This is a genomic window from Ramlibacter pinisoli (genome assembly GCF_009758015.1).
GTDB classification, from domain to species: Bacteria; Pseudomonadota; Gammaproteobacteria; order Burkholderiales; family Burkholderiaceae_C; genus Ramlibacter; species Ramlibacter pinisoli.
The window spans coordinates 2,107,745-2,160,043 of the sequence record NZ_WSEL01000003.1 but is presented as its reverse complement, the minus strand read 5'-3'; the positions used below and the strand labels follow the sequence as shown (position 1 = coordinate 2,160,043).

Below are 52,299 nucleotides of genomic sequence, written 5' to 3'. Positions count from 1 at the left end.
GATCACGGGAGCGAACCGGCCTGCCGCCGTCCAGCCAACGCGGTAGCCTGGCGCCAGCGACTTGGAGAACGAGCTGCAGTGCATGACCAGGCCCTTGCGGTCCCAAAACTTGGCGGGCCGTGGTTTGTGGGCTCCGAAATAGAGCTCGGCGTAGACGTCGTCCTCGATCAGCGGGATCTCGTGCCGCTGGAGTAGATCGACGAGCTCGCGCTTGGACTCGTCGGACATCAGGCTCCCCAGCGGGTTCTGAAAGTTCGGCATCAACCAGCAGGCCTTGACCGGATGCTGCTCGAGCACCGCGGCCAGCGCGTGGACATCGACGCCCAAGCGAGGATGCGTGGCAACTTCGACCGCCCGGAGGTTGAGGCGCTCCAACGCCTGCAGCGCCGCGTAGAAGGTCGGCGATTCGACGGCCACCAGGTCGCCCGGCCTGGTCACCGCCTCCAGGCAGAGATTGAGGGCCTCCATGGCGCCGTTGGTGACGACGAGTTCCTGCACGTCGACGCTGCACCCCATGGCCAGATAGCGCAGGCCGATCTGGCGCCGCAAGCCCGCACTGCCCGGGCTCAGGTCCTCGACCGACTTCCAGGGGGCGAGGTGCCGCGCAGCCTTGCCCAAGGCCAAGCCGAGCTTGGGCAGCGGGAACAGGGAGGGACTCGGGAAGGCGGATTCCAGCGGAACCAGCGAGGGATCTCGGGCATGGCTGAGGACCTGGAACACCAGCTCGGAGATCGCCACCTCATGTTCGCGCGGCTGTGGCTCGGACGTCCCCGGCTCGGGCTGTCTGCTTCCGGCATGGCGGACGAAGTACCCGGAGCGCGCCCGCGCTTCCACCAGCCCCCGCGCCTCCAGCAGGTAGTACGCCTGGAACACCGTGGACGGGCTCACCCGCCGGCTTTCACTCGTTTCGCGAACCGAGGGCAGTCGATCTCCCGGACGGAATGTGCCGCTGGCAATGGAGTCGGCCAGGTCTTGCGCAAGGGCTTCGTAACGCTTCATCGCCGACACTGGGGAGCTCCTCTGGTCCGTGTACGGGCATGCAATGCATCCACTGTACTGATTCGTCCTTGTTAGGAGCGAGTTCGGTAGCTGTCCTGCATCTGATACGCATTTTCTTGATGGATCTGAGCATGCAACCGGTGCAGACGGGGTGGCACAGTGCCTTGACCTGCCGACCATGACATCGCTCCCCGAACTGCGCCTGTTGCGCATCACCGCATCCCTGCTGCTGGCGATCTTCGTCACCGCGCCGCGCGCCCAGCCTGCGCCATCCCCCGGCGCCGTCCCCCAGAACAGCATGGCCCAGCGCATGCAGGCCTGCGTCGTCTGCCATGGCCGGGAAGGACGCGCCACCAACCAGGGCTACTTTCCACGCATCGCCGGCAAGCCGGCCGGCTATCTCTATAGCCAGCTGAAGAACTTCCAGGCCGGCCGCCGCAAGTACGCGGCGATGAACCACCTGGTGGAGCACATGTCCGACGACTACCTGCGCGGCATCGCCGACTACTTCGCCGGGCTGGACCTGCCCTATCCGCCTGCCCAGCCGACCACGCTCGCGCCTGCGGAGCAACGCGCCGCCGAGGCCTTGGTCTGGCGGGGCTCGCCCGAGCGCGGCATTCCCGCGTGCGTGGCCTGCCACGGGCAGCAGTTGGCGGGGATGTTGCCCGCCACGCCGGGTCTGCTGACACTGCCGGCTGACTACCTGAGTGCACAGATGGGCGCGTGGAGGACCGGTCAGCGCAAGGCAAGAGCCCCGGACTGCATGGCGCAGGTGGCGAACAAGCTGTCCCCGGACGAACTGTCCGTGATGGCCAAGTGGCTCTCCAGCCAGACCTTATCGCCTGGCACCAAGCCGGCGCCAGCGTCGAATGAAGCCCTCCCGATCCGCTGCGGGAGCCTGGAGCCATGAACGCGCACCGATCCGTGTTTCGCAGCCGCTGGCTCCCGTGGCTCGCCGGGTTCGTCCTCCTCCTCGCCCTGCTAGCGTCCGTGGTCGCCTGGTTGAACCTGCGTGGCGAGGAACCACTCGACGAGACGCGCTCGCCGAAGGCCGCCGATGCGACGGTGGTCGCGCGGGGCGCGTACCTGGCGCGCGCAGGCAACTGCATGGGCTGCCATGGCGTGGCGGGCCGGCCCGAGTACGCCGGCGGCCGCGGCATCGAAACCCCGTTCGGCACCGTCTACGCGCCGAACATCACGCCCGACGCCAGGACCGGGATCGGCACCTGGTCGGCGGCTGAATTCTGGCGGGCACTGCACTACGGCCGTTCGAAGGACGGTCGCCTGCTGTACCCCGCATTCCCCTATCCGAGCTATACCCGCATCACGCGCGAGGATGCCGATGCCCTGTACGCGTACCTGCGCACCGTCCCGCCGGTCGAGCAGGCGAACCGCAGGCACGAGCTCCCGTTTCCGTACAACTCGCAGCTCTCCCTGGCCGTCTGGCGCGCGCTGTTCTTCCGCCCGGGCACGCTGCAGCAGCAACCGGACAGGTCCGCCGACTGGAATCGTGGGCGCTATCTGGTGGACGGCCTGGCGCACTGCGCCGCCTGCCACTCGAGCCGCAATTTCCTGGGAGGAACCAGCCTCAACGCCGAATTCGCCGGCGGCCTGATGCCGGACCAGGCCTGGTACGCACCGGCCCTCGCCGACCCGAAGGAAGCGGGTGTCCAGCAGTGGACGAGGCAGGACATCGTCAGCCTGCTCAAGGACGGCGTCAATGCCCACGCCGGGGTGTCTGGGCCCATGGCCGAAGTCGTCTTCAGCAGCACGCAATACCTGGACACCGGCGACCTGAACGCGATGGCGGACTACCTGGCGGGTCTGGCCGTCCGGAAGACCAACCGGAAGCGGGCGCTCGGCCGCGCGTCACCGGATGCCATGGCTCGCGGCGGCAGGTTGTACGAGCAGCACTGCGCGGAATGCCACGGCGACAAAGGACAGGGCACGCCCTCGATCTATCCCGCCCTGGCGGGCAACCGGACAGTGCTGCTGGACTCGCCGAACAACCTCGTGCAGATCGTACGCTGGGGTGGCTTTCTCCCCAGTACCGCCGGCAATCCTCGACCTTTCGGGATGCCGCCATTCGGCCAGGTGCTGAGCGGCGACGACATCGCCGCCGTGACCACCCACGTGCGCCAATCCTGGGGCAACTCCGCTTCCGCCGTGTCCACCTTCGACGTTCACCGCGTCCGATGACCCGGCCGGCACCACCTGCAAGGGAAGTTCAAGTGAGCATGTTCCGACAGATCAAGATGGTTGCCTGGAGCTTCTTCGGCATAGCACCCAGCGAGGCGCGAGGTGAAACCCCGCCCAAAGCCAGCCCGCTAGTGCTCCTGCTTGTCGCCTTCGCGCTGGTACTTCTGTTCCTCGGCACCCTCGCGTTCATCGCCCACTCGGTGGTTGCCGCTGAACCATCCGAGGCTGACGCCGAAAATTCACCATTCCGCGTGGACCCCGCGGTCGCCAAGGTCAAGGTTCAGAGGCAATCATGAACAAGCGAGCGACCAATCCAATACTGACAGCCCTTGGGCGCCGGAACCTCCTGGGCATCGGCATCGCACCCAGCCAGGGAGGACAAGGTGGAGATTGGCGGGAATTATTCGATTGCATGCCGAGACCGCACGGACTTCGCTGGCGGTTGCACGCATCCTTGCGGTCCAGCGCCACTTCGCTGAAGTCCTGCTTGCGAGCGAGAACATCGGTGTCGCGGAGTACAGATTGGGCGACATTCTCGACGGCACCATCTCTGGCGCATGCACCGCGACTTGGTCGGCTCAGGCGCTCCTTCCATTGCGTGCTGCAGCCTCCCCCGCTGCGCTGCGCCTTGAAGGCGAACTGCATCCAGTGCCGAACGTCGGCGAGACCTGGTATTTGGTGACTGCCTTGCTGCAGACCACACCGCACCATGCGCCCCATCTGGCCCTGCTCAGCAGCGAGCAAGATGGCTTGACGCGTGAGCCCGTCACTCGCGGCGCGGTAGACGGGGACGATACCGCCATGATTTCCGTCAAGAAGGTGTTCTTCCGTCCGGAAGAGATACTGCAGGAGAACTCCACCGAGATCCACGAGCATCTCGCCCGCTTCGCAACCTTCCTGAAATGCGCAATCCAGGCCGGTGAGGTCCGGCGGACCGTAGAGCACATGTCTGGAGACACAGGTGCCGATGCGCGCGCAACCCTCGCACGGACCGTGAACCAGGTGATGCGACCGGCGAAGCACGCGCGCTGGCTTCCGGAAATGCATGAACTTCATGCGGCGTCGCGGAGTTTGTGCCTGATTCAAAGGACTGTGGTCGACTAACCCTGCCGCCACTCGGCAAGCAGGGCGCCCTTGCCGGCTGCCAATCACATGAATGCAGGTCCGGAATCGGCAGTGCACCTCGGGCTCGTGGCTCGTTCAGTTTCGGCGCAGCCGAATCGAGTCGACGGAACATCCGACGCGACAAGCAACCGACTGCCCGCACAAACTCCTCACATGGACAACTTGCTATTGGTCGGCGTCGCAGCCACCTTTTTTGCCGCCGGTGCCACGAAGGGAATCGCGGGAATGGGCCTTCCCACTGTCTCGATGGGCTTGCTGGGGCTGTTCATGCCGCCTGCAAGCGCCGCTGCGTTGCTGGTCCTGCCGTCCTTGCTGACGAATGTGCTGCAATGCCTGGGGAGGCATTTCCGCGGCATCGCGGCAATCCTCTGGCCGATGTGGTTGGGAATCTTCGCCGGCGTCCTCCTGACACCACTGCCGTCGCTGGCCAGCGGAGCCGCGACCGTTCGCGTGGGCCTGGGCGTGGTGCTCGTCGCATACGCGGCATACGGTCTCCTGCGTCCCTCCATGACGCTGCAGCTGGAGCGCCGCACGCTTCTCCTCGCCGCCCTCGTCGTGGGCTATGCAACCGGTGCGATGACGGCCGCTACTGGAGTCTTCATCGCGCCGATGGTCATGTTCCTTCAGATGCTGGCGCTCGAAAAAGAGAGGATGGTGCAGGCGATGGGCCTCTCGTTCACGGTGGGCACTGTCGCTCTCGGCGTTTCCCTGGGCTGGGGCACGTCGTGGCACGCACTTTTCAGCCAAGAGGGTGCACTGGCACTCGCATGCGCCTTCGCCGGCATGGGCTTGGGGGTGAGGATGCGCGAACGAATTTCCGCTTCGACGTTTCGCACGACGCTCTTCGTCGTATTCGGAGTGCTAGGGGTGGCTCTCATTGCGAAGGAGTTGCTGTGACGCAGATCCACTTCGCAATCCATCGACTCTGCGTTTGCGCCGCAGAACCCGCTGATACAGGGCGCGAGTCGTGATGCACACCTCTCGCCATCGGCCCCCGTTCGTCAGCGTCCGCCAAGCCCGTCTTGATTGTTCGTGCCAGTCGGGTCTGTTGGTACGCCGCCGGCCAAGACGCCGTGCCTTGATGCGGGCAGGCGGCATGGGCAGCGTGTAGCCCCGCTAAGCTGTGGGGCCATGACCAGGTGGATTGCATGCGTTACGACCTCACCGACCTGCAGCTCTTCGTCAATGTGATCGATGCCGGGACCATCAGCGGCGGGGCCAAGGCGACCTTCCTCACGCCTGCCTCCGCCAGCGAGCGCATCAAGGGAATGGAGGACGCGCTGGGTGGGCGGTTGATGGTGCGGGGAAAGAAGGGGGTCTCCCTGACCGACGCCGGCACAGCCGTCCTTCGTCACGCCCGTGCCATCCTGCAGCAGATGCAGCAGATGCAGGGAGAGCTCCAGGACCTGGGGGGAGGGGCGAAGGCCCGTGTGCGTTTACTTTGCAACACCTCCGCAGTGAGCGAGCACCTTCCGCGCCTGGTCGCCAACTTCCTCAGGAGTCATCGAGCCATCTCCATCGACCTGGAGGAGGGCACCAGCCAGCAAATCGCTGATGCGATTCGGGACGAGGTTTGTGATCTTGGCGTTCTCTCGGACGCCGCCGATACAGCCGGCCTGGAATGCCACCAGTTCCGCCCCGATCCGCTGGTGCTCGTCTTGCCCGACGGCCACGATCTGGCGGGACGCCGAGCCATCTCACTGGCCGAGCTGCCGGATTCCGAGTTCGTGGGCCTCGCGGACGACATTGCGTTGCAGCAGCTGATCACGCGTCAGATGAAAAGGTCCGGCAGGCGAGTCATCTATCGGGTGAGAGTGCGCAGCTTGGAGAACGTCTGCGCCGTGGTGGGCCAGGGGATCGGGGTTGGCATCGTCCCCGCGGCGGTTGCCCAGCGCGAGCGTCGCAGTGCGGGCATTCGCTGTGTCCGGCTGCTGGATTCCTGGACGCAGCGATCACTCCTGGTGTGCATGCGCAAGAGGGAGGAACTGCCTGCACACGCCGAGAAGCTGCTGGCCTACTTGCTGCGCCAGAAACAGGGCAAGGAAGAGACTGCCGATGGCAAGTTGCGACCGCGATCGATGACTGCAATGTCGCCGTAGCTTGCGCCGACATTGTGGGCGCCGTTCCCGCGGCCATCGGCCTTGGCGTCGGACGCCAGGCAAGTGCGACCCACAAGCCGCCCTCGCCGTGCGCCGAGGGCGCCTCACAGCCACGCCAGCTCGTCCTCCGCCAAGCGCGCCCGCTCCGGGTGCCGTTCGCGCAGCCGGGCGAGCTCGGCGCGCTCCTGGAAGTCGTCGTACAGGTCGTCGGCTTCGGGCAGCTCGTCGGCGCACAGGGGGGTGGCGTGGGGGCGGTAGGCACGGGCGGTCATGGGGCGGGTACTCCTTAACAGGTGCGGGTGAGTGCCGCGGGGGCCGCGACGGGTTCAGTGTTTCAACCAAACCCCGCACCCGCCTGTGGACATCGGCTGGTCAGCCGTGGGGCCCTCGGTCGCCCCTGCTCGGTGCGACTGATCGGCAAGGCAGCGACACACGGCGATCCCGACTCACGGCGTCGGCGCGCGGTTCGAGAGCGCCAGCTGCACGCCCTCAAACAGGAAGAGACATCTGTTGCACAGCCTCCCTTGACCGCCTGCGCCCTCCTGAATGAAGCTCAGCCATATGAGAGGGAAGGCGGATTCGAACAAGCGGGACATGCTGCAAAACAGGGCCCTTCTTGCCCTGCGAGATCCCGTCCAAGTGCTGCGCAAGCTCCTGGCGGCGCTGGACAGGCGAAAGCCGCCAGCCAGCCTGCCGCCGGCAGGACGCCGCAGCGGCGAAGGCACGGAAAGCCTGGCTGCGTACCTGGAGGAGGAGCGCAACACGAAGCCCGGGGACCTGCAATAGAAGCGGATTCGAGGCTTAGATTCAGCGCCCAGGCACGTCTGGTCGGGAGGCGCTTTCGCCGCAGCAGGATGGATCATCCTGGTCGGCCTAGCTCGCGCTCTGTCGCCGCGCCTTGACTATTGACGTCGCCGCATCTGCGGTTCAGAGGCCCTCATGCTCCACGCGAGCCGTTCGGTTCGCGACGTACTGTTCCAGCAGCCTGCCCGGATGGACCGCAAGGCCGTAGACGAGCAATGTCGGCACGGCGCCCAGCAAAGCGAGTCCGTCAGTCACCAACAGGTGGTGCAGCGCAGCGGGCGGAAGGCCGGAAGAGTGTCAATCCCAGTTTCCCCCGTCTCGCAATCGCACGAGCCGCTCGACGGCGATCACGCGCATCTTGATGGCCGCGTCCAACAATTGGTCGCTGGGCCCGATTGTGTTGCCGCCCATCGTGCCGAGAAGCGAGCGCTGGATCTTCTCCTCGGCGTTTCGCGCAGCCCTATCCGCGCTCAACCAATCCTCGATCAGCTTGCCCATCCTGGCGCACACAATGATTTCCTTCATCCATCCGGGCGTCGCTGGCCTCGCGCGATCGAGGCCATCGACTATCGACACTGGAAGAGGTGCCCGTAGCCCCCGGAGATCTCAACCTGCTCAATCAACGTGTGGCCGGTCTTGCCGGCGAGCGCCTCGAACTCCATCACGCTTCTGGGATCCCTTGTGAGGAACATGACCTTGTCGCCCGGCCGCAAACGGCCCAGGGCGGCATTGGCTCGCAACAGCGTAATGGGCGAGGGCACATCAAGGAGGTCGATCGTGACGGGGCCAGCGTCGCTCGCAGAGGCGTCTTGTCTCGTCGTCGCTTCAGGTTGACCGCCTGTGGTGGCGACGTAGGTGCCTTCATTGGTCCACGGCATGCCAGCGAACTTCCCTGGTCAAGAGGTCCTTCGGGGTACGAGCCGAATTGCTGCCGCCGCCCGAGCAAGACGGCCCAGTCGTGCAGCCGCCTGCTCGTTGTCGCGTCACGAGGTTGAGGCATTCATCAAAAGCCCGGTTCGCAGCGACCCGTGCTTCCAGCAGCTGCTGTCGCAAGGCACTGAAGGCGATCGACGTCGATCCCGCGCTTTCCCGGACCTGCGCAATCATTGACTTTTTCTCGAGTTCCCTGACCACGCGCTCGGCGTCATGCCATCGCTGAAATTGCTTGTCCATCTACCGAGCCAATCCTGGGTGAGCGAAGCCTTTCGTTTCGCGGAGAGGAGATTAGCAATAGGTTGGGCTGTTATTGATCAGTCAAAAGGACTAATGGCATCCCCGTAACTCGTTCGAGGGATACGCCGCGCCGCACAAGAGCGGTGCGCGCGCTCTTCCAACGGTGACAACACTTAGCATCCCGGCATGAGCACCACGGTCCCTGGTCCTGACGGTCTTCCTCGTTGCAGTTGGTGCGCCGGCGCGTCACTCGACTACGTTGCCTATCACGACCACGAGTGGGGCTTCCCCGTGGCGGATGACGCTCGCCTGTTCGAGAAGGTCAGCCTCGAGGGATTTCAGTCGGGATTGAGCTGGCGGACGATCCTCAACAAACGAGAACACTTTCGCGCGGCGTTCAAGAGATTTGAGTTCCGCGAGGTCGCGCGCTTCGACGAAGAGGACGTCGCGCACCTGCTGGCCAATGCAGGCATCGTGCGCCACCGCGGCAAGATCGAAGCCGTGATCAACAACGCACAGCGTGCATGCGAGCTGGTCCAGGAGACGGGCACGCTGGCCGCGTACTTCTGGAGCTTCGAGCCCGCTGCGCATGAACTCGACGCGCATCGCTCCGTCTCGGTCTCGCGGGCTTCCCGTGACTTGTCCAAGGATCTGAAAAGACGGGGCTGGAAATTCGTCGGCCCGACCACCATGCATGCCTTGATCCAGGCGATGGGCCTGGTGAATGACCATGCTGACGGGTGCGTGACCAGAGCGCACGTGGAGGAGGCGCGCAAGAGGTTCAAACGCCCCTAGTTGGACGGACCTCCCCTCGACATGACACCTGCATGTGGCCGAAAGCAGTCACCGTGACCGGATGAGGTCGGAGCATTCAGATCCGCCTCGGCAGAAGAGCGTGGTCGGCCCGAGCTAAATTTCGCTCCCGGACTCAATGCCGGGTCTCGTCGAGTATCCGGAACGGAGGACACCATGGGACTCTTGACCTTCAGCATCAACGTCACCCTGGACGGTTGCGTCGACCACCAGGAAGGAATCGCCGACGACGAGACACACGCCTTCTTCACCCGCCTCATGGACGAGGGCGGGGCGATGCTGTGGGGTCGCGTCACCTACGAGATGATGGAAAGCTACTGGCCGGCGGTCGCCCGCGGCGATACGGAAGCGCCGCCAGCGATGCGCGAGTGGGCGGTCAAGCTGGAGGCCAAGCCGAAGTACGTGGTGTCGTCGACGCGTCAGGATTTCCCGTGGACCAACAGCCACCACATCGCCGGCGACCTGCTCGCAGGCGTGCAGAAGCTGAAGGACGCGACCCCGGACGGCGTGCTCCTCGGTAGCGGCAAGCTCGCGACCGAGCTGGACCGGCTGGATCTGATCGACGAGTACAAGTTGCTCGTCCATCCCAGAATCGCGGGTCACGGCCCGACCCTGTACGAGAGCGGGCTGCCCAGCACGCGACGGCTCGAGTTGGTGGCGGTGAAACCGCTCCGCAGCGGCGCGGTTGCCATGCACTATCGGCGCGCACGCTGACCCGGCGTTGGATCATGTCGCCTGACCACGCGAGGCGCGGCAGCAGCCGCCTCCTGCGTTCAGCCCTTCGACAGGGTCTGGATCAACGCCATGATGTTGCCTTCACTGTCCTTGAACCAGGCTGCCTTGGCACCGCCGGCGGTGATCGCTCCCTGTGCGCTGCGTTCGCCGGGCATGTCGTCATAGTTCTCGAATTGGACGCCGCGCGACTTGAGCATGTGCATCTCCGCGTCGACGTCCTGCACTGACCAGAAGGCCTGGCTGGCCTGCGAAGTGCCGGCGTGCGGCGTCGGGTAGAGAAAGGCGGCAGTGCCGCCGCCGAACTCGTACACGACACCGCCGTTCGTCTCCTCCTTCGGGCGCAGCCCGACCTTGTCTTCATAGAACCGGCGCGCCCGGGCGAGGTCCTTTGCCGGGATGTACGAATACATCGGGGAAGTCTGCAGCATCACTTCTTCTCCAGGATGACCTGGAACCCGCCGAAGATCATGCGCTGGCCGTCGAAGGGCATGTCCTTCATCTCCTTGATCCGCGGGTCGTCCATGAACTTCTTCATGCCGTCGTTGCGCAAGGCCTTGTCCGGCCAACTGATCCAGGAGAACACGACGGTTTCGTCCGCCTTGCGTTGCACGGCCATCGGAAACGACGTGACCTTGCCGTCGGGCACGTCGTCGCCCCAGCACTCCACGATCTCCAGAGCCCCGAACTCCTTGAAGACTTGAGCGGCAACGGTGGCGTGCCGGAGGTACGCCTCCTTCTTGGCAGTGGGCACTGCGATCACGAATCCATCGACATAGTTCATCTGCGTTCTCCTGTTCCGGCGCGCGAATGTCACGCCATCCAGAGTACGACGATCGAGCTGGCGCAATTTCGACACACGTTTGAACGGAGGGCAGCTCTGCGGCTCGGCGACTCACAATCGCAGCCTCGGCAGCAAAGAGCTCAAACGCCTCATCGGGGTTCGCAGTCCGCTGTCGCAGCGGGCGTCGCATGCCGTCTTCGTCAATCGGGGATGCCGGCCGCGCGCGCTGCTGAGATGATGCGCGCCCGCAATTCGACGGCCTCATCGGCAACCGTGTCCGCCAGCGTCGCCGTCGTCGACCGCTGTGGTCGGGCCAGGAGCCGTCCGGCGTCTGCGCGGGCTTCGGCAACGCGTCCCGATTCGGCCAGCGCATACATCCGCGGGATGATGCAGGTCCACAGCGTGGGGAGCTTGACGAGCGCCTCGCTGGCGACCCGAATTGCATCCTCGTGGCGGCGCACCGCCCACAGCGGCCCAGCCCAGTTCGCGAGGGTCCACCCCGAGGGAATCGGGTTCAGCGCGATCGCGCGCTCGGCGCTGCACAAGGCTTCGGCGGCGCGACCGACGCAGTACTGGGCCAGCGCCAGGATGTGCCACGCATTGACGTCGTTCGGACCGGCGCGCACGGCGAGCTCTCCCGCACGCAGGCTCTCTTCGAAGCGTCGTTCGACCCGGCGCACGAAACTGAGCGCAACTTGCGCGATGGCCTCCTCGAAGCCGAGGCTGATGGCACGCTCGGCCTGCGCGGCCGCCTCCCCGATGCGTTGCAGGTCCCATTCGCCGGTCATGGCGAGGGCGATGTCCAGCGCGTTCAAGAATCCGAGGGCGGACCACGCGGGCCCGTAGTCGGGATCGATCGCCAGCGCTTGTTCGAGCAGGCCGCGCGCCTCGCGAAACGACTGTACGGAGGCCTCGCGCCGCAGCGCGATGCTTCGCAAGGTCAGCGTGTAAGCGTCCATCGACCTGGGCGGCCGCGCCAGCGACTGCCGGTCGCGGGTGTGAATCACCCGAGAAAGGACCGTGCCGGCGATGAGCTCGACCATCGAGTCGCGCTGCGCCAGGGCGTCCGCGCTTCCGGCGCTGTAGCGCTGCGACCAGACGATCTCGCCGCTGTGGCTGTCGATCAGCTCCATCGATATCTGCAGCGTGTCGCAGTCCCGCCGCACCGTGCCGTCGACCAGATAGCGGCAGCGCAGCCGCTCGCCGATCTGCGCCAGCGGCGTCGCGCCACCAGCGAACTGGAAGCTGGAGTGGTGGGAGACCACACGCAGTCCGACGTTGCGCGCGAGCGCAGCGATCAGCTCCTGCGCCAGCCCGCGCGCCAACTGCCGGCCGGCCGGCTCGCCGAACGGGTCGTCGAAGGGAAGCACGGCGACCGAGAGCGCGAAAGGGGGATCGTCGCTTCCGGTTGCCGCGGCGGCTGGAGACGCGACCGCAAGCGGGCCGGGCCCCGCGACCAGCAAGTAGCCGCGCCGGGGCACCGTCCTGACCACGCGGTGGTCGGCATCGCCGAGCGCCACGCGGGCCTCGAAGACGGCCTGGGCGACCGAGCTTTCGCTCACCACCATGCCCGGCCATGCGGTGTCGAGCAGGTCCTCCTTGGTGACGAGATGGCCGGCGTTGCGCGCCAGATGCCGCAGCACCGCCCAGACCTGCGGGCGCAGCGCCACGGGCGCGCCGCTTTCGGCGTCGAGCAAGACTTCGGCGCGCAGGTCGAGAACATGGCGGCCAAGCGCGATCCGGCCGTCGCGACTGGCGGCAGCCGGCGCTCGGCTCGCGGGCTCATCCATCGACGCGCTCCCGGGACTGGATGCGGGCCAATTGTGGCACCCGCCTTGTGCCTTGAGCGTTCTGAGCATCCTTGATGATTCCTTGAAGACTTCCGGCGGCCATTTGCCGATGCTTCAATCCATCACCCGGGGAGACTCGATGAACATCGCCGTGACGTCTGCCTCCGCGCACGCCGCGCAGCGCCGCCGTCTCATTACCGCGTTAGCGCTGGCCGTGCTGCATCCGGGCATCGCCGCAGACCAAGGTTTTCCGGCGCGGCCGCTGCGCATCGTCGTGGGCGGAGCAACCGGCACGGTCGATGACGCGCATGCGCGCAAGATCGGCGACCGGCTGGCCGCCTCGCTCGGCCAGCCGGTCATCGTCGAGAACCGCCCTGGCGCGAGCGGGATCCTCGCCGCCGAAGCGGTCGCCAACGCCAAGCCCGACGGGTACACCCTGCTGCTGGCGAACGTTCCGATGCTGTCCATCAACCCGGCCGTCTACCGCAAGCTGCCCTACGACGCGCAGCGCAGCTTCGCGCCGGTCAGCGGCCTGGTGCGCGGCACGCCGCTGCTGCTCGTCAGCCGGGCCCTGCCGGTGCGCACGGTGGCCGAGCTGGTCGCGTTGGCGAGAGCCCGGCCCGGCAAGCTGTCGTACGGGTCGCCCGGCGTAGGCTCGGTGCTGCACCTTGCGATGAAGCAGTTGGAGCAGTTGCACGGGCTGCAACTGCTCCACATCCCATACAGAAGCGGCGCCGACGCGGTGAACGACCTGATTGGCGGGCGTACCGAGGTCCAGGTCAACTGGGCGGCGGTTGCGCAGCCGCACGTGCATGCGGGCCGACTGCGCGCGCTGGCGGTCGTCGGCGGCGTCGCACGCAAGCCCGCTCTGCCCGACGTGCCGACCGCCGCAGAGCTGGGCATGCCAGCGTTCGACGCCACCGCCTGGAGTGGCTTCGTCGCGCCGGCCGGCACACCGCCCGGCGTGGTTGCGCGGCTGAACCGCGAGATCGTCGCCGCGGTGCGGGCGCAGGACTACCTCGATTGGCTCACGCTGCTCGGCGGGGAGCCGATCGCCGGCACGCCGGCCGAGTTCGCGCATCTCATCGAGGCCGAGTTCGAGCGCTGGGGCAAGGTGGTGCAGGCGGCGGGGGTGACGGTCGAGTGAGGACGGACACCTCGAGAGGACCGTCGCATGATCTGAGGCTGCCGCAGCCGCAGCCGCAGCCGCAGCCGCTGCCGCTGCCGCTGCCCGCATGAGTCAGGCCGCCAACGAGTTGAAAAAGCCGGGGATGACCACGGCGGGCGTAGCCGAGTCCGTAGGCTATCAATCCGAGGCGGCATTCCGGCGTGCGTGCGTTTGCCGAATGGATGGGAATGACGCCTGGGCAATGGCGCCGTTCGGCCGGCGACGGTCGGTAGGTGGGAAGTCTCGCGCAGATGGTTGAAGCCGAGTCACGCGGGTCTCTATTGCCTAGCATTCGCGCATCCTGGTCACCAGCGCCTCCAGACGGGACCGCATCTCACCCGCAGCCCGGTGCGCGGACCAGCCGTGACCAGGCAGCACCCATTCGAACCGGTAGCCGGTGAGCTTCGCAAGGGAGGCCGTCAGGGCGCTCCACGAATACCAGCAGGCATCGCGAAACGCGACGAGATCCTGCTGGCGCATGCTCCAGGCGAGCGAATCTCCCGTGAACAAGACGCGATCGTCGAGTAGGTAGACGACGCTGCCGCGGGTGTGACCGGGAACCGGAATGGCGACCAATCCCGGTGCGATCCGGCATTCGGCCTCGCCTTCGATGAGGTCGCTTGCATAGGGCGCAGCATGTCGGTCGTCCTGGTGGATCCAGACACGCGCACCGAAATGCGCTGCGAACTTGCCGGCGTCCGCGACGTCGTCCTGATGGGAAAGGAGGATGCGGGCGATTCCACCCGCGTTCTCGAACCACGTGACGAGTTCGTTCGCGTACCGGGGCGAATCGACCAGCAGGTTCCCGTCCGGGCGGCGGACGAAGTAGGAGTGCGCGCCGAAGGACGAGCGCGCGTTGAACCCGCACCGCCAGACTCCGTCGGTGACCGCTTGCGGGAAAAAGGGTGCTTCCGGACGCTGCTGCTTCGTCTCGCTGCGCACGGACGCGGTCGGACACACGAGCACGGCGCGCCAAGTGGCAAGCCGCTCCTCGGGCGTGCCGGGTTGCCGGGCGAAGACGCTCTTGCCGTTTCTCTCGACGATGAGGCCCGGTGCCACGTGGCACGCGGCACCGCAGTCGATGCACTCAGTGTCGATGTACCAGTCGCCGGGGGCCGAATCGGGATTCCGGACGCGTGTCGCTCCCATGCGATTCCTTCCCGCGCGTTGAAGCGCGCACCATGGAGGCTACAACGCATCGATCAACCAGCCCGCCATCGGGGCGAGGGCAACTACCGGGCGGCGAGCCTGCGTGATTTCGCAATCGTAGAGTTCCTTCGCCGACTCAGCTGCGCAGCACGGGCCCTTTCGCCGGCCCGAGTTCGTCGAAATTCGCTCTCTCAACGCCTCACCAAGCGGAGAAACGGGGCAGCCAGGCGACTTGCCGCAGCACAACAATGCAGCAGCCGCTTGAAACGGCACCGAATCAAGCTGAAGATGCCCGGAGATCGGAGCGTGTATGCAAGGCATCTTGAGATTACTGGCGGCGAAGGCCGGCACTGTCTGCGTGCTAATGGTGGCTGGCTGTGCAACCGGGTACAACCTGCAGCCCGGCATGAATCGCGACCAGGTCATCGCCAGCATGGGGCGCCCGACCGCGGTGGTTCCGCTGCCCAATGGCGGTGAGCGCCTGCAGTACTCGCAGCAGCCGGCCGGCCAGTACGCCTACATGGTCGACATGGATTCCAGCGGCCGCATGGTGTCGTTCCGACAAGTCCTGAACCAGAACGAGTTCTCCCGCCTCAACGCCAACATCGGCCAGTGGACGCGGGCCGATGTCGAGCGCGAATTCGGCCGCCCGGCCCGCATCGAACGCCTTGCCAACTGGAACGGCGACATCATGACCTACCGCTGGAACGAAGGCCCGAAGATGGACCGGTTCTACTGGGTCTACCTCGACTCCCAGAACATAGTGCGGCGGGCTCACCCCGGCATAGAAACGTTGCGCGGCGGCGCGATGCGGGATTGAAGCAGGGGCGGGAGGGTTTGGTCGTCAGTGCACCGACGGGCCGCCGTTGTGGAGAGACTCGAACGGCCGCTCCTCATCGCCGGTCGTCCAGCAGAACTTCACGACCAGGCTCGCCGGGAGATCAACACAAAAATGGAGGTCCGCTCCTGGCCGGGAGCAGACATGCGCATCCGGCCTCACGCGATGGCCATGTTTCGGCCGCGGATACAGAAACGCAACGGGCCGTGCGGCGCCTGCTGCCTCGTGGTTACCGATGCATTCCATCCTTGCCGCACGGCCCTTCCGGCCGACTGCAAGGAGTGCGTCATGACGAGTCTTCTCTTGCTGGCCTATCCGTGCCAGCTTCTGGACTGGTCGGGTGCGTGGTGGGAGGACACACGGGGCCGGGCCGCTGCACGCCGCGAGTTCCGGGCGCTCGACAGCGCGACACTGCGCGACCGGGGCCTGCGGCCGTCCGAGTTCGAGTCGCTGTGGGCGGAAGCCAATGGCTCAGCCGAGCGCACACGGCGCCGCGTGGCGATCCTCCGTCCCCGGGCACGCCGGTGACCTGGATCGGCGACGAGTGGTGCACACCCTTTCCGCTCCGGGCACAACGCGCGCGCCGGCTACCGCCCCTCTGCGCCTTCCAGCGGGAACCCAGCCTCCCGCCAAGCCTTCATCCCGCCGTCCAGCGCCACTGCCCGCTGGAAGCCCATTTCGCGCAGCGTGGCCGCGGCCAGCGTCGAGATGCGGCCGAACTCGCAACAGGCCACGATGTGACGTGTCGGATCGGGTAGCTCCTCGTTCACGCGCAGTTCCAGCTGCCCGCGCGGCAATAGCTTCGCGCCCGGGATGTGGCCCGCCATCCCCGCCTCGCGCTCGCGCACGTCCAGCACCACCAGCATCGGGTCTTTCGCCTCGACGCGGGTGCGCAGCTGCGCCATCGACATGAAGGGCACTGCCGCCGCCGCCTCGGCCAGCATCTGCGCCACCGTCTTGCCGCCACTGAGGTTGGTGCGCAAGGCCTCGGTGATGTGCGTGGGCATGGCGAGGTTGAGGTTGGCCATCAGCGCGACGAAGGCCTCGCGGCCTGGTGCCTGCAGGCGGGGGTTGCTGGCCAGTTCGTCGCCGATCGTCGAATGGTCGCGGCCCTTGTACTCGTGCGCCGGAAAGACCAGCGTGGCCGCATCCAGGCGCAGGAGCTTGTTGAACAGGCTGTCGTACAGCGCATCCGAATCGCCGGTCGGCAAATCGGTACGGCCGGTGCCGCCGATCAGCAGCGTGTCGCCGGTGAACACGCGGTCTTCCACCTGCAGGCACATCGAATCGCGTGTGTGCCCCGGCGTGTGCATCACCTGCAAGCGCAGCTTGCCCACGATCACCATCTCGCCGTCGTCCACGCGCATGTCCACCATGGGCGCGGTGGTCTCGCGGTGCATGACCACCGGCGCATTCACCTTGCGCGCGAGCTGCTTGCTGCCCGAGAAGTGGTCAGCGTGGGTGTGCGTGTCGATGATGTAGCGGATGCGCAGACCGTCGCGCGCCGCAAGGGCGAGGTAGCGGTCAAGCTGGCTGGCCTCGGGATCGATCACGGCTGCGGCGCAGGTCTCGGCGCAACCGATCAGGTAGGAGCGGCAGCCGCCCGTGGCGATCTGTTCGAAGAGCATGGTGGACCTCCCTCTGAAGGCAATGGCGTGGCACGGCATGATGCGGCGCGCCGTCGAGGGGCGTCAAGGCGCCGCGGGAACGCTGCGCGGCCGTGGCCAACAACAGCGCCCATGCGCGCGAACGTTGCTCGATCGGGATTGCCGGCGTACGGCCCGCGCCAGGCCAGGCACTCGACGAGAAGGCGGTGGGCGTCATCGACAGCTTAATGCGCTGCAACGGCGCTGTCTGGTCCCTAAGCAGGTTGCCGGCGCAGCTCGATCGCGAAGCCGCGTTGCACGCCGGGCCGCTCCATCAGGTCTGCGTACCAACGCGCCACAGCGGGGAAGTCCGCCAGGTCCACCCGGTGTCTGGCATGTCGCCACACCCAGCCCAGGATGGCGAAGTCGGCGATGGACAGTTCCTTCGCGAACCAACGGCGCTTGTCGAGATGCCTGTTCATCACGGCGTACAGCCGCCGCGTCTCCGCCTGGAAGCGTTCGAGGCCGTAGCGCCGGTCCTGCTCGTCGGTCAAGCCGACGAAGTGGTGAACCTGGCCCGGCATCGGACCGAAGCCGCCGACCTGGAACATCAGCCATTGCAGGACTTCCGCCTGGTCGGCGATCGAGGACGGCCAGAACTTGCCGGTCTTCTGGCCCAGGTACACCAGGATCGCGCCGGACTCGAAGATGCTGAGGGGACCCTCCGGCCCTTCGTCGTCGACGACCGCGGGGATCTTGTTGTTGGGGCTGATGCGCAGGAAAGTCTCGGCGAATTGCTCGCCCTTCCCGATGTCGACGATCGTCACGTCATAGGGCAGCTGCATTTCTTCCAGTGCGACGCTGATCTTGCGGCCGTTGGGGGTGTCGAAGGCGTACAGATGGATCATGGCGAGATTGTGCAAGGCCGCTCGCTCCGGGCCTTGGCAAGATCGGGCCTACGGCTGCTTTCCGACCCAAGACAGACGTCGTGCGAGCGCAGGGGCAACGGCGGGGCGCTCGCACAGAACGAAGGGCAGCGATGAGAGGCGGCAATGCCAGCTCATGGCCGCTGCGCACATGCGGCCTCGCCAGACTGGTGCTGCCCGCCTTCCGTTCCTCTTCGGCGTGACGCTCCATCGCGCGGCCCTGCCGGCAAACTACTCCGTCGCATCCGCATTGGCGGCCCGCAGCGGATCGGACGCCTCCATCCAGTCGATGTCGTTCTCCAGGGCGTGGAACGCGTCGTCGCCGATGTCACCGCTGTCGCGCAACGCCAGAAGCACCTTGCGCGCGGCGCGCAGCGCCGCGCGGTAGGCGGCGTCGTACTCGGCGCCGAAGGATGCCTGCCGACCACCGCTGCGCTGCAGTTGGCCCAGCCAGACCTTCAGGTCCTTGCGCACGAGGTCGACGGCGGGCGAGCGGGCGGTTGGCAGTTGCGCGTATGCAGCCTCCAGCATGCGCTCCCGCGCCATGTGCTCCTCGCGCGCCACCGGATCGCCGTCGCGCAGGTTCAGGAACCGCAGCAGCGCCTTCAGCGTGAGGCCCTGGAGCAGCAGCGTACCCAGCACCACCAGGAACGCCGTCAGCAAGATGAGGTCCCGCGCCGGGAAACTCCCGGGCAACGCCAGCGCGGCCGCGAGGGTGACGATCCCTCGCATGCCCGCCCAGGAGATCACGAGCCCGCTCCCCACGGTGGGCCGCAACATGGGCCTTGGCGGATGGAAGCCGTGCCGTCGGTCGCGCCATCGGATGGCGGCGTTGAACGACATGTGCCAGACGATCCGCACGAGGATGACCGTCGCCAGCACAGCCGCCGCGACCAGCAGGTACTGCTCTCGTACTGGCGGCGCCAGCTCGACCAGGATCGGGCGGATCTGCAGGCCGATGAAGATGAACGCGAAGATGTTCAATGCGAACACCACCGTGGCCCAGACCGCGTTGGTGGGGATGCGGATGCGGGCCGGTGTCCGCGCCGGCGCGGTTCGTCCCAGCGTCATCGCGAAGCAGACGGTGGTCAGCACGCCCGACAGGCCGACGTTTTCCGCGACGAGCCATACGGTGAAAGTGCCCACGAACTGCAGGATGATGGCGGTGGGGATGTGCTGCACCCGCTCCAGGAGGCGTTGCATCAGCCAGCCCAGCACGGGGCCGGCCACCAGGCTTCCCAGCACCGCCAGCAGGAAGGTCGGAGCGACCGCCTGCACGGAAAAGCCGCCTGCCGCCACCGCGCCCACCGCCAGCCGATAGATCAGGAGCGCGCTGGCGTCGTTCAGCAGGCTCTCGCCTTCGAGGATGCCGAGGATGCGCTGTGGCGGGTGCAGCGGCCGCAGCACTGCCGTGGCCGCCACGGCATCTGGCGGCGCAACGATGGCGCCCAGCGCGATCGCGGCCGCCCAGGGCAGGTCCGGCACGAGTGCGTGCGAGACGACGGCTACCGCCGCCGTGGTCAGGGCCACCGAGAAGAGCACCAGGCTGACAAGCGGCGCCCAGTTGTCGCGCAGGTCGCGCAGCGAGGCGTCGTAGCCGGCATCGACCAGGATGGGCGCGACGAACAAGGCCAACACCAGGTCGGGCGGCAAGCTGAGACTCGGCGCACCCGGAATGAGCGCCAGGAGCGCGCCTCCGATGGCCAGGAACACGGGATAAGGTGCCCCTGCCCGCCGCGCGGCAGCGGCCAGCAACACGGCCGCCCCGAAGAGCGCCAGGATCTGTTCGAGCTCTCGCACCGACGAAGTATGGCGGCTGGGCCACGTCCGCAGGAACGATGCGGAGAGGGCTCTTTCATTGCACGCTTGCGGTCGCGGCCGCAAGCGCGTGGCTTCGCAGCCGTGGGCGGACTCGAGCAGCCTGGCCGGCATGCCCGAGTGGACGCGGTTCGAGGAACGCTACCGCTGAGGATTCAGTAGCTGCCGAAGCGCTGGGTCCACTTGCGCTCGTAGGCCATGCGGGTGAAGTGCTCAGCCATGAAGTCGATGAAGGTGCGCACCTTGGCCGACAGGTGCTTGCGGCTGGGGTAGGCCAGATTGATGGTCAGCCGCGGCAGGTCCCACTCGTCCAGCACCGGCACCAGCCGCCCGGCCACGATGTCCTCGTACAGGATGTAGGTCGGCTGCACCAGGATGCCCAGGCCGTCCAGCGCGGCGGCCCGCAGCACCTGGCCGTCGTTCGACTCCAGCAGGCCCTTGATGGGCACGGGCGTGGTCTCGCCGTCGCGCATGAAGCGCAGCTCGTGCGGGTTGTTGGCGTAGGTGTAGACCAGCACCTGGTGCCGCGCCAGGTCGTCCAGCACGCGCGGCCGTCCCATGCGGGCCAGGTAGCCGGGCGAGGCGGCCAGGATGCGGCGCGTCTCGGCCAGCCGACGCACCGTGATGTTGGAGTCCGGCTCCGACTCGCGGGTGCGCACTGCGATGTCGATGTTGTTGTCGATGAGGTCCAGGTAGCGGTTGGCCGTCTCGACGTGCACCGTCACGTTGGGGTAGCGCCGCGTGTACTCGGGCAGCAGCGGCGCGATGTGCTGCATCGAGAACGACAGCGAGGCCGTCACGCGCAGCATGCCGGTGGGGTTGAGGGTGCTGGCGTTGACGGCCGACTCGGCGTCGGACAGGTCGGCCAGGATGCTCTTGCTGCGGCGCAGGAACTCCTGGCCCGGCTCGGTGAGGTACAGGCGGCGGGTGTTGCGCTCGACCAGCCGGGCGCCCAGCCGCTCCTCCAGCGCCGACAGGTGGCGGCTGGCGGCGGCATTGGACAAGCCCAGCGCCTCCGCGGCGCGGCTCAGGCTGCCCGTCTCGGCCACCTGCACGAACAGGGCCATCTCGCTCCAGCGGTCCACGGTCGGTCTCGTCTCCTGCGCGAACTGTGCCACACGCGTTTTGCGGGCAGCGGAAAACTCATTTGCCCGCCGGCCCCTTCACCGGCCCGCCGCCCCTGCCTACAGTGCGGTCGCATGCGCAACCTCACCCAGGACAACATCACCCAGGCCGTGATCGCCAGCTTCGCCGACACGCCCGACCCGCGCCTGAAGCAGGTCCTGACCAGCCTGGTGCAGCACCTGCATGCGTTCGCCCGCGACGTGCAGCTGACCGAGGCCGAGTGGTTCCAGGGCATCGCCTTCCTCACCCGCGCCGGCCACATCACCGACGACCAGCGCCAGGAGTTCATCCTGCTGTCCGACACGCTGGGGCTGTCGATGCTCACGGTGGCGATGAACAACGACAAGCCGGCCGGCGCCACCGAGTCCACCGTGTTCGGGCCCTTCTTCGTCGAGGGCGCGCCGGCCTACGAGCACGGCGACGACGTGGGCAACGGCGCGCCCGGCGTGCCCTGCCTGGTGCGCGGCCGGGTGCGCGGGCTCGACGGGCGGCCGGTGCCGCACGCGAAGATCGAGGTCTGGCAGGCCGACGCCGAGGGCAAGTATGACGTCCAGCGCGAGGGCGCCGGCCACCGGGCGCGCGGCAAGCTGGTGGCCGGCCCCGAGGGCGAGTACCACTTCCGCTCCATCCTGGCCGAGGCCTACCCGATTCCCGACGACGGCCCGGTGGGCGACATGCTGCGCGCCACCCGCCGCCACCCCTGGCGGCCGGCGCACCTGCACTTCATGATCGAGGCCCCGGGCTTCGAGACGCTGATCACCCACGTGTTCCGCAACGGCGACCGCTACCTCGACTCCGACGCCGTGTTCGGCGTGCGCCAGTCGCTGGTCGCCGACTGGGTGCGCCAGCCCGACGGCACCTACCTCGTCGACTACGACTTCGTCCTCAACCCCGCCTGAAGGCCACTCCATGCTCTTTTCCATCACCCTGATCGACAAGCCCGGCGCGCTGGCGCTGCGCCAGCAGCGGCGGCCCGAGCACAAGGCCTACCTGGGCGCCGTGGCCGAGCGCATCGCCTTCGCCGGCCCGCTGCTGGCCGACGACGGCCAGACCATGGTGGGCAGCCTGCTGGTGATCGACTTCGCCTCGCGCGAGGCGGCGCAGGAGTGGCTGGCGGGCGAGCCGTTCACCCGGGCCGGGCTGTACGCGGCCACCTCGGTGTACGCGTTCCAGAACCTGTGGCCGCAGAAGGCCGGCTTCCCGCCGGCGCACTGACCGCGCGCGACCAGCCGTGATCAAGCACATCGTGATGTGGACCCTGCGGGGCGACACGCCGGCCGAGCGGCGCCGCCACGCGGCGCTGCTGGCCGACAGCTTCCACAGCCTGCGTGGCCGGGTGCCGGGGCTGCTGCACCTGGAGGTGGGCATCGACAGCAGCGGGGTCGACTACGCCTGCGACGTGGTGCTGTACAGCGAGTTCGCCAGCCAGGCCGACCTGGACGCCTACGCCAGCCACCCCGAGCATCTGCGCGTCAAGCGCGAGATCGGCGACCTGCGCACCGCGCGCCACCAGGTCGACTACGAAGCCAAGGAGCCACGCTGACATGCCCGCCACCCTGATCCGCGGCGCGACCGTCATCACCATGGACAGCCAGGGCGACCTGCCGCGCGCCGACATCCTGGTGCAGGACGACCGCATCGCCGCCATCGCCCCCACCCTGGCAGCCGACGACGCCCAGGTGGTCGACGCCGCCGGCTGCATCGTCATCCCGGGCCTGATCAACGCCCACATGCACACCTGGCAGACCGCGCTGCGCGGCGTGGCCGCCAACTGGACGCTGCTGGAGTACTTCCAGAAGATGCACGCCGGCCTGGCCACCGCGTTCGGCCCGCAGGACCTGCACATCGCCACCCGGGTGGGCGCGCTCAACCAGCTCAACTGCGGCACGACCACGCTGGCCGACTGGTGCCACAACAACCCGACGCCCGGGCACAACGACGCCGCCATCGACGGCCTGCTGTCCACCGGCATCCGGGCAGCGTTCTTCCACGGCACGCCCAAGCCCGACCCCAAGCCGGGCCAGCAGCCGTTCTGGGAGGTGCCGCATCCGCGCGCCGAGGTCGAGCGGCTGGCCAAGAAGCACCAGGGCCACGCCCTGCTGTCGATCCAGGCGGCGGTGCTGGGCCCGCACTACTCCACGCTGGAGGTCGCGCTGCACGACTTCCGCATGGCGCGCGAGCTGGGCCTCATCGCCTCCATGCACCAGGGCGGCGGCGCGGCGCGCACGCCCGACGGCTGGCAGCGGCTGGAGGAGGCCGGCCTGCTGGGGCCGCACATCAACATCGTGCACGGCCATGCGCTGAGCGAGGAGCAGCTGCAGCGCTTCTGCGAGCTGGGCATGAGCTTCTCGGCGGCCGCCGAGAGCGAGATGAGCCAGGGCCACGGCCACCCGCTCACCGGCCGGCTGCGCCGCTACGGCCGCGCGCCGTCGCTGGGCGTGGATCTCGAAAGCGTGCTGAGCGGCGACATGCTCACCCAGGCCCGGGTGGCGCTGGGCATCCAGCGCAGCCTGGACAACGTGGCACACCGCGAGCAGCACGGCACCATCCCGTCCACCTCGACCATCCGCACCCGCGAGGCACTGGCCTGGGTCACGATCGAAGGCGCCCGCATGCTGCAGCAGCAGGACCGCATCGGCTCGCTGGCGCCCGGCAAGCAGGCCGACCTGGTGGTCATCCGCGCCAGCGACCTCAACATGCAGCCGGTGCACGACCCGGTGAGCGCGGTGGTGTTCCAGGCCTCCCTGGCCAACATCGACAGCGTGATGGTGGCCGGCCGCTGGAAGAAGCGGGCCGGCCGGCTGGTCGGCGCCGAGAACCTGGAGGCCGACCTGGCGACGCTCAGGGCGTCGGGGGAGAAGATCCTGCGGGCGATGGGCCTGGGCTGAACAGCCCTTGCAGCACGCCGGCGACGATGCGGTCGCAGCGTGCGCCGTCGAAATCGAACAGCTCGCGCTCGGCCGTGTCCAGGTCCTGCGCGATCGCCTCGCGCAGCAGGCTGCGGGCGCGGAAATGCCGGGTGCGCACGGTCGCTTCGGGCAGGCCCAGGCTCTGCGCCGTCTCCTCGACGGTGAGCTCCTCGACCGACCGCAGCACGAACACGGCCCGGAAGTCCTGCGGCAGCTGGTCGATCTTGCGCTCCAGCAGGGCGCGCAGCTCGGCCCGCTGCAGCACGCGGTCGGGCGTGTCCTCCTCGATGGCGGCGGGGTCTTCGGCCATGGTCTCGCCCTCCAGGTCGGGCTGCGCGTGCGCCGCGACGATGGGGATGATGTTGTTGCGCCGCGCAGTGCGCCGCAGCCGCCCCAGGCACTCGTTGGAGACGATGCGGGTCAGCCAGGTCACCAGCCCGGCCTCGCCGCGGAAGTCGCCCAGTGCGCGGAAGGCGTGCAGGTAGGCTTCCTGCAGCGCGTCCTCGGCCTCGGCGGCGTCGCGCAGCAGCGAGCGCGCCACCCGGTACAGGCGCCGGTTGTGCCGGCGCATCAGCAGTTCAAAGGCGCCGGCCTCGCCGGTTCGCATGCGCTGCAGCAGGCCGGCGTCGTCGAGCGACACGCTGGCAGTGGCGGACGGGAGGGCGGTCATTGGACGACGATGCCAGCTTTCATGCCGGGGTGGAAGGTGCAGACATAGTCGAGGCGGCCGGGCCCGGGGGCGGTCCAGGCCCAGCTCTTGCCGGCGGCGATCTCGCCCGAATCGAAGCGCCCGCGCGCCGTGGCCGTGTGTGGGACCAGGTCCTTGTTCTGCCAGACGACCCGGTCGCCCGGCCGCACCACCAGTTCGGCCGGGCGGAACCCCATGGCCTCCATGGTCACCACGTGGGTCTCGGCGGCGGCCAGGGCGGGCAGGGCAGCGAGCGCAGCCCAGGCGAGCGCGGACAGCCGCATCTCAGCCGCCCAGCTGCGACTGCAGGTGCTTGGCGTGGTCGCGGTGCTGCACCAGCGCCGGCCGCACCTTTTCCAGCAGCGCCTTCAGCTCGGCGTTCTTGGCCGACGGCAGCAGCGTCTTGTCGACCGCGTCGATCACCGCCTGGTGGTAGGTGACCTCGTTGTCGATGTAGGCCTTGTCGAACGCCTTGCCCTTGAGCGGCTTGAGCTTGGCCAGGTTGTCGTCGCCGCCCTTCTTCAGGCTGGCGCTGGTGTCGTTGGCCTCGGGCTTGACGTTGAGCTTCTTGACCAGCTCGGTGGCCGAGGCGTTGACGGCCGTGTGGTCCTTGGCCATCTGCTGGCCGAAGTCGCGCACCTCCTTGGTCGAGCCCTGCTTCTCGGCCAGCTTGCCGGCGTCGATGTCGACCTGGTTGGCCGTGACCACGATGTGGGCGATCTGCGGATCGGTCGGGCCCGACTGGGCCTGGACCGCGAAGGAAGCCGCGCCGGTGAGGATGAGGGCGGCGAGATGGGCCTTGTGCATGACGAACTCCTGGTCGTTGGTCCGGGGTTGGACGTCACGAGATCCGGCGCCGTTCCCGCCCGGCGGCACCGGACCTGCTCAGGCGGACGCAGGGCGCGCCCATCCGCCGGCGCCGCGGGGAAACCCGGGGTTCATCGTTAGCATGCAACCATAGAATGGTCCGCATCTTCCGAAAGGGTCGCATGAAGGAGATCATGAAGACGCTGGTGCGCACCGGCCCGGGCTCGCCCACCGGCCAGCTGCTGCGCCGCTACTGGGTGCCGGTCCTGCTGTCGAGCGAGATCGCCGAGCCCGACGGTCCCCAGGTGCGGGTCAAGATCATGGGCGAGCAGCTGCTGGCCTTCCGCGACAGCGAGGGCCGGCCCGGCCTCATCAGCGAGTTCTGCTCGCACCGCGGCGCCTCGCTCTTCTACGGCCGCAACGAGGACAACGGCATCCGCTGCAGCTACCACGGGCTGAAGTTCGACATCCTGGGCCGCTGCACCGACGTGCCGCAGGCGCCGCAGGTGTGCGAGCGCATGGCGATCACCGGCTACCCCTGCATCGAGCGCGCCGGCATGGTGTGGGCCTACATGGGGCCCAAGGACCAGCAGCCCGAGCCGCCCGGCGTCGAGTGGGCCAACCTGCCCGACAGCCACGTGTTCGTGTCCAAGCGGCTGCAGGAGTGCAACTTCCTGCAGGCCATGGAGGGCGGCATCGACACCAGCCACGTGTCGTTCGTGCACAAGTTCGAGGTCGACAACGACCCGTTCCACCAGGGCGTCAAGGCCCTCGACTACATCAAGAAGGACGGCAACGTCGTCTTCGAGATCGAGAAGCACGACGGTGGCCTGACGCTGTACGGCCGCCGCAACGGCGAGCCCGAGTCGTACTACTGGCGCATCACGCAGTGGATCTTCCCCTGGTACACGCTGATCCCGCCGTTCGGCGAGCATGCGCTGGGCGGCCACGTGTGGGTGCCGATCGACGACGAGAACTGCTGGGCCTGGAGCATCAACTTCCACGTCGACAAGCCGCTCAGCGCCGAGGAGCGCCACCACCTCGAGGCCGGGCGCGGCATCCACTCGCCCTACGTGCCGGGCACCGACGTGCCGGGCGGCAGCTTCCGGCCGCTGGCCAACAAGGACAACGACTACCTGATCGACCGGGTGGCGCAGAAGGAGCGGCGCACCTTCAGCGGCGTGTTCGGCTTCTCGGCCCAGGACGCCTCGCTGCAGGAGAGCATGGGCCCGATCCAGGACCACGAGCAGGAGAAGCTGCTGCCTTCCGACCGCGGCATCGTGATGGCGCGCCGCATGCTGCACGAGGCCACCGTCGGCCTCGACCAGGGCCAGCGCCCGCCCGGCCTGGCCCCGCGGACCCAGCACGTGCGCTCGGCCGGCGTGCTGCTGCCCCGCGAGCAGAGCCCGCAGGACTGGGCCCGCGACCACCTGGTGTACGGCGAAGGCGACCCGGTGTATTCGCTGTGAGCCAGCGCCTGGGCGGCAAGGTCGCACTGATCACCGGCGGCGGCGCCGGCATCGGCGCGGCCACCGCCGCCCTGTTCTGCGAGCAGGGCGCCGCGGTGCTGCTGGTCGACCGCGATGCGGCCGCGCTGGAGCGCACCGCCGCGGCGATCCGCCAGCGCACGCCGGCGGCCCGGGTGCAGCTGCTGGCCGCCGACGTGGCCGACGAGGCGTCGGCCGGACAGGCGGTGCAGCAGTGCCGGCAGGCGTTCGGCCGCCTCGACGTGCTGGTCAACAACGCGGCACTGCGCAACTACGCGGCGCTGGCCGATGCGACGGCGGCCGAGTGGCAGGCGGTGCTGGGCGTCAACCTGCTGGGCAATGCCAGCTACTGCCGCGCCGCGCTGCCGCTGCTGCGCGAGGCCGGCCGCGGCGCGGTGGTGAACGTCTCGTCCTGCTATGCCGTCAAGGGCCGCAAGGGCATGGCGCTGTACGACGCCAGCAAGGCCGCCATCCTGGCGCTGACCCGCACCCTGGCGTTCGAGGAGGCCGCCCACGGCATCCGCGTCAACGCCGTCTGCCCCGGCTCCACGCTCACCGACTTCCACGTCGAGCGCACCGTGGCGGCCGGCCGCAGCGTCGAGGAACTCAAGACCCAGCGCCAGGACACCTCGCTGCTGGGACGCTGGGCCGACCCGGCCGAGATCGCCTTCCCGATCCTGTGGCTGGCCAGCGACGAGGCCTCCTTCATCACCGGCACCACGCTGGTGGTCGACGGCGGCCTGCACATCAAGTAGCCATGGCCGTCCGCAGCGCAGACGACCTCACCCGTGCCGTGCTGGCCGAGGTGCAGCGCACGTCCGACGCGCGCCTGCGCCGCATCCTGGCCTCGGCGGTCGAACACCTGCACGGCTTCGTGCGCGACACCGAACTGACCGAGGCCGAGTTCCGCCAGCTCTGCGGCCTGGTCGCCCAGGCCGGCCAGCTGACGACGGCGTCGCACAACGAGGTGGTGCTGGCGGCCGGCTCGCTGGGCGTGTCAGCCCTGGTCTGCCTGCTGAACAACGGCCAGGGCGACGGCGCGACCACGGCCAACCTGATGGGACCGTTCTGGCGCGAGGGCTCGCCGGCGACGCCCGACGGCGGTTCCATCGTGCGCTCGCCGACGCCCGGCCTGCCGGTGTTCGTCACCGCCTGGTTCCGCGACCCGGACGGCCAGCCGGTGGCCGGGGCCCGGGTCGACGTCTGGCAGGCCTCGGGCGAGGGTTACTACGAGAACCAGGACCCGCAGCAGGCCGACATGAACCTGCGCGGCACCTTCACCACCGATGCCCAGGGCCGCATCCGCCTGCGCACCGTCAAGCCGTCGGGCTACCCGGTCCCGGTCGGCGGGCCGGTCGGCCGTCTGCTGCGCGCCCAGGGCCGCCACAACCTGCGGCCGGCGCACATCCACTTCCTGGCCCACAAGCCCGGCTACAAGACCCAGTTCTCGCAGCTGTACTCCGGTGACGACCCGCACCTGGACAGCGACGTGCAGTTCGGCGTAACCGAGGCGCTGGTCGGCCACTACGTGCTGCACGAGAACGACCCGGCGCCGGCGCCCGACGTGCAGGGGCCCTGGTACGCGCTGGAGCACAGCTTCGTGCTGGTGCCCGGCGAGGCCACGCTGCCGCCGCCGCCCATCACCGCCAAGACCCAGGGCGAGCGGCCTGCGCTCGTCGTGCTGCCGCCTTCGACCCGAGGACCCACGCCATGACCCGCTTCCTCCGCCGCCGCGCCGTGCTGGCGCTCGCCGCCGCCGCTGCCTGCACCGGCGCCCTCGCGCAGTCGCCCGAGTGGGCGCCGAGCCGGCCGGTGCGCATCATCGTGCCCATCGTCGGCAGCACCAACGACGTGCTGGCGCGCCTGATCGCGCCCAAGCTGCAGGAGGCGATCGGCCAGCCGGTGGTGGTGGAGAACAAGCCGGGCGCCGGCGGCAACATCGGCGCCGACCTGGTGGCCAAGGCGCAGCCCGACGGCCACACGCTGCTGGTGGGCTACAACGGGCCGCTGGCCATCAACGTCACCTTGTTCGACAAGATGCCGTACGACCCGCTGAAGGACCTGCAGCCGCTGACGCTGGCGGTGAAAGCGCCGCAGTACCTGGTGGTGAACCCGGCCTCCGGCATCACCAGCGTGCAGGACCTGCTGGCCCGGGCCAAGGAGCAGCCGGGCAAGCTGTCGTACGCCTCGATCGCGGTGGGCAGCGCGTCGCACCTGACGATGGAGATGCTCAAGTCGGCCGCCGGCGTCCACATCACCCACATCCCCTACCGCGGCGCCGGCCCGGCCGTCACCGACCTGCTGGGCAACCAGGTGCAGGTGGGCTTCTTCGTGCCCGGCAACGTGCAGCAGTTCGCCAGGGAGGGCAAGCTCAAGCTCATCGCCTCCAGCGGCGCCAAGCGCTTCCCGAGCACGCCCGACGTGCCGACGCTGGCCGAGTCGGGCTTCAAGGATTTCGAGGCCACCTCCTGGATCGGCTTCCTCACCACCGCCAACACGCCGCGGCCCATCGTCGAGCGCTACCACCGCGAACTGGTGAAGATCATCCGCTCGCCCGAGATCACCCAGCGGCTGCACGAGATGGAGTTCGAGGTGGTCGCCAGCACACCCGAGCAGTTCGGCAGCTGGATCCGCAGCGAGATCCCGCGCTGGGGCAAGGTGATCAAGGAGACCGGCGCCAAGGCCGAGTGAGCCACGCCGGGACGTAGGCGGACGTCGTCTTCCCGGAGATGGATGGCGGGTCCAGCCCGCCATGACGTGAACTTCCCCTTGGTCGCCGACTCGTCACCGTCATGCCGGGCTCGACCGGGCCGCCACCCCAGACCGATGCATGGTGGGTCGCCCCCGCCATGACGATGGGGGGCCCACTTGCCCCCTCACCGTCATGCCGGGCTCGACCCGGCATCCATCTCCTGTCGGTCGATCCAGCGCCAACCGCGGACTGAGGCGCGAGCCAGCCCTGCAACGACTGGCGCCGCAGCTCCACCCGTCAGGCGATCTCGGCTTCCAGTTCCTGCTGCCGCTCCTGGAGCTGCTGTCCCAGCGCGGCCAGGTCCAGTCCCTTGGCCGCCTTGGCCTTGGGGAACAGCTCGTCGCGCTCCTCCTTCACGTGGTGCTCGACGGCGCGGGCCAGGTCGGCCACCAGCTGGTCCATCGTGGTGTCGGCGGTGCCCATCTCGCGGACCTGCGAAATCAGGTTCTTGACCTGCTGGTGTTCCTGCCGCGCCTCGTCCAGCAGGCCGGCCGCATCGGGCACGACCTTGCGCAGGGCGGGGTAGAAGATCTCCTCCTCGATCTGCGCGTGCACGGTGAGTTCGTTGCAGATCTTCATGGCGATGTCGGCGCGCTCGGCGGCGCCGGGGGCGTCCGGCGCGTAGGCGAGGCGGGCGTAGTCGACGAACAGGTGCTTGACGGCGATGTGGTCGGCGTCGAGCAGTTCGCAGGCGTCCTTGGCGGCAAGTTCTGGCATGGCAGGTTCTCCGTGGCTTGGGTGGGTCACAGCGGCGGCGGGTCCATCTCGCGGCCGAAGTGGCGGTGCCGGGCGACCCCGGCGATGAACTCGGCGGTAGCCGCCTTGGCGCCGGCGGCGTCCGCGAAGACCAGTCCGGTGCCGCCCTGCGCATGGCTCTTGTCCATGCTCACGGGCAGGCCGGCCTTGGCCAGCAGCAGGCGCGAGGCGCCCAGCGACAGGATGGCCTTGCAGTGCCGGAACTGGTCCTTGATGAATTCCATCGTGTGGCCGTCCTGCGCCAGCGCGGCCACGCCCTCGTCGCCGTCGGGCAGCACGAGCGCATCGAACAGGAAGCCGGGCTCGTTCTCCAGCGACGCATCGGCATCCAGCGGATCGCCGTCGCTGGTGGGCATGCGGCCGATGCGGGTGCCCACCAGGCGCGCCACCGCGCCGTGCTCGACCAGCGCGGCCTGCACCGCCGACAGCGAGGCGCCGTGCACGCCGGGCGCCACCAGCAGCGCGACCTTGCGGCCGCGCAGGGTGCCGTCGCCGGGCCGCGCCATCAGCGACAGGGCGGGCGAGCGCGTCACCTCCGGCTTGGCCGGGTCGGGCAGCGCCAGCGGCAGCGGCTCGGGCAGCGGGTCAATGCCCAGGCCCATCGCCACCTTCTGCGCCAGTTCTTCCGAGGCGTTGCGCAGCATGGCCACGGTGCGTTCGCGGATGGCCGGCACGGTCACCTTGGACAGTTCGAAGCGGAAGGCGCTGGCGATGTGGTCCTGCTCCACCGGCGTCTGGCTCTCGAAGAACAGGCGTGCCTGGGTGTAGTGGTCGGCGAACTTCTCGGGCTTGGCGCGCACCTTGCCCTGCTCCTCGTCGGCGCGGATGCGCGCCGGCACCGACACGAAGCCCTGCGCGGCGCCGGCCTGGAACGGGCAGCCGCCGCCCAGCGAATTGGGCTCGTAGGCCACGCGGCCTCGGTGGATGGCCTGCCGGTGCAGGCCGTCGCGCTGGTTGTTGTGCACCGGCGCGATCGGCGAGTTGATCGGGATCTCGTGGAAGTTGGGCCCGCCCAGCCGCGAGATCTGCGTGTCGACGTAGGAGTGGATGCGACCGGCCAGCAGCGGGTCGTTGGAGAAGTCGATGCCCGGCACCACGTGCGCGGTGCAGAACGCCACCTGCTCGGTCTCGGCGAAGAAGTTGTCGGGATTGCGGTTGAGCACCATGCGGCCGACCGGCCGCAGAGGCACCAGTTCCTCCGGCACGATCTTGGTGGCGTCCAGGATGTCGAAGCTGAACTGCTCGGCCTGCTCCTCGGTGAACACCTGGAAGGCCAGCTCGTACTCGGGGAAGTTGCCCGATTCGATGCGCTCCCAGAGGTCGCGCCGGTGGTAGTCGGGGTCGGCGCCGGAGATCTTCACCGCCTCGTCCCACACCAGCGAATGGGTGCCGGCGACCGGGCTCCAGTGGAACTTGACGAACACCGACTCGCCGGCGGCGTTGACCAGCCGGTAGCTGTGCACGCCGAAACCCTGCATGGTGGCGAAGCTGCGCGGGATGGCCCGGTCGCTCATCACCCACATCAGCATGTGGGTCGACTCGGGCATCAGCGAGACGAAGTCCCAGAAGGTGTCGTGCGCGCTGGCCGCCTGCGGCATCTGGTGGTGCGGCTCGGCCTTGACCGCGTGCACCAGGTCGGGGAACTTCATCGCGTCCTGGATGAAGAACACCGGGATGTTGTTGCCCACCAGGTCCCAGTTGCCTTCGTCGGTATAGAACTTCACCGCGAAGCCGCGCACGTCCCGCGCCGTGTCCTTGGAGCCGCGCTCGCCCGCCACGGTGGAAAAGCGCACGAACACCGGTGTCACCTTGCCGGCTTCCTGGAACGGCGCCGCCCGGGTCAGGTCGGTCAGCGGCTCGTAGCACTCGAAGAACCCGTGCGCGCCGGAGCCGCGCGCGTGCACGATGCGCTCGGGGATGCGCTCGTGGTCGAAGTGCGTGAGCTTCTCGCGCAGGATGAAGTCCTCGAGCAGCGCCGGCCCGCGCACGCCGTACTTCAGCGAGTTCTGGTTGTCGGCGACCGGCACGCCCTGGTTGGTGGTGAGCACCTGGCCGGCCGAGTCGACCCGCACCCGGTCGAGCGGCTCGATGGTGGCGTTCACGCCTTCGGGCGCCAGGCTGCCGGTCTTGGGCGAGCCGTTCTCCTCGGACAGCGTGCTGCCGGTGGGCAGCCGCGAGGCCGGCTGCACGTGCGCGCCGGGCTGGGGCTGCAGCCCGCTCGCAAAGCCGTGCTCGGCCGGCTTGGTGGGGTTGTGCGGCATGGCCGCGGCCATGTCCTGCATCTGGGCCATCTTCTGGCTGTTGGCATCGTCCAGCGCGGCGGTGACCTGGCTGGGCCCGCTGTCCGTGTTGCGGGCGGCCGACTTGGCGGCGGCGCGCTTGGCCGGCTTGGCGGGAGGTTTCGTGGATTTGGGCATGGACACTCAGCGGTGCTTGGCGGCGGGATTGCCGGGGGAGCGCCTACCGTAAGTGCCACGGACTCAGCAGAACTGTAGGAAGCGACCGTGACTGGCGGTGCGGGTCCCTCGGCAGCGTCGCCCGGCGGCGCCCGAGCACGGCACCGCGGGCATGGACGCGCGAGCGGCTGCTAGGCCGCGGTTCCCGCCGCCCGCCGGATGATCTCGGAGAAGTGCTTGAGCACCGGGGAGCGCGTTGCGCCCTTGTGCCACAGCATGCCCGGCGTGCGGATCGGGGTCGGGTCCTCCAGCGGAATCACGCGGATGTCTGCGCTCTGCGGCACCGCCGTCTCGGTGATGATGCCGGCCAGGTCGGTGTGGCGGATCAACTCGATCATGGGCGCCACCGAATTGAGCTGCGCTACCACCAGCGGCCGGGCACCGGCCTGGTCGAAGCATTCGTCCAGCAGCTTGCGGGTCTGGAAGGTCGCCGGCAGCAGCACCATGCGCTGCGCGTGCAGTTCGACCATGCGCACGCGCCGGCGCTTGGCCAGCGGATGGCCGCGGCCCACCACCAGCCGCAGTTCCTCGTTGTAGAGGGGCTCGAACCACAGCTCGCTGCCTTCGGCCGGCCGGTACGACACCGCCAGATCGAGCTGGCCGGAGCCCAGGCGGCGGGTGATGGCGCCGGCCGAGAGTTCCTCCACCGTGACCTGGATGGTCGGGTAGTGGTTGAGCAGGTTGGCCACGCACTGCGGGACCATGCGCGTGTTGAAGCTCGGGGTCGTGCCCAGGCGGATGCGGCCGGTGATGCTGTCGGCCGGCCGGCGCAGCGCCTGCAGGCCGCGGTCGATCTGGCCCAGTGCGGGCGCCATGTGGCTGCGCAGGATCTCGCCGGCCTCGGTCAGCCGCACCTTCCGGCCGCTGCGGTCGAACAGGGGCGTGCCCAGTTCGTCTTCCAGCTGCTTGATCTGGTGCGACAGCGTCGACTGGGTGACGTGCAGCCGCTCGGCCGCGCGGGTGAAGTGCAGCGTCTCGGCGACGGCGTCGAAGTAGCGCAGGTGGCGCAGTTCCATGGTGGCGTTGCGGTGGCGTGGGAGGCGGTGCGGAAGGCCTAGGGTGAGTCCGGATTGTCATCGATGGCATCGATCATGAAGCTCGAAATTCATCACTTTTCCCCGCGGCCGCGGGCTCCTAGACTGCGCCGCAACCGACAGGAGACCCCATGGCCCAACTCGAAACCAGCGACTTCGCGCAGGCGGTCATCGACCGCATGGCCGACTGCCAGGACGCCCGCTTCCAGGAAGTCATGACGGCGCTGGTGCAGCACCTGCACGCGTTCGCCAAGCAGGTCGACCTGCAGCCCGACGAGTGGATGAATGCCATCCAGTTCCTCACCGCCGTCGGCCAGAAGTGCGACGAGCGCCGGCAGGAGTTCATCCTGCTGTCGGACACGCTGGGCCTGTCGATGCTGGTGGTCGCGCTCGACCAGGCGCGCGGCGCCAAGGCACTGGCCGGCAAGCCGGGCGACAAGCCGACCGAGGCCACCGTGCAGGGGCCGTTCTTCTGGCCCGGCGCGCCCCAGGTGGAGCTGGGCGCGGACATCGCCGAAGGCCAGCACGGCGACCCGACCCTCTACCACGGCAAGGTGACCGACACCTTCGGCAAGCCGATCGCCAACTGCGTGATGGACGTCTGGTCGGGCGACCATGACGGCCTGTACGACATGCAGAAGGGCGACAGCATGGCGCTGCGCGCCCAGCTGCGCACCGACCAGGACGGCAACTACCGCTTCTGGTCGATCCGACCCACCTTCTATCCGGTGCCGGTCGACGGCCCGGTGGGCCAGATGCTCGACCGCATGGGCCGCCACCCGAATCGCCCCGGCCACATGCACATGATGCTGCAGGCCCCCGGCCACGAGCGGCTGGTCACGCACATCTTCGTCAAGGACAGCCCGTACATCGAGTCCGATGCCGTCTTCGGCGTGCGCAACAGCCTGGTGATCGACTTTCCGAAGCACGCGCCGGGCAAGGCGCCCGACGGCCGCACCATGAGCAAGCCGTACTACACGGCGCACTACGACTTCCGCCTCGTGCCCTCGGCCTGACGGCCCGCACGGCGGCGGCAGCACTGGATTTCCCGCCGGCGCGGGAAGGCTCCCACTCACCTGGAACACACCATGAAAATCGGCAAGGCCACGGTCGCGCGCTCGGCCATCTGCACCTCCAACGAGGACGCCATCGTCGTGCGCGGCCACGACCTCGCGACGGAGCTGATCGGCCAGGTCAACTTCGCCGACTACTTCTTCCTGCTGCTCACCGGTCGCAAGCCCGATGCCGCCGCCAGCGCGGTGTTGAACTCCACCCTGGTGGCCATCGCCGAGCACGGCCTGGTGCCCAGCGTGCAGGCGGCGCGCATGACGCTGGCGGCCGCGCCCGACGCCCTGCAGGGCGCCGTGGCGGCCGGCATCCTGGGCTCCGGCTCGGTCATCCTCGGCGCCTCGGAGACGGCCGGCCGCCTGTACGCCGACATCGACAAGGCGGCCCAGGACCTCGGCGGCGACCTGCCGGCCGCGGCCAGGGCGGTGGTGGCCGACCGGCGGGCGAAGAAGCAGGCCATCGCCGGCTATGGCCACCCGGAACACAAGCGCCGCGACCCGCGCGTCGATGCGCTGTTCAAGGTGTCGCAGCAGGCCGGCGGCGGCCAGAGGTTCATCGAGATCGCCAAGCTGGTCGAATCCGTCATCCCCGAGATCGTGGGCAAGGACCTCAAGCTCAACGTGTCGGGGGCCATTCCGGCCGTGCTGCTGGGCGTGGGCTTCCCGGTCGCGGCGCTCAAGGGCGTGCCGATGCTGGCGCGCACCGCCAGCCTCATCGGCCACCTGAACGAGGAACTGAACGACCCGATCGGCTTCGCGCTCTCGTACCAGGCCACGCGCGAGTTCGAGTACACGGGCGGCATGCCGGGGGCCAAGGCATGACTGCACCCGCTGAATCCGTCATTGCGGGCTTGACCCGCCATCCATCTCCGGGACGTCACGAGGCGTCTGTTGCCAGGTCGTCCCTCGCAACGCGACGTTCCGGGGCTGGATGCCGGGTCAAGCCCGGCATGACGACGACGTTGGAGACTGCCCGATGATCAAGGTCCTCGACGGCGTGCGCGTGCTGGAGCACGGCACCTTCATCACCGGCCCGGCGGCCTCGATGCTGCTGGCCGACCTGGGCGCCGACGTCGTCAAGGTCGAGCTGCCCGGCACCGGCGACCCGTTCCGCGCCTTCAAGGGCGGGCTGTATTCGCCGCATTACCAGACCGTCAACCGCAACAAGCGCAGCGTCACGCTCAACACCAAGCAGCCGGCCGACCTGGAGCGGTTCGACGCCCTGGTGAAGGACGCCGACGTCTACCTGCAGAACTTCCGGCCCGGGTTCGCCGAGCAGATCCACACCGGCATCGACCGGCTGCGCGGCATCAACCCGCGGCTGATCTATTGCGGCATCAGCGGTTTCGGCGCCACCGGCCCGGCCGCCCACCGGCCCACGTACGACTCGGTCGCGCAGGCCGCCAGCGGCTTCCTCGGCCTGCTGGTCAACCCGGAGAACCCGCGCGTGGTCGGCCCGGCGCTGGCCGACCTGGTGACCGGCTTCTACGCCGCCTACGGCATCCTGGGCGCGCTGTACGAGCGTGAACGCACCGGCACGGCGCGCAAGGTCGAGCTGTCGATGTTCGAGGCGATGACGCACTTCAACCTCGACGCCTTCCAGCACCTGTTCTCGGCCAACGAGGTGATGGGGCCGTTCAGCCGCCCCAGCGTGTCGCAGTCGTACGTGCTGGCCTGCCAGGACGGCAAGTGGATCGCCCTGCACATGTCCTCGCCCGAGAAGTTCTGGCAGGGGCTGGCCACCGCGATGGAGCGGCCCGACATCTTCCAGGACGAGCGCTTCGCCAGCCGGCAGGCGCGCATCGAGCACCAGGAGGACCTGATCGAGGTGTTGAAGCCCATCTTCGCCGCCCACCCGCGCGACGAGTGGTGCCGCCGCCTCGATGCCAACGACGTGCCGCATTCCCCTATGTACACGACCGCCGAGGTGCCGCAGGATGCCCAGGCCCGGCACCTGCAGCTGTTCGTGGAGACCGAGCATCCGGTGGTCGGCACCTTCCGCACCGTGCGCTCGCCGGTCTCCTTCGACGGCCAGCGCCCGCTGGAGGTGACGGCGCCGCCGCTGCTGGGCGAACACAACGACGAACTGGCGCAGGGCTGGAAGCCGCGCGCCGCGGTGAAGGAGACGAGCCGATGAACACGCGCCGCTGCCTGCTGGCTGCCCTGGGCGCCCTGGTCCTCGCGGGGCCGGTGGGCGCGCAGGAATTCCCGGCGCGCCCGGTGAAGCTGGTGGTGCCGTTCGGGGCCGGCACCACCACCGACATCGTGGCGCGGGTGTTCGCCGAGGCCATGGCCAGGCCGCTGGGCCAGCCCGTGGTGGTCGAGAACCGGGCGGGCGCGGGCGGCAACATCGGCGCCGACCAGGTCGCCAAGGCGCCGGCCGACGGTTACACCATCGTGATGGGCACGGTCGGCACCCATGCCATCAACCCGGGGCTGTACCGCCGCATGCCCTACGACGCGCTGAAGGACTTCGCGCCCATCGGCTTCGCCGGCTACACGCCCACGCTGCTGGTGGTGGCGGCCCAGTCTCCCATCAAGTCGCTGCAGGACCTGAAGGCGCTGGCCGCCAGGCCGGGCGCGGTGAGCTTCGCGTCGGCCGGCAACGGCACCTCGGGCCACCTGGCCGGCGAGCTGCTGAAGGCGCGCCTGGGCGGCGAGATGACGCACGTGCCGTACAAGGAAGGCGGACAGGCGCTCACCGACGTGATGGGCGGGCAGGTGCAGTTCATGTTCTACCACCCGGCCGCCGTGCTGCCGCAGGTCAAGGCCGGCAAGCTGCGCGCACTGGCCGTCTCCAGCAGCAAGCGCAGCGCCGCCGCGCCCGAGGTGCCCACCGTCGCCGAACAGGGCGGCGGCGACTTCGACCTGGTCGCCTGGTTCATGCTCTATGCGCCGGCCGCCACGCCGGCGCCGGTGCTGGCCCGGCTGCGCGACGCCGTCGCGCAGGCCGTCGCCAACCCCGAGGCCAAGGCCAAGCTGGCCGCCCAGGGCCTGGAGATCCCGGTCCTCAAGCCCGATGAGATGGCCGCCTTCGGCAAGGTGGAACTCGCGAAATGGTCGGAGCTGGTCAGGCGCTCCGGCGCGCAGGTGGACTGAAGAAATCCGCCGCGCGAAACGACTCTGACAACCCCCTGCAAGCAAACGACGAGGAGACAGACATGACCATCACCCGCCGCCGTATCCTTTCCGCCGCCGGCGCCGCCGCCGGTGCGCTGTCCGGTCTGCCCGCGCTGGCGCAGGCGCCCGCCGGCGCGCCGCTGCGCATCGGCAGCACCCTGGCCCTGACCGGGCCGCTGTCGGCCACCGCGCTCACGCACAAGCTGGTGGGCGAGATCTACGTCGAGCAGGTGAACAAGCGCGGCGGCCTGATGGGCCGCAAGGTCGAGTGGCTGGTCAAGGACGACCAGTCCAAGCCCGACCTGGCGCGCACGCTGTACGAGCAGCTGGTCACCAGCGACAAGGTCGACCTGCTGATGGGCCCCTACGCCACCGGCGCCATCCTGTCGGCCATGGGCGTCGCCCAGCGCTACAACAAGGTGCTGGTGCACCACACCTTCGGCATCCCGTCGCTGGCCAAGTACGACATGCAGTTCCCGGCCTGGTCGCTCGGCCCCGACCCGCAGAACACGGTGTCGAACTCGCTGTTCGACATGCTGCAGACCGCGCCCAAGCCGCCCAAGACCATCGCCATCGTCACCAGCAAGTTCCCGTCCATCCACTTCATGTCGCTGGGCGGCCGCGAGGTGGCCAAGAAGCGCGGGCTGCAGGAGGTGCTGTTCCTCGAGTGGGACTTCGGCAACCGCGACTTCGGCCCCATCGCCGCCCGCGTGAAGGACGCCAACCCCGACCTGGTGTGGATCGGCGACATCGGCCTGGAGGGCAACATGCTGCTCGACGCGATGAAGAAGATCGACTACACGCCGCCGCTGCACTTCCACATGTACCCGGCGCCCGGGCCCATGACCAAGAACGCCGACGGCGACAAGGCGCTGTCGGTCACCATCTTCGAGGAGCACCCGCCCTTCACCAGCAACCCGGTGGCGGCGGAGTTCGTCAAGGCCTTCAACGAGCGCGCCAAGGCCGCCAACCTGCCCGACACCTCGGTCGAGGTGCAGGCCGCGGCGTCCTACACCGCCTGGCAGATCCTGGAGGCCGGCATCAAGGGCGCCAACAGCCTGGACGACCGCAAGATCGCCGACTACCTGAAGAAGAACCGCATCGACACCATCCAGGGCAAGCTGCGCTTCGACGGCGCCGGCAACTACGGCGACGACCTGATGAAGATCAAGCAGGTGCAGGGCGGCACCTGGAAGGTCATCTGGCCGACGCAGTTCGCGGCGCCGGGCGCCAAGCTGCAGACGCGGTGATGGGGCGGGTGGCCACGGGCGTGTCGCGCCGTTCCTGTCCTTTCCGGCGTCGTCACGGCGGGTTGACCCGTGGTGCACGTCACGGCGGGATGACCCCTGCTGTCCGTGATGGCGGGCCGCCCCCCGATGTCCGTCATTGCGGGCTCGACCCGCAATCCATCTCCGGGAGGGGACCGCGGCCGGCGCTCGAATCCGTCCCGGGCTGGGCGACGCTCCGGGGATGGATGCCGGGTCAAGCCCGGCATGACGGGGCAGGGGGGCTAGACCGGCGTGACAAAGCCCAGGGTCGATCCCGGCCTACGGGGCCGGTGACACGCCACGGATCCATCGCATGACCCTTCCCAGCATCAACCTGCTGCTGCAGTCCATCCTGTCGGGCGTCTTCATCGGCGCCCTGTACGGGCTCATCGGGCTGGGCCTGGGGCTCACCTGGGGGCTGCTGCGGCAGATCAACCTGGCCCATTTCGGGCTGGTGTTCGTCGGCGCCTACCTCACCTACCAGATGGGCGAGGCCTGGAAGATCGACCCGCTGTTCGCCCTCCTGGTGCTGCCGCCGCTGTTCTTCGTCGTCGGCGCCGGCATGCAGTGGGTGCTGTCGCGCTTTCGCATCTCGCCCTTCAACTCGCTGCTGGTCACCTTCGGGCTGACGGTGATGATCGAGAGCGCGGTGCAGGGCATCTGGACCGCCGACTACCGGCGGCTGGAGTCGCACTACAACGCCCTGAAGTTCACCATCGGCAAGCTGTACGTGCCGGTGCCCGAGCTGCTGACCCTGGTGCTCGCGCTGGCGGTCGCCTTCGGCGTCTGGGCGGCGATGCGCTACACCGACCTGGGCAAGGCCATGCGCGCCATGGCCGAGGACGGTCCCATCGCCGCCGCCTACGGCGTCAACGCCCGCTGGCTCGCCCTGCTGCTGGCCGGTGGCTGCGCCGCGCTGGCGGCGCTGGCCGGCGTCTGCCTGGCGCTGACCTTCACGCTGGCACCGTCGCAGATCTTCGCCTGGGTCGGCGTGGTGTTCGCCGCCGTCATGCTCGGTGGCCTGGGCAGCGCCCTCGGGCCGCTGGTGGCCGGCGTCATCATCGGCGTCAGCGAAGCCGTCACCATGGCCGTGGCCTCGCCCTCGTGGGCGCCCATCGTCTCGTTCTCGCTCCTGATCGGCATGCTGCTGCTGCGGCCGGGGAAAGCCGCATGAACCGCACCTACCTCGGCATCCTGCTCGCGGGCGTGGCGCTGGCCACCGTGCCCTGGCTGGGCGTGCCGACCTTCTACGAGTCCATCCTGTACCTGGTGTGCCACTGGGCCATCCTGGCGCTGTCGTGGAACATCCTGTCGGGTTACTCGGGCTACTTCTCGTTCGGCCACGGCGCCTTCTTCGGCATCGGCATGTACACCACGGCGGTGTTCGCCGGCAAGCTGAACTGGCCGTTCCTGGCGACGCTGCCGCTGGCCGCGCTGCTGCCGGCGCTGCTGGCGCTCGGCCTGGGCTTCGTGGTGTTCCGGGTGCGGGCGGTGCGCGGCGAACTGTTCGCGCTGCTCACGCTGGCCGTCACCTTCGTGGTGGCCACCATCATCCTGAACACGCCCGTCGACGGCGGCCCCGGCGTGTACCTGAACGCGGTCGACGTGCCGCGCATCGGCCCCACCGCCTCGTCGTCCATCTACCTGATGGTGCTGGCCACGGCGGTGGTCACCCTGCTGGTCTCGTATGCGGTGCAGGCCTCGCGCCTGGGCGTGGGCCTGTTCGCGATCCACGACGACGAGGACGTGGCCGAGGTGATGGGCGTGCCCACGCTGGGCTACAAGCTGGCCGCCTACGCGCTCTCCTGCGCGCTGGCAGGCGTGGCCGGCGGCATCCACGCGCTGTTCGTCTCCTACGTCACCGCCGGCGAGACCTTCAACATCACGGTGCCGCTGACGGTGGTGCTCATGAGCGTGCTGGGGGGCACGCGCCACTGGGCCGGCCCGGCCATCGGCGCCGCCGCCATCACCGGCCTGCTGTACTTCTTCACCGCCGGCGACCATGCGGTGGCCGGCAAGGCGGCGGTGGGCGCGGTGCTGGTGGTCGTCATCCTGTTCCTGCCCGATGGCCTGCTGGGGTTCTGGCTGCGCCGGCGTGCGCGCCAGCTGGCGGCCACGCCGATCCCGCAGCCGCCCGACAGTGCTCCCGCCCCTGCGGCACCGCCGCAGGCACCGGCCGTGCACACCGGCCAGCCGCTGCTGGAGGTGCGCCAGCTGTCCAAGGCCTTCCGCGGCGTGCAGGCGCTCGACCGCGTGACGCTGCAGGTGCGCCAGGGCGAGATCCTGGGCCTGCTGGGCCCCAACGGCTCGGGCAAGTCGACCTTCATCAACGTCGTCAGCGGCCACTACCCGCTGTCGGGCGGCGAGATCGTGTTCGGCGGCCAGTCGCTCACCGGCGCGCCGCCGCACCGGGTGGCCCGGGCCGGCATCGCCCGCACCTACCAGATCCCGCGGCCGTTCCAGCACCTCAGCGTGCTGCAGAACGTCGCCCTGCCGGCCATGTTCGGCGGCGCCGCTCTCGACCAGCGCGGGGCCGAGCGCGAGGCCTGGAAGTGGCTGGAGTTCACCGGCCTGCAGGCCCGCGCGCACGCGCTGCCCGAGGACCTGAACCTGCACCAGCGCAAGTTCCTCGAGCTGGCCCGGGCCCTCGCATCGCGGCCGCGGCTGGTGCTGCTGGACGAGGTGCTGTCGGGCCTGACGCCGGCCGAGATCGACGGCGCCATCGACCTGATCCGCCGCATCCAGGCGCAGGGCTCCACCATCGTCTTCGTCGAACACGTGATGCGTGCCGTGATGGCCCTGACCGACCGCATCGTGGTGCTCAACCACGGCAAGCTGATCGCCCAGGGCCTGGCCAACGACGTGATGCAGGACAGCGGCGTGGTCAGCGCCTACCTCGGAAAGCCCGCCCATGCTTGATATCCAGGACGTGCAGGCCGCCTACGGCGCGGCGCCGGCGCTGTGGGGCGTGTCGCTGCGGGTCGATGCGGGCGAGCTGGTGTGCGTGGTCGGTCCCAACGGCGCCGGCAAGAGCACGCTGATCAACGTCATCGCCGGCCTGCACCGCGCCCGCGCCGGGCGGATCATGGTCGACGGCCAGGACGTGACGCAGCTGGCGCCACACCGCTTCTGCGGCCGCGGCGTCGCCATCGTGCCGGAGGGCCGGCGGCTGTTCACCGGCATGACGGTGCAGGAGAACCTCGAGCTGGGCAGCTTCCTGCCCGGCCCCAAGGCGGCCCGGGCGCGCACGCTGGAGCAGGTGCTGGCGCTGTTCCCGGCGCTGCGGCAGAAGCTGGGGCAACCGGCCGGTTCGCTGTCCGGCGGGCAGCAGCAGATGGTGGCCATCGGCCGCGCGCTCATGAGCCAGCCCAAGCTGCTGCTGCTCGACGAACCCTCGCTGGGCCTGGCGCCCGCGGTGGTGCTGGACATGTTCGAGGCCATCCGCTCCATCAACGCCGGCGGCACCTCGGTGCTGCTGGTCGAGCAGAACGTGGCCATGGCGATGGAGCTGGCGCGCCGCGCCTACGTGATGGAGGAGGGGCGCATCGTGGCCGAGGGCATCGCCTCCGAGCTGATGCACCGGCCGGAGATCCGCAAGGCCTACCTGGGCCTGGAGACGCACTGACGCACCGGCGCCCGCTGCGGCGCCAGTGTTGCGCACCCCGGAAAACTCATTTGCGGCCGGCCGCTTGCCCGCCGTGGGCGGTCGGCCCTAGAGTTCGCCGCCGACGACGATGGAGACCCACATGACCGATCCGATGACCGACAAGCTGCTGGTGCGCGAGCTGGTGGAGCGCTGGGCCGTGTGGCGCGATGCCGGCGACTGGGACCGCTTCGCCACCTGCTGGCACCCCGACGGCGTGATGATGGCCACCTGGTTCCAGGGCCCCTGGCGCGAGTTCATTCGCGTGACCCAGGAGGGCTGGGCCAAGGGCGTGAGCATCCTGCACTTCCTGGGCGGCAGCGCGATCGAGGTGCAGGGCGACCGCGCCATCGCCCAGACCAAGATGACCATCTCGCAGCGCGGCATGGTCGAGGGCATCGACGGGCCGGTGCTGTGCGACGTGGTGTGCACCGGCCGCTTCTACGACTTCGTCACCCGGGACGAGGGCGCCTGGAAGCTTCTGCACCGCCAGCCGATCTACGAGAAGGACCGGCTCGACCCGGTCGACCCCAGTGCGCAGCTGCGCCTGGACAAGGACTTCCTCGCCGCCATGCCCGAGGGCTACCGCCACCTGGCCTACATCCAGACCCGCATCGGCTACAAGGTCAAGATGGACATGCCGATGCTCAAGGGCCCCGAGGTGCAGGACCTGTACCGGCGCGGCGCGGCCTGGCTGGCCGGCGGCCCGCTGGAGCGCTGAGATGGCGCGCCCCCTCGATCGCCGCCAGCTGCTGGTGCTGGCCGCCGCGGCTGCCGCGGCCGCCTCGTCGCCCGTCTTCGCGCAGGCCTATCCGAACAAGGCGGTGCGCATCGTCGTGCCGCAGCCGCCCGGCGGCGGCTTCGACAGCGTCGGCCGGCTGCTGGCCGACCGCCTGGGCAAGCAGATGGGGCAGGGCTTCGTGGTCGAGAACCGCGCCGGCTCGGGCACGCTGGTGGGCACCGACCTGGCGGCCAAGGCGGCGCCCGACGGCTACACGCTGCTGGTGGGGTCGGTCTCCAACCTGGCGCTCAATCCCGGCCTGTATCCCAACCTGCCCTACGACAGCCTGAAGGACTTCGAGCCGATCGGGCTGGCGGTGAGCTACAGCTACACGCTGATGGCCCGCAAGGACCTGCCGTTCAGGACGCTGCAGGACGTGGTGGCCTACGCCAAGGCCAATCCCGGCCGGCTGCTCTACGCCTCGGCCGGCAACGGCTCCGGCCAGCACGTGCTGGCGGCGGCCCTGTGGCACCTGGCCGGCGTCGAGATCACGCACGTGCCGTACCGCGGCGCGCAGCCGGCCTACCAGGACCTGCTGGGCGGCCGCGTCGACCTGTTCTTCGACCTCTCGCCGACGGCGCGCGTGCAGGTCGACGCCGGCAATGCCCGCGCGCTGGCGGTCTCGGGCCCGGCGCGCAACCCCATGCATCCCGACGTGCCGACCGTGCTCGAGACCAGGGTCGCGCAGCTGGAGCTGGAGTCGTGGTTCGGCCTGTTCGCGCCGGCGCGCACCCCGGCCGACGTGCTGGCGCGGTTGCGCGAGGCGTTCGGGCAGGTGGTGGCCGCGCCCGAGCTGGGCGAGTCGCTGGCCAAGGGTGGCGGCAAGCCGCTGCAGCTGACCGGGGAGGCGGCGCGCGCCGTCGTGCGGCGCGACGTCGAGCGCTGGGCGCCCCTGGTGCGCACGCTGGGCGTGCGGGCCGACTAGCATCCACGGTTTTTTTCGTTCCACTGGAGAGTCATGAAAGTCCTCGGCATTTCCGGCAGCCTGCGCGCCGGCTCGTACAACACCATGGCGCTGCGCGCCGCCCAGAAGCTCGCCCCGGCCGGCATGGAGATCGAGGTCGCCAGCATCGCCGAGGTCCCTCTGTACAACGACGACGTGCGGGCGGCGGGCGAACCGGCGCCGGTCAGCGCGCTCAAGGCCAAGGTGCGGGCGGCCGACGGCATCCTGCTGGTGACGCCGGAATTCAATTTCTCGATTCCCGGCGTGCTGAAGAACACGCTCGACTGGCTGTCGCGCCCGCCCGAGCCGCCGTTCGCCGGCAAGCCGGTGGCCATCATGGGCGTCAGCCCCGGCCCGGTCGGCACGGCCCGCGTGCAGTACGACCTGCGCAAGGTGCTGGTGTTTCTGGACGCCTTCACCGTGAACAAGCCCGAGGTCTTCATCAACAACTGCGCCTCGAAGTTCGACGCCTCGGGCAACTTCACCGACGAGGCCGGTTCCAGGTTCATCGGCGACCTGCTGGTCTCGCTGCAGAAGCTCAAGGCCCGTCTGGGCTGAGGCCGGCGGCCTCGCGCACAATCGCGGGCTTGTCGTTTCCGCTCATCACCGATCCGGCGTTCTACGCCGCCGCCATCCCGGCCGTCCTGCTGCTGGGCATCAGCAAGAGCGGCTTCGGGGCCGGCTTCGGCTCCCTGGCCGTCCCCATCCTGGCGCTGGCCGTGCCGGTGCCGCAGGCCGCCGCCATGCTGATGCTGCCGCTGCTGCTGATGGACATCCTCGGCCTGCATGCCTTCCGGCGCGACTTCGACTGGCCGCTGCTGCGCTTCCTGCTGCCCTGGGGCCTGCTGGGCACGCTGTGCGGCACGCTGCTGTTCAGGGTGCTCGACTCGCACCTGGTGGCCGGCATCACCGGCGTCTTCACGCTGGCCTTCCTCGCCCAGCGGCTGCTGTTCCCGCCGCGCGCGGGCAGCGGCGCCTGGCCGAAGTGGCTGGGCGCGCTGCTCTCCACCACCTCCGGCTTCACCAGCTTCGTCGCCCACGCCGGCGGGCCGGCCGTCAACGCTTATGTGATCCCGATGCGGCTGCCGCCGGTGGTGTTCACCGGCACCATGGCGGTGTTCTTCTTCGCCATGAACATCGCCAAGTGGGTGCCGTACGGCTGGCTGGGGTTGCTGGACCTGCGCAACATGGCCACCTCGCTGGTGCTGCTGCCGATCGCGCCGCTGGGCGTGTTCGCCGGCATCCGGATCGCCCGCCGCATCCAGCCGGTGCTGTTCTACCGGCTGCTGCTGCTGGGCATGCTGCTGACCGGCTCCAAGCTGGTCTGGGACGGCTTCCTCGCCTGAGCGCCGCCGGGCTCAGGCCCCGGGACGGTCGCGGTCCCAGCCGGGCGGGCGGTCGTCGCCGACGTGGCGCCGCGCCGCGACCTCCTCGCGCTCGCGCGCCAGCTGCTCCTCCAGCTGGCGGCGCCCCTGCTTGACGACGGCGATGATCTTGGAGCGGTCCTTGCGGTTCGGGTACATCTGCTCGAACAGCTCGATGTTGTGGCGGCGAAAGCGCATCGCCAGCCGGCGCGCCTCGTGCGGGCTCTGCCCGAGCAGCTCCAGCACCGTGCGGCCGCTGCGCAGGCTGGCCTCGAACAGCTCGCGCTCGACGTGCATCACCTGGCGGTCGCGCAGCTCGTTCCAGTGGGTGACGTCGCGCGCCCGCGCCACCAGCTGCAGGTGGGGGAAGTGCTCGCGCGCCAGGTCGACGATGGCCAGCGACTGGTCGGCACTGTCCACCGCCACCACCAGCACCCGCGCCTTGTCGGCGCCGGCGATGCGCAGCAGGTCGAGCCGGCTGGCGTCGCCGTAGAAGACCTTGTAGCCGAACGAGCGCACCACCTCCACCATGTCGGCGTCGTGGTCCAGCACCGTGGCGCGCACGCCCTGCGCCAGCATCAGGCGGCCGACGATCTGGCCGTAGCGGCCGAAGCCGGCGATGATGACCGGGGCGTCCTGTTCGGCGCTGATCTCCTCCAGCGTGCGGCCGCCGCCACGGGTGAAGCGGGCGGCCACGAAGCGGTCGATGGCCACCAGCAGCAGCGGCGACAGCAGCATGGAGACGGCCACGGCGCCGATCAGCAGCGAGGCGGTGGCGGCCGGGAAGACATGCGCGCCGGCCGCGGCCTGGAACACCACGAAGGCGAACTCGCCGCCCTGGGCCAGCAGCAGGGTGAACACCGGCCGGTCCTGCCGCTCGATGCCCATCGCCTTGGCCAGGAACCAGATGACGGCCGCCTTCAGCAGCAGGAAGCCGGCGACCAGCCCGGCCATCAGCAGCGGCTGGGCGAGCAGGGCGCCGAAGTCGATGCTCATTCCCACGGCGATGAAGAACAGCCCGAGCAGCAGGCCCTTGAACGGCTCGATGTCGGTCTCGAGTTCGCGCCGGTACTCGCTCTCGGCCAGCAGCACGCCGGCCAGGAAGGCGCCCAGCGCCATCGACAGGCCGACGATCTGCATCAGGGCGGCGATCGCCACCACCAGCAGCAGCGCCGCTGCGGTGAAGATCTCCGGCGTGCGGCTGCGCGCGATCCAGCGCAGCAGCGGACGCAGCGCCAGCCGTCCGCCCAGCACGATGGCGGCGATGACGGCGACGATCTTCAGGCCCTGCAGCAGCACGCCGTCGCCAGCCCCGTCGTCGGGCTGCACCCCGGCCAGCAGCGGCACCAGCGCCAGGATGGGGATGGCGGCGACGTCCTGGAACAGCAGGATGGAGAAGTTGGCCTGGCCGCTGCTGGTGGGCAGCAGGTTGCGCTCGCCCATCACCTGCAGTGCGATCGCCGTCGACGACAGCGCCAGGCCCAGCGCCGCCACCAGGCTGATGCGCCAGTCGGCGCCGGCCAGCACGCCGGCGCCGAACAGCACCACGGCGCAGCCGACGACCTGCGCGCCGCCCCAGCCGAAGATGGGCCGGCGCAGGTTCCACAGGCGGCGCGGCTCCAGCTCCAGGCCGACCAGGAACAGCATCAGCACCACGCCGAATTCGGCGAAATGCAGGATGTCCTCGACCTCGGTGACCAGGCCGATGCCCCAGGGCCCGATGGCGATGCCGGCGGCGATGTAGCCGATGATGGAGCCGAGGCCGAGCGCCCGCGACAGCGGCACCGCGATCACGGCGGCGCCGAGGTAGATCAGGCTGCTGGACAGCCAGGCCGGCAGGTGCTCCATCAGCGGGCCTCCCGGTGCACGGGATTGGCCGCGTAGTCGGCCAGGCGGTCGGCGGGCTGGTCGGCCGGCCGGTCCGAAACGGGCACCTCGCAGGCGACGCAGGCCGGCAGGTCCTCCAGCTCGGGCCAGTCGGGGTGGCTGCGCAGGCGCTCGGCGAACACCCCGGCATGGGCGTCGATCTCGGGCTGGTGGGCGCGGTGGGCGCCGTGGAACACCAGCGGCGGCAGGAAGCGCATGCCGCACAGTGCCGCCGTCTGCTCGTACGGCGGCAGGAAGGCGTCGAAGAAGTAGCGGTTGTAGCCCTGCGGGTGGTAGGAGGCCTCGGGGCCGCCGGTGGTGGCCACCAGCCACAGGTCCTTGCCGTTGAGCGCCGTGCCGGTGCGGCCGTACGCCCAGCCGTGCGTGAGCACCTCGTCCAGCCAGAGCTTCAGCAGCGCCGGCATCGAGTACCACTGGATGGGGTGTAGCAGCACCAGCAGCCGCGCCCGCGCCAGGTGGCGCTGCTCGGCGGCGACGTCGATGTCGTAGTCGGGGTAGCTGGCGTACAGGTCCTGCACCTGCACGCCCGGGGTGGCGCGTGCGGCCTCCAGCAGGCGGCGGTTGACGCGCGACTCGCGCCAGTTCGGGTGCGCGGCCAGCACGTAGGTGCCGGGGGTTTCGGCGACGGCGGGAGCGGGCTCATCCATGTCACGAACATACCGTAGATGCGGCCGCCGATGGGGCCATGCGTGCGCAGAGCAGTTGCACGAGCAGCTGCGCCCGGCAAGCCGTTGTCGCTGGCTGGACACCGGAGCCGGCGCCGCCGCCCTACAGTGGCGGCATGAAGACCTTCGCCTCCCTCGCCGAGCTCGTGCCCCTGGTGGGCCAGGAAGTCGCCGTCAGCGACTGGGTCGACATCACCCAGGAGCGCATCGACCGCTTCGCCGAGGCCACCGGCGACCACCAGTGGATCCACGTCGACGTCGAGAAGGCCAGGGCCGGCCCGTTCGGCGCGCCGATCGCGCACGGCTACCTCACCCTGTCGCTGCTGCCGCTGTTCTTCGAGACGGCGATCACGCTGGGCGGCGCCCGGATGGGCGTGAACTACGGGCTCAACAAGGTGCGCTTCACGGCCCCCGTGCCGGTGGGCAGCCGGCTGCGCGGGCGCCTGACCCTGCTGGCCTGCGAGGCGATCGCCGACGGCGGCATGCAGATGACGTGGAAGGTCGCGGTCGAGTGCGAGGGCAGCGACAGGCCGGTCTGCGTGGCCGAGTCGATCGCCCGCCGCTACTGAGCGGCGAAGCCGTTCTGCCGCCAGGCCTCGAACACCGTCACCGCCACGGCGTTCGACAGGTTCAGGCTGCGCTGGCCGGCGCGCATCGGCAGCTTCAGCTGCTGGGCGGCCGGGAAGGTGGCGCGCAGCGCCGGGGGCAGGCCGGCCGACTCGGAGCCGAACACCAGCCAGTCGCCGGGCGCGAACGCGACGTCGTGGACCGTGCGGGTGCCGCGGGTGGTGAGCGCGAACAGCCGGGCCGGATCGGGCCGTTCGGCCGCCAGCAGCGCCGCCCAGTCGGCGTGCCGGCGCACCTGGGCGTACTCGTGGTAGTCGAGGCCGGCGCGCCGCATCAGGCGGTCCTCCATCGAGAAGCCGAGCGGCTCGACCAGGTGCAGCGCACAACCGGTGTTGGCCGCCAGCCGGATGACGTTGCCGGTGTTCGGCGGGATCTCCGGCGCGACCAGGACGATGCGGAACATCAGGCGTCCTCCGTGCGGGCCAGCACGATGGCGGACACCGCGGCGGCGCCGGCGGCACGCACCACCCGCGCCAGCGCGTACAGCGAGGCCCCGGTGGTCATCACGTCGTCGACCAGCAGCACCGCCTGCCCGCGCAGCTCGGCGGCGCGCCCCGGCTCGAGCGTGAAGGCACCGCGCACGTTGGCCTGGCGGGCGGCATGGTCGAGCGAGGCCTGTGCCGGCGTGTCGACCAGCCGCAGCGCCAGCCGCGGATCGGCGCGGCCGGGTGCCAGCTGCCGGGCCAGCTCGTGCGCCTGGTTGAAGCCGCGATGGGCCAGGCGTTCGCGCGACAGCGGCATCGGCAGCAGCCAGCGGGCACCGGCCACCAGGGCGCGGGCGGCGGGATCGCGCAGCAGCAGGGCGGCGAAGCCGTCGGCCCAGCCCGGCTCGCCACCGAACTTGAAGCGGCCCACCAGGCCGGACCAGGGATAGCCGTAGCTCACGGCGGCGTGGCAGGCGTCCAGCGGCGGCGGCTCGCGCAGGCAGCGTCCGCACTGCGCCACGCCGTCGGGCAGGGCCAGCGCGCAGCGCGGGCAGCGGTGGCGCCGGGGCGCGAAGCGCTCCAGGCAGGCGGCGCACACCGGCGCGGCCGGCCACGCGCGGCACACCTCGCAGCGCGCCGGCGTGGCGCGCGACAGACCCCGGACCAGCTCCCCCAGCATCGGGTCAATATACTGCCGCGTGCCCGACCAGCGCCCCCCCACACTGGATCCCCCGGCGGTCGCCCGCTGGGACCGGGCGGCGCCGTTGCAGGCGCCCTGGCTGCACGAGGAAGTGGCGCGCCGCATGGCCGAGCGGCTCGAGTGGATCAAGCTGGCGCCGCAAGCCTGGGCCCACTGGGGGCCGCTGCGTGGCGGGCTGGCCATCCAGCCCGCCATCGAGCAGCGCTACCCGGCCGCGCGCTGCCTGCTGGTCGAGCCCGCCGGAGCGCGCCAGGCGGCGGTGCAGGCCGTCGCCGCCCGGCCCTGGTGGCGGCGCTGGGGCGGGCCGCGGCGCGAGGTGGTGGCCGGCGTCCCCGACGGCGCGGTGCAGATGCTGTGGGCCAACATGGCGCTGCACGGCACGGCCGATCCGCAGGGGCTGCTGGCGCAGTGGCACCGGGCGCTGGCGCCGGACGGCTTCCTGATGCTGTCCTGCTTCGGGCCCGACACGCTGCGCGAGCTGCACGGGCTGTATGCGACGCTGGGCTGGCCGCCGCCCGGGCCGCAGTTCACCGACATGCACGACTGGGGCGACATGCTGGTGCACGGCGGCTTCGCCGAGCCGGTGATGGACATGGAGCGGCTGACCCTGAGCTGGGAGTCGCCGGCCCGGCTGCTGGCCGAACTGCGCGAACTGGGCGCCAACGTGCACCCGGACCGCTTTCCCGCCCTGCGTGGCCGCCGCTGGCGCGCCCGGCTCGAGCAGGCGCTGGACGAGCGCCTGCGCGGCCCCGACGGCCGGCTGGCAATGACGTTCGAGATCGTCTACGGCCACGCCATCAAGCCGGCGCCGCGGGTGAAGGTGGCCGACCGCAGCGCGGTGTCGCTGGAGGACATGCGGGCCATGCTGCAGGCGGAGCGCCGGCCCGGCAAATAGTTGCCGAGGCGGATTTGACGAAGGTCAACACCGCTACAATGCCCGGTTGATTTGTGAGCGTCACCGTCGATGCCGGTATTTCGTTTCGCGACCGTCCAGGGCCAGAACATCGTCTGGTTCCTGAAGCGCAACTGCTCGGTCACGCCGACCCAGCTGGGGTGGTTCTATGCCTCGCTGTGTGTCGTGTCGCTGGCCATCGCGGCGCTGTTCTGGTTGCACGGCGCGACGCTGATCCTGCCGTTCGCCTGGCTGGAGCTGGGGGCGGTGGGGCTGGCATTCCTGGTGTACGCGCGGCATGCGGCCGACGGCGAGCGCATCTCGCTGCAGGACCGCCGGCTGGTGGTCGAGTTGGAGAGCGCCGGGCAGCTGCAGCGCACGGAGTTCGATCCCGACTGGGTGCGGGTCGAGCCGCGCACCGGCGGGCGCTCGCTGATCGAGGTGTCCGCCCGCGGGCGTTCGGTCAGCGTGGGACGCTATGTGCGGCCGGAGTTGCGGCCGCTGCTGGCGCAGGAGATCAGGAGCGCCCTGCGCGAGCGGGTCGCGGTGCGCTGAGGGCGCGCGGGTTTTGTAGTGATTGATCAGAACGGAACAGGAACGATGAAGAGCCTTTCGACCATGGCCCGGGCGCTGGCCCTCGCGGCCGCGGCCTCTGCCGGTGCCGCGCACGCCGTGAACGACCTGCCCGGCGGCCCGGGCGTGCGGCAGCTGAACCTGCCGGCGGCGGCCACCCGCATCGCGGTCGAGCAATCCTGGCTGCACTGGTTCATGCTGATCACCTGCACGGTGATCTTCGTGGCCGTCTTCTCGGTCATGTTCTATTCGATCTGGAAGCACCGCAAGTCGGTCGGCCACAAGCCCGCCAACTTCCACGAATCGGTGACGGTCGAGGTCATCTGG

At 69.4% G+C, this 52,299-nt stretch carries 59 protein-coding genes and 1 pseudogene (2 of these 60 only partly in view); 37 read left to right on the top strand and 23 right to left on the bottom strand.

Annotated features, from left to right (window positions below; translation table 11 throughout):
* Nucleotides 1–999 carry the 5' portion of an aminotransferase-like domain-containing protein gene (locus GON04_RS11730; RefSeq protein WP_157398494.1) on the bottom strand. The gene continues 417 nt to the left of window position 1, outside the view, so 999 of the gene's 1,416 nt are visible here — the first part of the coding sequence; the start codon lies at nt 997–999; its stop codon lies beyond the left edge, outside the window.
* Nucleotides 1,000–1,177: 178 nt separating this feature from the next.
* On the opposite strand from GON04_RS11730, the gene GON04_RS11725 reads away from it, so the two are divergent.
* The 6 genes from GON04_RS11725 to GON04_RS11700 all read left to right on the top strand — a co-directional run bounded on the left by GON04_RS11725 (nt 1,178) and on the right by GON04_RS11700 (nt 6,422).
* Nucleotides 1,178–1,909 carry a c-type cytochrome gene (locus GON04_RS11725; protein WP_157398039.1) on the top strand — a complete coding sequence of 244 codons (732 nt, stop codon included), beginning with the start codon at nt 1,178–1,180 and terminating at the stop codon, nt 1,907–1,909.
* A complete protein-coding gene (locus GON04_RS11720; protein WP_157398038.1) occupies nt 1,906–3,198 on the top strand; it encodes a cytochrome c in 1,293 nt (430 codons plus the stop codon). The genes GON04_RS11725 and GON04_RS11720 overlap by 4 nt, the downstream gene beginning before the upstream one ends.
* A 38-nt stretch (nt 3,199–3,236) precedes the next feature.
* Complete coding sequence (locus GON04_RS11715) at nt 3,237–3,494, top strand: DUF2970 domain-containing protein (RefSeq protein ID WP_157398037.1); 258 nt, start codon at nt 3,237–3,239, stop codon at nt 3,492–3,494.
* A 112-nt stretch (nt 3,495–3,606) separates the two neighbouring features.
* Entirely contained in the window at nt 3,607–4,302 is a 696-nt protein-coding gene (locus GON04_RS11710) for a hypothetical protein (protein WP_157398036.1), read from the top strand.
* 174 nt (nt 4,303–4,476) lie between these two features.
* Nucleotides 4,477–5,220, top strand: coding sequence for a sulfite exporter TauE/SafE family protein (locus tag GON04_RS11705; RefSeq protein ID WP_157398035.1), 744 nt, complete (start codon nt 4,477–4,479; stop codon nt 5,218–5,220).
* 251 nt (nt 5,221–5,471) lie between these two features.
* Nucleotides 5,472–6,422, top strand: a complete 951-nt coding sequence (locus GON04_RS11700; protein ID WP_157398034.1) for a LysR substrate-binding domain-containing protein — start codon at nt 5,472–5,474, stop codon at nt 6,420–6,422.
* Nucleotides 6,423–6,526: 104 nt separating this feature from the next.
* On the opposite strand, the gene GON04_RS11695 is transcribed toward GON04_RS11700, so the two are convergent.
* Nucleotides 6,527–6,694, bottom strand: a complete 168-nt coding sequence (locus GON04_RS11695; protein WP_157398033.1) for a hypothetical protein — start codon at nt 6,692–6,694, stop codon at nt 6,527–6,529.
* A 274-nt stretch (nt 6,695–6,968) separates the two neighbouring features.
* On the opposite strand from GON04_RS11695, the gene GON04_RS11690 reads away from it, so the two are divergent.
* Nucleotides 6,969–7,208 carry a hypothetical protein gene (locus GON04_RS11690; RefSeq protein ID WP_157398032.1) on the top strand — a complete coding sequence of 80 codons (240 nt, stop codon included), beginning with the start codon at nt 6,969–6,971 and terminating at the stop codon, nt 7,206–7,208.
* Nucleotides 7,209–7,523: 315 nt separating this feature from the next.
* On the opposite strand, the gene GON04_RS11685 is transcribed toward GON04_RS11690, so the two are convergent.
* From GON04_RS11685 to GON04_RS11675, 3 genes are all read right to left on the bottom strand, one after another.
* Nucleotides 7,524–7,724 carry a hypothetical protein gene (locus GON04_RS11685; protein ID WP_157398031.1) on the bottom strand — a complete coding sequence of 67 codons (201 nt, stop codon included), beginning with the start codon at nt 7,722–7,724 and terminating at the stop codon, nt 7,524–7,526.
* Between the two features lie 68 nt (nt 7,725–7,792).
* Nucleotides 7,793–8,104 (bottom strand): sulfurtransferase TusA family protein, encoded by a 312-nt coding sequence (locus tag GON04_RS11680; RefSeq protein WP_157398030.1) that lies wholly within the window; start codon nt 8,102–8,104, stop codon nt 7,793–7,795.
* Nucleotides 8,088–8,399: a hypothetical protein gene (locus GON04_RS11675; RefSeq protein WP_157398029.1), complete on the bottom strand. Its 312-nt coding sequence runs from the start codon at nt 8,397–8,399 to the stop codon at nt 8,088–8,090. Before GON04_RS11675 ends, GON04_RS11680 begins: the two co-directional genes overlap by 17 nt.
* A gap of 186 nt (nt 8,400–8,585) precedes the next feature.
* Here GON04_RS11675 and GON04_RS11670 point away from each other — a divergent pair, with 186 nt between their 5' ends.
* Both GON04_RS11670 and GON04_RS11665 read left to right on the top strand, forming a co-directional pair.
* The gene (locus tag GON04_RS11670; protein WP_157398028.1) at nt 8,586–9,194 is read left to right on the top strand and encodes a DNA-3-methyladenine glycosylase I; all 609 of its coding nucleotides are present in this window, start codon (nt 8,586–8,588) and stop codon (nt 9,192–9,194) included.
* A 174-nt stretch (nt 9,195–9,368) separates the two neighbouring features.
* Nucleotides 9,369–9,926, top strand: coding sequence for a dihydrofolate reductase family protein (locus GON04_RS11665; protein WP_157398027.1), 558 nt, complete (start codon nt 9,369–9,371; stop codon nt 9,924–9,926).
* A 59-nt stretch (nt 9,927–9,985) separates the two neighbouring features.
* On the opposite strand, the gene GON04_RS11660 is transcribed toward GON04_RS11665, so the two are convergent.
* The 3 genes from GON04_RS11660 to GON04_RS11650 form a co-directional block, all read right to left on the bottom strand.
* Nucleotides 9,986–10,375 carry a VOC family protein gene (locus tag GON04_RS11660; RefSeq protein ID WP_157398026.1) on the bottom strand — a complete coding sequence of 130 codons (390 nt, stop codon included), beginning with the start codon at nt 10,373–10,375 and terminating at the stop codon, nt 9,986–9,988.
* A complete protein-coding gene (locus GON04_RS11655; protein ID WP_157398025.1) occupies nt 10,375–10,728 on the bottom strand; it encodes a DUF1428 domain-containing protein in 354 nt (117 codons plus the stop codon). Before GON04_RS11655 ends, GON04_RS11660 begins: the two co-directional genes overlap by 1 nt.
* 200 nt (nt 10,729–10,928) lie before the next feature.
* The gene (locus tag GON04_RS11650) at nt 10,929–12,518 is read right to left on the bottom strand and encodes a winged helix-turn-helix domain-containing tetratricopeptide repeat protein (protein ID WP_181654005.1); all 1,590 of its coding nucleotides are present in this window, start codon (nt 12,516–12,518) and stop codon (nt 10,929–10,931) included.
* Nucleotides 12,519–12,657: 139 nt separating this feature from the next.
* Between GON04_RS11650 and GON04_RS11645 the strand changes: the two genes are divergently transcribed.
* The gene (locus GON04_RS11645; protein ID WP_157398023.1) at nt 12,658–13,665 is read left to right on the top strand and encodes a Bug family tripartite tricarboxylate transporter substrate binding protein; all 1,008 of its coding nucleotides are present in this window, start codon (nt 12,658–12,660) and stop codon (nt 13,663–13,665) included.
* Nucleotides 13,666–13,750: 85 nt separating this feature from the next.
* Nucleotides 13,751–13,919 (top strand): annotated as a pseudogene (locus tag GON04_RS26770) (helix-turn-helix domain-containing protein); the annotation flags it as partial.
* A 52-nt stretch (nt 13,920–13,971) separates the two neighbouring features.
* Here GON04_RS26770 and GON04_RS11640 read toward each other — a convergent pair.
* Entirely contained in the window at nt 13,972–14,835 is an 864-nt protein-coding gene (locus tag GON04_RS11640; protein ID WP_157398022.1) for an MBL fold metallo-hydrolase, read from the bottom strand.
* Nucleotides 14,836–15,145: 310 nt separating this feature from the next.
* Here GON04_RS11640 and GON04_RS11635 point away from each other — a divergent pair, with 310 nt between their 5' ends.
* Together GON04_RS11635 and GON04_RS11630 are read left to right on the top strand one after the other, a co-directional pair.
* Entirely contained in the window at nt 15,146–15,655 is a 510-nt protein-coding gene (locus GON04_RS11635; RefSeq protein ID WP_232532979.1) for an outer membrane protein assembly factor BamE, read from the top strand.
* A gap of 306 nt (nt 15,656–15,961) precedes the next feature.
* Nucleotides 15,962–16,201 (top strand): hypothetical protein, encoded by a 240-nt coding sequence (locus GON04_RS11630; RefSeq protein WP_157398021.1) that lies wholly within the window; start codon nt 15,962–15,964, stop codon nt 16,199–16,201.
* Nucleotides 16,202–16,260: 59 nt separating this feature from the next.
* On the opposite strand, the gene GON04_RS11625 is transcribed toward GON04_RS11630, so the two are convergent.
* The 4 genes from GON04_RS11625 to GON04_RS11610 form a co-directional block, all read right to left on the bottom strand.
* On the bottom strand, nt 16,261–17,301 hold the full coding sequence (locus tag GON04_RS11625) for an MBL fold metallo-hydrolase (protein ID WP_157398020.1): 1,041 nt from the start codon (nt 17,299–17,301) through the stop codon (nt 16,261–16,263).
* Nucleotides 17,302–17,534: 233 nt separating this feature from the next.
* Nucleotides 17,535–18,167, bottom strand: coding sequence for a glutathione S-transferase family protein (locus tag GON04_RS11620; protein WP_157398019.1), 633 nt, complete (start codon nt 18,165–18,167; stop codon nt 17,535–17,537).
* Between the two features lie 249 nt (nt 18,168–18,416).
* On the bottom strand, nt 18,417–20,117 hold the full coding sequence (locus GON04_RS11615; protein ID WP_157398018.1) for a cation:proton antiporter: 1,701 nt from the start codon (nt 20,115–20,117) through the stop codon (nt 18,417–18,419).
* Between the two features lie 41 nt (nt 20,118–20,158).
* Nucleotides 20,159–21,088 carry a LysR substrate-binding domain-containing protein gene (locus GON04_RS11610; protein ID WP_181654004.1) on the bottom strand — a complete coding sequence of 310 codons (930 nt, stop codon included), beginning with the start codon at nt 21,086–21,088 and terminating at the stop codon, nt 20,159–20,161.
* A 114-nt stretch (nt 21,089–21,202) separates the two neighbouring features.
* On the opposite strand from GON04_RS11610, the gene GON04_RS11605 reads away from it, so the two are divergent.
* From GON04_RS11605 to GON04_RS11590, 4 genes are read left to right on the top strand one after another with little or no spacing between them, the layout of a single operon-like run.
* Nucleotides 21,203–22,027: an intradiol ring-cleavage dioxygenase gene (locus GON04_RS11605; protein ID WP_157398017.1), complete on the top strand. Its 825-nt coding sequence runs from the start codon at nt 21,203–21,205 to the stop codon at nt 22,025–22,027.
* A 10-nt stretch (nt 22,028–22,037) separates the two neighbouring features.
* Nucleotides 22,038–22,343 (top strand): YciI family protein, encoded by a 306-nt coding sequence (locus tag GON04_RS11600; protein WP_157398016.1) that lies wholly within the window; start codon nt 22,038–22,040, stop codon nt 22,341–22,343.
* A 16-nt stretch (nt 22,344–22,359) separates the two neighbouring features.
* Nucleotides 22,360–22,671, top strand: a complete 312-nt coding sequence (locus GON04_RS11595) for a Dabb family protein (protein ID WP_181654003.1) — start codon at nt 22,360–22,362, stop codon at nt 22,669–22,671.
* Nucleotide 22,672: 1 nt separating this feature from the next.
* Nucleotides 22,673–24,016: an amidohydrolase family protein gene (locus GON04_RS11590; protein WP_157398015.1), complete on the top strand. Its 1,344-nt coding sequence runs from the start codon at nt 22,673–22,675 to the stop codon at nt 24,014–24,016.
* Here the strand turns inward: GON04_RS11590 and GON04_RS11585 are convergent.
* Genes GON04_RS11585 through GON04_RS11575 form a run of 3 tightly spaced genes read right to left on the bottom strand, consistent with a single transcriptional unit; the run spans nt 23,970 to nt 25,532 of the window.
* On the bottom strand, nt 23,970–24,707 hold the full coding sequence (locus GON04_RS11585) for an RNA polymerase sigma factor (protein ID WP_157398014.1): 738 nt from the start codon (nt 24,705–24,707) through the stop codon (nt 23,970–23,972). The two genes, GON04_RS11590 and GON04_RS11585, sit on opposite strands and share 47 nt — an antisense overlap.
* On the bottom strand, nt 24,704–25,009 hold the full coding sequence (locus GON04_RS11580) for a cupredoxin domain-containing protein (RefSeq protein ID WP_157398013.1): 306 nt from the start codon (nt 25,007–25,009) through the stop codon (nt 24,704–24,706). The genes GON04_RS11585 and GON04_RS11580 overlap by 4 nt, the downstream gene beginning before the upstream one ends.
* Before the next feature lies 1 nt (nt 25,010).
* Nucleotides 25,011–25,532 carry a DUF4142 domain-containing protein gene (locus tag GON04_RS11575; RefSeq protein WP_157398012.1) on the bottom strand — a complete coding sequence of 174 codons (522 nt, stop codon included), beginning with the start codon at nt 25,530–25,532 and terminating at the stop codon, nt 25,011–25,013.
* Between the two features lie 182 nt (nt 25,533–25,714).
* On the opposite strand from GON04_RS11575, the gene GON04_RS11570 reads away from it, so the two are divergent.
* The 4 genes from GON04_RS11570 to GON04_RS11555 are packed head-to-tail and all read left to right on the top strand — an operon-like array spanning nt 25,715 to nt 29,710.
* Complete coding sequence (locus GON04_RS11570) at nt 25,715–27,001, top strand: Rieske 2Fe-2S domain-containing protein (RefSeq protein ID WP_157398490.1); 1,287 nt, start codon at nt 25,715–25,717, stop codon at nt 26,999–27,001.
* Nucleotides 26,998–27,774, top strand: a complete 777-nt coding sequence (locus GON04_RS11565; protein ID WP_181654002.1) for a glucose 1-dehydrogenase — start codon at nt 26,998–27,000, stop codon at nt 27,772–27,774. Before GON04_RS11570 ends, GON04_RS11565 begins: the two co-directional genes overlap by 4 nt.
* Nucleotides 27,775–27,776: 2 nt before the next feature.
* Nucleotides 27,777–28,733 (top strand): dioxygenase family protein, encoded by a 957-nt coding sequence (locus GON04_RS11560; RefSeq protein ID WP_157398011.1) that lies wholly within the window; start codon nt 27,777–27,779, stop codon nt 28,731–28,733.
* Nucleotides 28,730–29,710: a Bug family tripartite tricarboxylate transporter substrate binding protein gene (locus GON04_RS11555; protein ID WP_157398010.1), complete on the top strand. Its 981-nt coding sequence runs from the start codon at nt 28,730–28,732 to the stop codon at nt 29,708–29,710. Before GON04_RS11560 ends, GON04_RS11555 begins: the two co-directional genes overlap by 4 nt.
* A 298-nt stretch (nt 29,711–30,008) precedes the next feature.
* Here GON04_RS11555 and GON04_RS11550 read toward each other — a convergent pair whose 3' ends face one another.
* The 3 genes from GON04_RS11550 to GON04_RS11540 form a co-directional block, all read right to left on the bottom strand.
* The gene (locus GON04_RS11550; RefSeq protein ID WP_157398009.1) at nt 30,009–30,488 is read right to left on the bottom strand and encodes a hemerythrin domain-containing protein; all 480 of its coding nucleotides are present in this window, start codon (nt 30,486–30,488) and stop codon (nt 30,009–30,011) included.
* Between the two features lie 26 nt (nt 30,489–30,514).
* Nucleotides 30,515–32,944, bottom strand: a complete 2,430-nt coding sequence (locus GON04_RS11545; protein ID WP_157398008.1) for a catalase — start codon at nt 32,942–32,944, stop codon at nt 30,515–30,517.
* A gap of 170 nt (nt 32,945–33,114) precedes the next feature.
* Entirely contained in the window at nt 33,115–33,999 is an 885-nt protein-coding gene (locus GON04_RS11540; RefSeq protein ID WP_157398007.1) for a LysR substrate-binding domain-containing protein, read from the bottom strand.
* A 149-nt stretch (nt 34,000–34,148) separates the two neighbouring features.
* Here GON04_RS11540 and GON04_RS11535 point away from each other — a divergent pair, with 149 nt between their 5' ends.
* The 12 genes from GON04_RS11535 (at nt 34,149) to GON04_RS11480 (ending at nt 46,185) form a co-directional block, all read left to right on the top strand.
* Nucleotides 34,149–35,033, top strand: a complete 885-nt coding sequence (locus GON04_RS11535; RefSeq protein ID WP_157398006.1) for a dioxygenase family protein — start codon at nt 34,149–34,151, stop codon at nt 35,031–35,033.
* Nucleotides 35,034–35,105: 72 nt separating this feature from the next.
* Entirely contained in the window at nt 35,106–35,906 is an 801-nt protein-coding gene (locus GON04_RS11530) for a citryl-CoA lyase (RefSeq protein ID WP_157398005.1), read from the top strand.
* A 154-nt stretch (nt 35,907–36,060) separates the two neighbouring features.
* Complete coding sequence (locus GON04_RS11525) at nt 36,061–37,221, top strand: CaiB/BaiF CoA transferase family protein (RefSeq protein ID WP_157398004.1); 1,161 nt, start codon at nt 36,061–36,063, stop codon at nt 37,219–37,221.
* Complete coding sequence (locus GON04_RS11520) at nt 37,218–38,183, top strand: Bug family tripartite tricarboxylate transporter substrate binding protein (RefSeq protein WP_157398003.1); 966 nt, start codon at nt 37,218–37,220, stop codon at nt 38,181–38,183. The genes GON04_RS11525 and GON04_RS11520 overlap by 4 nt, the downstream gene beginning before the upstream one ends.
* 62 nt (nt 38,184–38,245) lie before the next feature.
* Nucleotides 38,246–39,454 (top strand): amino acid ABC transporter substrate-binding protein, encoded by a 1,209-nt coding sequence (locus tag GON04_RS11515; RefSeq protein WP_157398002.1) that lies wholly within the window; start codon nt 38,246–38,248, stop codon nt 39,452–39,454.
* Nucleotides 39,455–39,785: 331 nt separating this feature from the next.
* Nucleotides 39,786–40,646: a branched-chain amino acid ABC transporter permease gene (locus GON04_RS11510; RefSeq protein ID WP_232532978.1), complete on the top strand. Its 861-nt coding sequence runs from the start codon at nt 39,786–39,788 to the stop codon at nt 40,644–40,646.
* Entirely contained in the window at nt 40,643–42,391 is a 1,749-nt protein-coding gene (locus GON04_RS11505; RefSeq protein ID WP_157398001.1) for a branched-chain amino acid ABC transporter ATP-binding protein/permease, read from the top strand. The genes GON04_RS11510 and GON04_RS11505 overlap by 4 nt, the downstream gene beginning before the upstream one ends.
* Nucleotides 42,384–43,097, top strand: coding sequence for an ABC transporter ATP-binding protein (locus GON04_RS11500; protein WP_157398000.1), 714 nt, complete (start codon nt 42,384–42,386; stop codon nt 43,095–43,097). The genes GON04_RS11505 and GON04_RS11500 overlap by 8 nt, the downstream gene beginning before the upstream one ends.
* 121 nt (nt 43,098–43,218) lie before the next feature.
* Nucleotides 43,219–43,836, top strand: coding sequence for a nuclear transport factor 2 family protein (locus GON04_RS11495; protein ID WP_157397999.1), 618 nt, complete (start codon nt 43,219–43,221; stop codon nt 43,834–43,836).
* Between the two features lies 1 nt (nt 43,837).
* Nucleotides 43,838–44,821, top strand: a complete 984-nt coding sequence (locus tag GON04_RS11490) for a Bug family tripartite tricarboxylate transporter substrate binding protein (RefSeq protein ID WP_157397998.1) — start codon at nt 43,838–43,840, stop codon at nt 44,819–44,821.
* A gap of 33 nt (nt 44,822–44,854) precedes the next feature.
* Nucleotides 44,855–45,397 (top strand): NADPH-dependent FMN reductase, encoded by a 543-nt coding sequence (locus tag GON04_RS11485; RefSeq protein WP_157397997.1) that lies wholly within the window; start codon nt 44,855–44,857, stop codon nt 45,395–45,397.
* A 29-nt stretch (nt 45,398–45,426) separates the two neighbouring features.
* The gene (locus GON04_RS11480) at nt 45,427–46,185 is read left to right on the top strand and encodes a sulfite exporter TauE/SafE family protein (RefSeq protein WP_157397996.1); all 759 of its coding nucleotides are present in this window, start codon (nt 45,427–45,429) and stop codon (nt 46,183–46,185) included.
* Between the two features lie 12 nt (nt 46,186–46,197).
* Here the strand turns inward: GON04_RS11480 and kefC are convergent, their stop codons facing one another.
* Both kefC and kefF read right to left on the bottom strand, forming a co-directional pair.
* The gene (gene kefC / locus GON04_RS11475) at nt 46,198–48,051 is read right to left on the bottom strand and encodes a glutathione-regulated potassium-efflux system protein KefC (protein ID WP_157397995.1); all 1,854 of its coding nucleotides are present in this window, start codon (nt 48,049–48,051) and stop codon (nt 46,198–46,200) included.
* On the bottom strand, nt 48,051–48,737 hold the full coding sequence (kefF, locus tag GON04_RS11470; RefSeq protein WP_157397994.1) for a glutathione-regulated potassium-efflux system oxidoreductase KefF: 687 nt from the start codon (nt 48,735–48,737) through the stop codon (nt 48,051–48,053). The genes kefC and kefF overlap by 1 nt, the downstream gene beginning before the upstream one ends.
* Nucleotides 48,738–48,871: 134 nt before the next feature.
* On the opposite strand from kefF, the gene GON04_RS11465 reads away from it, so the two are divergent.
* Nucleotides 48,872–49,324, top strand: a complete 453-nt coding sequence (locus GON04_RS11465; RefSeq protein ID WP_157397993.1) for a MaoC family dehydratase — start codon at nt 48,872–48,874, stop codon at nt 49,322–49,324.
* Here GON04_RS11465 and GON04_RS11460 read toward each other — a convergent pair.
* Complete coding sequence (locus GON04_RS11460) at nt 49,318–49,785, bottom strand: tRNA (cytidine(34)-2'-O)-methyltransferase (RefSeq protein ID WP_157397992.1); 468 nt, start codon at nt 49,783–49,785, stop codon at nt 49,318–49,320. The two genes, GON04_RS11465 and GON04_RS11460, sit on opposite strands and share 7 nt — an antisense overlap.
* The gene (locus GON04_RS11455; protein ID WP_157397991.1) at nt 49,785–50,486 is read right to left on the bottom strand and encodes a ComF family protein; all 702 of its coding nucleotides are present in this window, start codon (nt 50,484–50,486) and stop codon (nt 49,785–49,787) included. The genes GON04_RS11460 and GON04_RS11455 overlap by 1 nt, the downstream gene beginning before the upstream one ends.
* 19 nt (nt 50,487–50,505) lie before the next feature.
* On the opposite strand from GON04_RS11455, the gene GON04_RS11450 reads away from it, so the two are divergent.
* The 3 genes from GON04_RS11450 to coxB all read left to right on the top strand — a co-directional run.
* The gene (locus GON04_RS11450; RefSeq protein WP_181654001.1) at nt 50,506–51,402 is read left to right on the top strand and encodes a class I SAM-dependent methyltransferase; all 897 of its coding nucleotides are present in this window, start codon (nt 50,506–50,508) and stop codon (nt 51,400–51,402) included.
* A 69-nt stretch (nt 51,403–51,471) separates the two neighbouring features.
* Nucleotides 51,472–51,954 carry a DUF2244 domain-containing protein gene (locus GON04_RS11445; RefSeq protein ID WP_157397990.1) on the top strand — a complete coding sequence of 161 codons (483 nt, stop codon included), beginning with the start codon at nt 51,472–51,474 and terminating at the stop codon, nt 51,952–51,954.
* Between the two features lie 45 nt (nt 51,955–51,999).
* Nucleotides 52,000–52,299, top strand: the 5' end (the start) of a protein-coding gene (gene coxB, locus GON04_RS11440) for a cytochrome c oxidase subunit II (RefSeq protein WP_157397989.1). The gene runs 861 nt beyond the window's last position; only the first 300 of its 1,161 coding nucleotides appear in the window; its start codon is at nt 52,000–52,002; the stop codon falls past the right edge of the window.

What these genes read in the sequence shown, in the direction of transcription:
- GON04_RS11725 (WP_157398039.1), top strand. Translation starts at nt 1,178, where the DNA reads ATGACATCGCTCCCCGAACTGCGCCTGTTGCGCATCACCGCATCCCTG.
- GON04_RS11720 (WP_157398038.1), top strand. Translation starts at nt 1,906, where the DNA reads ATGAACGCGCACCGATCCGTGTTTCGCAGCCGCTGGCTCCCGTGGCTC.
- GON04_RS11715 (WP_157398037.1), top strand. Translation starts at nt 3,237, where the DNA reads ATGTTCCGACAGATCAAGATGGTTGCCTGGAGCTTCTTCGGCATAGCA.
- GON04_RS11705 (WP_157398035.1), top strand. Translation starts at nt 4,477, where the DNA reads ATGGACAACTTGCTATTGGTCGGCGTCGCAGCCACCTTTTTTGCCGCC.
- GON04_RS11700 (WP_157398034.1), top strand. Translation starts at nt 5,472, where the DNA reads ATGCGTTACGACCTCACCGACCTGCAGCTCTTCGTCAATGTGATCGAT.
- GON04_RS11695 (WP_157398033.1), bottom strand. Translation starts at nt 6,694, where the DNA reads ATGACCGCCCGTGCCTACCGCCCCCACGCCACCCCCCTGTGCGCCGAC.
- GON04_RS11690 (WP_157398032.1), top strand. Translation starts at nt 6,969, where the DNA reads ATGAAGCTCAGCCATATGAGAGGGAAGGCGGATTCGAACAAGCGGGAC.
- GON04_RS11685 (WP_157398031.1), bottom strand. Translation starts at nt 7,724, where the DNA reads ATGGGCAAGCTGATCGAGGATTGGTTGAGCGCGGATAGGGCTGCGCGA.
- GON04_RS11680 (WP_157398030.1), bottom strand. Translation starts at nt 8,104, where the DNA reads ATGCCGTGGACCAATGAAGGCACCTACGTCGCCACCACAGGCGGTCAA.
- GON04_RS11675 (WP_157398029.1), bottom strand. Translation starts at nt 8,399, where the DNA reads ATGGACAAGCAATTTCAGCGATGGCATGACGCCGAGCGCGTGGTCAGG.
- GON04_RS11670 (WP_157398028.1), top strand. Translation starts at nt 8,586, where the DNA reads ATGAGCACCACGGTCCCTGGTCCTGACGGTCTTCCTCGTTGCAGTTGG.
- GON04_RS11665 (WP_157398027.1), top strand. Translation starts at nt 9,369, where the DNA reads ATGGGACTCTTGACCTTCAGCATCAACGTCACCCTGGACGGTTGCGTC.
- GON04_RS11660 (WP_157398026.1), bottom strand. Translation starts at nt 10,375, where the DNA reads ATGCTGCAGACTTCCCCGATGTATTCGTACATCCCGGCAAAGGACCTC.
- GON04_RS11655 (WP_157398025.1), bottom strand. Translation starts at nt 10,728, where the DNA reads ATGAACTATGTCGATGGATTCGTGATCGCAGTGCCCACTGCCAAGAAG.
- GON04_RS11650 (WP_181654005.1), bottom strand. Translation starts at nt 12,518, where the DNA reads ATGGATGAGCCCGCGAGCCGAGCGCCGGCTGCCGCCAGTCGCGACGGC.
- GON04_RS11645 (WP_157398023.1), top strand. Translation starts at nt 12,658, where the DNA reads ATGAACATCGCCGTGACGTCTGCCTCCGCGCACGCCGCGCAGCGCCGC.
- GON04_RS11640 (WP_157398022.1), bottom strand. Translation starts at nt 14,835, where the DNA reads ATGGGAGCGACACGCGTCCGGAATCCCGATTCGGCCCCCGGCGACTGG.
- GON04_RS11635 (WP_232532979.1), top strand. Translation starts at nt 15,146, where the DNA reads ATGCAAGGCATCTTGAGATTACTGGCGGCGAAGGCCGGCACTGTCTGC.
- GON04_RS11630 (WP_157398021.1), top strand. Translation starts at nt 15,962, where the DNA reads ATGACGAGTCTTCTCTTGCTGGCCTATCCGTGCCAGCTTCTGGACTGG.
- GON04_RS11625 (WP_157398020.1), bottom strand. Translation starts at nt 17,301, where the DNA reads ATGCTCTTCGAACAGATCGCCACGGGCGGCTGCCGCTCCTACCTGATC.
- GON04_RS11620 (WP_157398019.1), bottom strand. Translation starts at nt 18,167, where the DNA reads ATGATCCATCTGTACGCCTTCGACACCCCCAACGGCCGCAAGATCAGC.
- GON04_RS11615 (WP_157398018.1), bottom strand. Translation starts at nt 20,117, where the DNA reads ATGCCGGCCAGGCTGCTCGAGTCCGCCCACGGCTGCGAAGCCACGCGC.
- GON04_RS11605 (WP_157398017.1), top strand. Translation starts at nt 21,203, where the DNA reads ATGCGCAACCTCACCCAGGACAACATCACCCAGGCCGTGATCGCCAGC.
- GON04_RS11600 (WP_157398016.1), top strand. Translation starts at nt 22,038, where the DNA reads ATGCTCTTTTCCATCACCCTGATCGACAAGCCCGGCGCGCTGGCGCTG.
- GON04_RS11590 (WP_157398015.1), top strand. Translation starts at nt 22,673, where the DNA reads ATGCCCGCCACCCTGATCCGCGGCGCGACCGTCATCACCATGGACAGC.
- GON04_RS11585 (WP_157398014.1), bottom strand. Translation starts at nt 24,707, where the DNA reads ATGACCGCCCTCCCGTCCGCCACTGCCAGCGTGTCGCTCGACGACGCC.
- GON04_RS11580 (WP_157398013.1), bottom strand. Translation starts at nt 25,009, where the DNA reads ATGCGGCTGTCCGCGCTCGCCTGGGCTGCGCTCGCTGCCCTGCCCGCC.
- GON04_RS11575 (WP_157398012.1), bottom strand. Translation starts at nt 25,532, where the DNA reads ATGCACAAGGCCCATCTCGCCGCCCTCATCCTCACCGGCGCGGCTTCC.
- GON04_RS11570 (WP_157398490.1), top strand. Translation starts at nt 25,715, where the DNA reads ATGAAGGAGATCATGAAGACGCTGGTGCGCACCGGCCCGGGCTCGCCC.
- GON04_RS11560 (WP_157398011.1), top strand. Translation starts at nt 27,777, where the DNA reads ATGGCCGTCCGCAGCGCAGACGACCTCACCCGTGCCGTGCTGGCCGAG.
- GON04_RS11555 (WP_157398010.1), top strand. Translation starts at nt 28,730, where the DNA reads ATGACCCGCTTCCTCCGCCGCCGCGCCGTGCTGGCGCTCGCCGCCGCC.
- GON04_RS11550 (WP_157398009.1), bottom strand. Translation starts at nt 30,488, where the DNA reads ATGCCAGAACTTGCCGCCAAGGACGCCTGCGAACTGCTCGACGCCGAC.
- GON04_RS11545 (WP_157398008.1), bottom strand. Translation starts at nt 32,944, where the DNA reads ATGCCCAAATCCACGAAACCTCCCGCCAAGCCGGCCAAGCGCGCCGCC.
- GON04_RS11540 (WP_157398007.1), bottom strand. Translation starts at nt 33,999, where the DNA reads ATGGAACTGCGCCACCTGCGCTACTTCGACGCCGTCGCCGAGACGCTG.
- GON04_RS11535 (WP_157398006.1), top strand. Translation starts at nt 34,149, where the DNA reads ATGGCCCAACTCGAAACCAGCGACTTCGCGCAGGCGGTCATCGACCGC.
- GON04_RS11530 (WP_157398005.1), top strand. Translation starts at nt 35,106, where the DNA reads ATGAAAATCGGCAAGGCCACGGTCGCGCGCTCGGCCATCTGCACCTCC.
- GON04_RS11525 (WP_157398004.1), top strand. Translation starts at nt 36,061, where the DNA reads ATGATCAAGGTCCTCGACGGCGTGCGCGTGCTGGAGCACGGCACCTTC.
- GON04_RS11520 (WP_157398003.1), top strand. Translation starts at nt 37,218, where the DNA reads ATGAACACGCGCCGCTGCCTGCTGGCTGCCCTGGGCGCCCTGGTCCTC.
- GON04_RS11515 (WP_157398002.1), top strand. Translation starts at nt 38,246, where the DNA reads ATGACCATCACCCGCCGCCGTATCCTTTCCGCCGCCGGCGCCGCCGCC.
- GON04_RS11510 (WP_232532978.1), top strand. Translation starts at nt 39,786, where the DNA reads ATGACCCTTCCCAGCATCAACCTGCTGCTGCAGTCCATCCTGTCGGGC.
- GON04_RS11505 (WP_157398001.1), top strand. Translation starts at nt 40,643, where the DNA reads ATGAACCGCACCTACCTCGGCATCCTGCTCGCGGGCGTGGCGCTGGCC.
- GON04_RS11500 (WP_157398000.1), top strand. Translation starts at nt 42,384, where the DNA reads ATGCTTGATATCCAGGACGTGCAGGCCGCCTACGGCGCGGCGCCGGCG.
- GON04_RS11495 (WP_157397999.1), top strand. Translation starts at nt 43,219, where the DNA reads ATGACCGATCCGATGACCGACAAGCTGCTGGTGCGCGAGCTGGTGGAG.
- GON04_RS11490 (WP_157397998.1), top strand. Translation starts at nt 43,838, where the DNA reads ATGGCGCGCCCCCTCGATCGCCGCCAGCTGCTGGTGCTGGCCGCCGCG.
- GON04_RS11485 (WP_157397997.1), top strand. Translation starts at nt 44,855, where the DNA reads ATGAAAGTCCTCGGCATTTCCGGCAGCCTGCGCGCCGGCTCGTACAAC.
- kefC (WP_157397995.1), bottom strand. Translation starts at nt 48,051, where the DNA reads ATGGAGCACCTGCCGGCCTGGCTGTCCAGCAGCCTGATCTACCTCGGC.
- kefF (WP_157397994.1), bottom strand. Translation starts at nt 48,737, where the DNA reads ATGGATGAGCCCGCTCCCGCCGTCGCCGAAACCCCCGGCACCTACGTG.
- GON04_RS11465 (WP_157397993.1), top strand. Translation starts at nt 48,872, where the DNA reads ATGAAGACCTTCGCCTCCCTCGCCGAGCTCGTGCCCCTGGTGGGCCAG.
- GON04_RS11460 (WP_157397992.1), bottom strand. Translation starts at nt 49,785, where the DNA reads ATGTTCCGCATCGTCCTGGTCGCGCCGGAGATCCCGCCGAACACCGGC.
- GON04_RS11455 (WP_157397991.1), bottom strand. Translation starts at nt 50,486, where the DNA reads ATGCTGGGGGAGCTGGTCCGGGGTCTGTCGCGCGCCACGCCGGCGCGC.
- GON04_RS11445 (WP_157397990.1), top strand. Translation starts at nt 51,472, where the DNA reads ATGCCGGTATTTCGTTTCGCGACCGTCCAGGGCCAGAACATCGTCTGG.